The organism is Alkaliphilus serpentinus, assembly GCF_009017255.1.
Classification (GTDB): Bacteria; Bacillota; Clostridia; order Peptostreptococcales; family Natronincolaceae; genus Alkaliphilus_D; species Alkaliphilus_D serpentinus.
The window spans coordinates 1-57,671 of the sequence record NZ_WBZB01000012.1; the positions used below are offsets into that span (position 1 = coordinate 1).

Below are 57,671 nucleotides of genomic sequence, written 5' to 3' on the forward strand. Positions count from 1 at the left end.
AGAATGGAAGCTTTGGGAATCCTATTTTAGGCTATTGGAATGGAGCCTTAGCCAATATGTGGAGGAAAGAGGGCTACCGATATAGTAAAACCGATGGTAATGGTATAACCTTCAACCTTCAGGATGGAGATGTGATTTTCTATTATGCCAATAAAAGAGCCTCCGATGATTATCAATCGGGAGGAACCCATTAAAAAACTTTAAGAAGCTCTTTACATATTTATATTCTATATAAAAAAGGATTGGGTAACCCAATCCTTTTTTATTTAATAGTAATGTAGAAATTTGCCATTAAATAACATAAGAATTTCATGATATTCATATCAAAAACAACAAAAGTACTCAAGAGGAGAAGCGCAAACCAGTTGAAAAAAGTCAGCCATTAGGTAGACTGACTTTTAACGTGGCGCTAGCCACTTTTGTCTACTCTTAATGAGATCTTTGATATAGTGGACTATACTAAAATATTGATATTGCTATTGGTAGTATAGGCCTTAATGCTGCAGATGTGACTACAACCATTGAAATTTTCGGTGGCGCCAGTGATTTTAATAGAGGAACCACTTCTATGGTTTTCTGAGTAATTTAAAGGAATCATTGATTTAATGGAACCATTACTGGTGCCTGCCTCTAGACTGAAGGCGATACTATCTATTTCTGGAACATAGATATCAATCTTTCCATTGGAGGTTTTTAAATGTAATTCCCTCAATTCCTTATATTCTAAATCTGTAGTAATGATTTTACCATTGGTGGTTAAGGCTTCAATTTTACTAGATTTTACTTCATTTAGCTCCATCTTTCCATTGGTGGTAGATGCTAATACTTGGTTGGCTTGGAGGTCCTCAAGCTTTATTTTCCCATTGGCAGTAGAACAGCTTACTTCCTTTTCAACCTTTAGCTTCCTTAAATATATTGGGGCATTTTTTGTAAAGCACTGGAGTTTGCCACTGGTTACACCTTCAATATGAATAGATGCATTTTTACTTTCTGCCTTTATCGTGTCATATAACCTATGGGGCAGTGTAATTTCTAATTGTAGAACAAGTTTTTCTAAATCCTTTGGAAAAACTGATAGAGAATCTCCTACCTTTTTTACCTGCATAATGGGATGATTCTTTTCATAGGTCTCTTCCTTAGCTCTAATGTATGCCCTTATTTGGGTTTTATCTTCCTCCCATGAAGAAATGGTGATTTTCCCATTAATGGCCTTAAAGCTTAGAGCGGTTATTTCATCGGATATTACTTCCTCAAAAATCTCCTCATAGCTCTTATAATTTGAATCTATATCCATCCTTGATAGGGATTCGAAATCTACATTTTTTTCAACAAAATCCATGATTTTTTCGGCGAAGCCCACTGACTTTTCAGCCAATTGAGCCCCTAAATGGCTCATTTTATCCCCGAATCTTTCTCCGAAGTCATCCATTCTTTCACCAAAATCGTCCATCTTCTTACTAAAATCTGAGGCATGAACATGAATGGTTTTACTTTTATTACGATCCTCGCGGCTACTTTCCTTTGAATACTTGTTGGAGCTTTGGGTTGAATCTTCGCCAAGGGCATCCAAAAGCTTTTCCGCCTCTTCATGAGAAATTTTTCCTTCCTCCAGAAGTCTTAAAATCATTAATCTTTCTTCACTCATTCCTACATCTCCCTTCTTCTACTCCTTTAATAGTTTTACTGCCTCATCAGCAGTAATTTCTCCCCTGCTTAGCTTTTCTAGAACTTCCTTCCTACCCTCTGTAGCTACAGGGGAAGGTTTGTGACCTAATGCCTCGATTACTGCCTCTAGCTTACTTCTAACCGTTGGATAGGATATCCCCAGCTCTCGCTCAATTTCCTTTATGTTTCCTCTGTTTTTAATAAAGACATCAACGAAATCCTTATTCTCCTTAGACAATCTAGAAAACTTACATAATTGAAATTCTCCCTCAATTGTGGTGTGGCAGTTGGAGCATTTAAGCTTAGCTACATATAGGCTGCTATTGCAAACTGGACACTGGCCTAAGACTTCCTTTCTCATGTTATCAGCTCCTTATAAATATGGTATAATTTTCTGCTATTTAACTACATATTACAGGTTAACATTTAATATGTCAATTAAAATATTAAATAAATTAATATTAACTTTAAATATTTTTAAAATAGTTAACATTGAGATTAATATATTTAATGCACCAGGCCTTTGATTATATAGATTTTATAAATGGTATATAATATAATAATAGATAGATTTGATACTATGAAGACGACAATAGATTGAAGATATAGGAGAGTATTGATATACTTAGTATTAGAATATTAAATATTGGAGGAAATAAGATGGATAAGCAAATAGATGCAAGAGGAATGAATTGCCCCCTTCCAGTTATACACACAAAAAAAGCTCTAGAGGGAATCGACGAGGGTAAGGTTACAACCATTGTAGATAATGAGGTTGCTAAGGAAAATGTAGCAAAGCTGGCAAAGAGCCTCACTTTAGAAGTTGATATAAAAGAAAGCCAAGGACATTACTATATAGATATATTTAAGGGTCAGCAAACAATAGGGGAAATAACAACCTTTGTTACGGAGGACGATAATCCTAAAAAAGACTTAGTGATTCTGATAACCACAGAGGTTTTTGGAGAAGGAGAAGAAGAGCTAGGCAAGATCTTAATGAAGGGATACATCTATGCATTAACGGAGGTAAGGCCCTATCCAAAATCCATTATTTTTCTAAACAATGGAGTTAAGCTGACGGTAGAGGGATCTCCGGTAATTGAGCATTTAATAGCTTTAGAGGCTAATGGTGTTGAAATTTTAGCCTGTGGGACATGCTTAGATTATTATAAATTAAAGAATAAGCTTTTAGTTGGTAGCATTAGTAATATGTACACCATAGCTGAGAAGTTAAACAATAGCAAAAATACCATCAAGCTTTAGTTAGAATAGGAGATATATAAATGCACGTAATAGTTTTTGATTCAACCCATGCGGCCATATCTGCAGAAAAAACCCTTAAAGAGTTAAACATTCCGATAGAAATCATTCCTACACCAAGGGAAATAACCGCCAGTTGTGGTCTTTCAATCCTTTTTGATAAGAGTTATATGAACTTAATAAAAGAAGAAATCACAAAGGAAAAGCTCTCTATTAATGGTGTCTATCTACTTGAAAAGAGGGGTATAGAAAAGCACGTTGATAGAATTATGTAATTAAGGAGGGGGAGTATTGATTTTATCAGAGATTAAAAAGCTAGCTGTTGATACCTTTGAATTTATTAGGGATCCTGAGCAGCTTTCCCATTATTTTGGTAAGTTTATTAGTGTAATTTTGATTTTTGTAATAGCTAGGATTAGTATTAAGCTTCTGCATTCTATTGTTAACAGTTTTTTTCAAACGAAGATCTTTACAAAGAGTGGAAGCAGTAAGTTTGCAGTTGATATACCTAGAATGGAAACCCTAAAGGGGCTAATTAAGAGTATTTCTAAGTATATCATCTATTTTATCGCCTTCGCAACCATCCTAGATTCAATAGGCTTTGAAATAGGAACCCTTATAGCTGCAGCTGGTATAGGAGGTTTAGCCATAGGCTTTGGGGCACAAAACTTAGTAAAGGATATTATAACTGGTTTTTTCATACTATTTGAGGACCAATTTAGTGTTGGACATTATGTTGAAATTGATAGTGCCTCTGGTATTGTAGAGGAAATGGCCCTTAGGGTAACTAAGTTGAGGGATTTCAATGGAGACCTTCATATAATCCCTAATGGACAAATTAACAAGGTTACCAATCGTAGTGTTGGCAACATGAGGGCATTGGTGGAAATATCCATTGCATACGAAGAGGATATCAACAAGGCCTTAGAGGTATTAAATAAAGAATCAGAAAAAATCCGACAAGAGAATCCTCAAATTGTTGAAGGGCCAATTGTATTAGGGGTATCCAGCTTGGCGGCTTCAGAGGTGGTTATAACCATAATCGCCAAGACCATTCCTATGGAGCAATGGGCAGTGGAGAGATTGATGCGCAAGACCTTTAAAGAGGCCTTTGATAGAGAGGATATAGAAATACCTTATCCAAGAACCGTATTAATTGATAAGAACTTATAACCAAAGGAGCTCTCTGAGCTCCTTGATTTTTGCCGATTTGACATCTATTTCTATCTCATATATCATATTAATATTATGATATATATTTATGTTTTTCAGCAGATATCAATGGGGAGACCTTTACATGAGCTAGTGAAGGAATTATCCACCAATTCAAAAAGGGGAGAGATAATCATGAAGAAATTCTTTAAGACCTCGGGCTTTATTTTGCTATACCTTGCCATTTACTTTATTTTACAGTTGGTTTATTTAATCGGGGCCATGGTTGTATCGATGGTTTCTACAATGTCAAATAACCCAGATATAGATCAAAGTGCATTAATAAATCATACCGTTACAAGGATCAATAATCATATCCTTCCAGCTATTATAGTTGCCGCAATCATATCCTTTGGAATTTATTATTTAATATGTAGAGGTAGAAAAACCACAATATTTAAGGTATGTGAATTCAATAGGATTTCCCTTCAGAAGGTAGCCCTTATGATCCCAGCTGCAATATCTTTGGGCTTTGTTGTGGGCTTTTTAATATCAAAGGTTTATAGTTTAGGGATACTAGATGAAGCCTTTTCTACCCATCAAGATTTAATGGGAGATATAATGGGAGGCAGTACCATCATGACGTTTTTAGCAGTAGGTCTGATGGGACCCTTTATCGAAGAAGTCATTTTTAGGGGCCTTATTTATAAGGAACTAAGGGGTAGCCTAAGTATAATTCCAGCTTTAATTATTCAGGCAGTGTTATTTGGACTTTATCATATGCAAGTAATACAAGCTATTTATTCAGTTTTCATTGGGATAGCCTTTGGACTTGTATTCATTTGGTTTAAATCCATCTGGGCACCAGTTATACTCCATGTGGTTTACAATTCCACCTTTGTAGTTTTAAGTAGGATACCTGAAGGCAGCTTTATAGACCAATATCCAAACCTCGTCTTTATAATAAACCTTGTAATCTTAATAACTAGCTTTATATTCCTTTACAAGGAAAGGATTGTTGAAGTAGAAGATGCTGAAGAACCAACGATAACTAACGATAATATATTAGAAGTATAGAAGAAGCTGAGGGAGGATAAATCCTCCCTCAGACTGTTGAAAAACTATCATATTCTTTGTTGCTGCAGAAATCCAACACTCTTGCGTATTGTTGTATACGCTGCAACCGCTGGATTCCTTTGCGCCTCGACTCTAACAGCTTTTGAACAGTCTGGATGTTGTCGACTTTTTCAACAACCTCAGGGAGGCTTTATCCTCCCTTTTTCTGTGGTTTTATTCAAATCTTTTTAAGTTTTCTCTATTAAAAACCCACTCTGGGGTTCTTAAGGTTTCGCCAAAGCTTAAAGAATACCAAGGAGAAAGGTACTCATCCATAGGATTTACTAAAATTTGTGTCTCTTGAGCTGGCATATAGCTTTGGGCTAAAAGAAAAATAACCTCTCCTGTAGTTTCATTTCTAGCCATATCCACCACAACAACAGCATGACCAGGGCTGCCACCCTGAATAAATACATCTCCTATTTTCATATCCTCAACAGCTACAGCCATTAACTCATTTTCTAAAGAAATGGTACCTGCGTAGGCAAATACAATATTTAAGTACTTCTTAAAGCTATCATAGTTGTTGGAGGCCTCTGCAGTTTTTACCCATTTAACATCATTTCCAGAAGCAGAAACTCTATAGCCCTCCATCCATTTGCTGTAATCAGCTCTAAAGCCATTGGTAAAATTAAAGTGAATTTTATCGATTTCTCCTCTTTCATAAAAATATTCAGCCCTTAATCGAATAATGGCATCAGCACATTGCTGAAGGTCTCGATCATCGATATCCATATCAACAACCCCTATGTAAACTCCACTTTTATTTTTAGTCCTGCCATCATAATAGGATACCTTTGTTCCATGGGCCTTTAATGGCAGTCTTCTCAAATAGGCAGCAAAGGAGCCCTCCTCCACCTCAAGTCTTTCAAAACCCTCTGGCAAAAGGAACCGCTCTTCTATTGTGGTTCCCTCTTCATTTATAAAATTGGGCTTAGGAGTGAAGGGGTTAGATATTTCAGAGCCCTCTTCAGGATTTCCTTTTTGAGAGCTACAACCCACAATTAGAGCTAATACTATTATAAAGAGCATTAATTTTTTCATAGACACTTCCTCTTTTCAATATAGGAATATTTTCTAGTCACTTATAACGTTATTATATCAGTATTGCTAATCAATATGTGGTTATACAATAAAAAACATTTTTATTTTATTGGATAAATGGTTTTAAATAGGTTCCTTTATGTTTGTCGAAAAAAGCAAATGGAAACTTGGTGAAATTTAGAAAAAATTGTTTTATAATGTAAACACAGCTCTTTGAGATACTTAAAGCTATTCCAAGTCTTTGGGGAGCTAGATGCTAAAAAAATAATAAAACTTTTTAAAGAAGAAAGCTAGTAGCCTTAGTAGTTTGAGGCTACTACCTAACAAGAATTAGTCGGATATAAAATAATATTACTATTAGAGTTAAGTTGGAGGATAATTAATGTGTTTATTAAGAACATTATGGCGAGTGATTAAATACATGCTAATATTTCTTTTGTTCAGAGAAGCAAGTATCTTAATTTTTTCATTTTTAACAGATCACATATTGACCTCAGTAAAACATGTTAATGACGTCAATTGGATTAGGAGGGAGTTAATAAAAAATAAAACTGCTATAACTTATGTTATATCAGCAGTAAGTTCACTTTTAGTTTTTAGCCAAATGATAAAAAGAAAAAAAATGAACATATATGAGATCTGCCATTTCACAAAATTACCAAAAGATAAAGCTATTATATCATTTATAGCAGGGATAGCACTAATCTTTTGTTCTTCAATAGTTTTAGCTATTATAAGATCTATATTACCAGCGGCGTACGAATCTCATGCAGAAAATATTAATTTATTAACGCAGGGTGGTACTTTTCAATTGCTTTTATTTGGTGGTATTATTGCACCACTGTTCGAAGAAGTTATGATAAGGGGTTTGATCTTTAATGAATTTTTAAAAACAGTATCTATTAAAAAAGCTATTTTAGCTCAGGCTATTATATTTGGTATTTTACATTTCAATTTAACACAAGGGGTCTATACAACCATTCTGGGAATATTTTATGGGCTGGCCTTCTATTGGACGGGATCAATTTGGTCCCCAGTCTTGATGCATATGAGTGGTAATCTATTTACTTTAGGAATGAGCATTATAGGACAAAACATAGTCAAGGTTAACCCTATTGCCATTGGGGTGATTACAGTATTCATGTTGTTCTGCGTGTTTGTTCTAACTCCATATACATTTAGCTATTTATATAGAAAACGGGTTACGTATAAAAATATCGATAGATAGATATGAGAGAAACTTGGGGACAGGTTCACTGTCCCACTCCAATTTTATTATATTCGATATAGGATTTTAAATATGTTTCTTTATGTTTGTCGAAAAAAGCAGATTGAAAATTGGTGAAATATAGAAAGAAATGGGATTAAGGCTTTAACAAACAAAATATAGATTAACCCCATATAATTCCAACAATTCTATCTCATATGATGTTTTCCCTAGAACTATCATATGTAACCTTCTTTTAGGGGAGGAGGTTGGGGTGTTGGATTATTAAAATATAAAATAAAGGAGGGAAAAAGATGTTTAAAGAATTAAAAAGTGATGAATTAATTGAACTTAATGGCGGAAAATTAGATACTTGGGAGAAAGAAGTTATTCTTCAGACAGGAGTTGCCACAGTTCTTGCAGTTGCGTCAGCTCCGGCAGCTGTACCAATAGCTACAGCAGCTTTGATTTCTTATTGTATAAATAATGATAATAAGAACTTTTCCTTAAAAAATAAAGGTTGGGAAGATTACGCAAGAAGATATAGACGATAATTTAGGTTACTAATATGCAGAGGATTATATCTATAGTTCATCATATAATCCTCTGCCTCACAATAAAACTATATCAAATATTATAATTACATCTGAGCACTGAGAGTTATTACACTTTTAAATACTGAATAATATATTAGTATAATAATTTAGTTAGGGTAGCAAAATGGCATTGAACTAAGGGAATACAATTACTCCATATTTCATACTGCTAATAATAAAAATAAGAAAGTGTTTATTACTTGTTATTATTTGTAAATTTAAATTTATGTAGTTAAGCTAATTATTATATTTAATAGATTAACAATATATGTATAGTGAAGGGAGTTTTTATATGGGATATTATCATGTTTTAATATTTTCTATTACTTTAGTAATTGAGTACATGTTATTAAGAAAATTTTTTTATGGGAAGATTACCAAAACTAATACTAAGAAATATGTTTTGACTTTAGCTATAATGATAATAAGTTTGTTTGCAATAAATAGAATAGGAATTATCGATTTTATATTCAGAGCCCCTTATATTAGCGTCATTTTAGCTACAATAATATGCTTAATTATTATAAAAGGTGAAAGTATTAATCAAGCTAAAGGTAAAAGTAACAATTAAAAAAAGGGGACAGTACGCTGTCCCGCTATCTCAATCACTAGACAAAAAAGTCAGGTTAATTTATAAATATAAACAGTTATATCAGTAACTTACAGTATTTAAAGGCCGAGTATAGCAATATAGTGAGCTCTAAAAATACATAAAACTATTACGGAAAAGATTATTTAGTTCCAGGTATTACACTTCAGTAGTTATTAAGAAGTAGCTGAGATGCCAAGGGGTATTGATTTAGCAAGTAGAGAATTCTAATATTATATGAACAAACGGAGGAAGTAATGTTTAAGAAATTATTTAACGATCTATTTAACATTAATATGAAGTATTTACTGAGAAAATACCACTGCATCAAGCAACACGACATTACTGATTGCGGAGCTGCCTGTCTAGCCACTATATCAAAGCAGTATGGCTTAAAGATACCCATAACAAAGATTAGAGAAGTGGCAGGCACAGACAAACAGGGTACAAATGCCTATGGCGTTATTAAGGCAGCGGAACAGTTGGGCTTTACAGCTAAAGGAGTGAAGGGCGACAAAGAGGCTTTTTTCACTGAATTTCCACTTCCTGCTATAGCCCATGTAGTTGTAGATAGTTCGCTATTACATTATGTTGTTATACATAGAATTGCTAAAACAGAGGTTATTGTAGCTGATCCTGGAAAAGGGATTGTTAAGTACAAACCTGAGGAATTCTTCAAAATATGGACAGGGGTTCTTATATTAATGGTACCTAATATGGGTTTCCAAAAGGGAGACGATACTAAAGGAATTTTTAAAAGGTTTTTTGGTCTTTTAAAACCCCAAAAGGTACTGTTATTACATATTTTCTTAGCCTCCCTATTATACACCCTATTGGGGATACTAGGCTCTTTTTACTTCAAATTCTTACTTGATGATATTTTACAGTATAATTTAAAGAAAACCCTCCATATAATTTCAATTGGAATAATCATACTTAATGTATTTAAAATACTTTTAGATGCCTTCCGGGCCCACTTAATGCTTTATTTAAGTCAAAGGCTTGATATACCTTTAATTTTGGGCTATTATCAGCATGTACTGGAATTGCCTATGAACTTTTTTGGGACAAGGAAGGTAGGAGAAATCATAGCAAGATTTATGGATGCTTCTAAGGTAAGGGAAGCAATTTCAGGGGCAACCTTAACAATAATGATTGATACCTTAATGGCTATTGTAGGGGGAGTAATTTTATATACTCAAAACACAACCCTCTTTGGAATTACTGTAACAATTGCCCTATTATATGGAGGAATTGTTTTTGCGTTTAACAAACCCATTAAAGATATTAATAGAAGGCAGATGGAGGATAACGCCCAATTAACATCCTATCTTGTGGAGTCATTAAACGGTATTGAAACCGTTAAGTCCTTCAATATTGAAAGAAAAGTAAATATAGAAACGGAAAAGAAATTTGTTAACTACTTAAAAGTGTGTTTAAAGGTGGAATTATTGGCAACCTTCAAAGCTCCCTTTCAAGTATAATAGCATCAGTGGGGGGCATAGCAATATTATGGGTTGGAGCCTACAATGTAATTAATGGTAATTTGACAGCTGGGCAGTTGATAGCCTTTAACGCCCTTCTTGCATATTTCCTTGAGCCAATTCAGAATCTTATTAATCTACAACCAATGATGCAAACTGCAATTGTAGCCTCCGACAGGCTAGGTGAAGTCCTTGATCTTGAATTAGAAAAAAAGGACGATGAAAACCAAAAAATAAAACCATCAACCTTAAAGGGAAAAATAGAAATAAAAAATGTTGATTTTAGATATGGGACAAGACAATTGGTCTTAAAAAATATAAGCATGACTATTAATCCCGGAGAAAAGATTGCTTTGGTTGGGGAAAGTGGTTCGGGAAAAACAACCCTAGTTAAACTCCTTTTAAATTTCTACGACTGGGAAAAGGGAGATATATTAGTTAATAACTATAATATAAAGGATATTAATTTAGATACTCTCAGAGGAAAGATCGCATATATTTCCCAAGATATATTTTTATTTAGTGGAACAATAAAGGAAAATCTTTTAATGGGGAATTTAGATGCAGAGCTAGAGGAGGTAATAGAAGCTTCTAAACTAGCTAAGGCCCATGATTTTATAAATGAATTTCCATTAAGATATGAAACAATGTTGGAGGAAAATGGAACAAATATTTCTGGCGGACAAAAACAAAGACTTGCAATTGCTAGAGCCATCCTGAAAAATCCTGATATCTTTATTATGGACGAGGCCACCAGCAATCTAGACTCCATTACCGAAAAGGCCATTGAAAGAACTATAGACAAATTGAGTGAGGGTGTAACTACCATTATAATAGCCCACAGATTAAGTACTATTAAAAGGTGTGATAAGATTTATGTTATGGAGAAAGGGAAATTTATTGAAGCAGGGACTCATAAGGAGTTGATGGAGAGTAAAGGTAAATATCATAAACTATGGAAAGAACAGCTTCCTGACACTGAAGAATTAATACAAGAATGTGAAGCAGGAGGTGTAGTTTAATATGAAGGGTATAATACAGGATATCAAAGATTTAACCGATAGCAGAGAATTGCTATTATCAAAACCCCATCCTTTTATTTCAATATTTATTTACCTACTTATAATAATTATTACAACAGCTACATTATGGACATATTTTGGCGAAATGGATATTTATATTAAGACAAGTGGAGTGGTAAGGCCCAGTGAAACTGTAAGTACAATAACTAATAAGGTATCGGGGAATATTATTGAAATTCATTATTCAGAGGGAAAAAAAGTTCAACTGGGAGATTTATTATATATTATAGATAATTCTCAGATGATATTAGAAAGGGATGCCGTTGCGTGGGAGCTTAAAATAGCTTCACAGGAGCTTGGTAACCTTATTAAATTCAGTGAAAACATAGATTCCGTAGAAAACCCTTTTAATAAAGATGTTGAGGAAGAGGAGGATTACTATTATAAATTCTTAAAATATAGAACTGATTATGATCTGGAATTAAAGAGATTAGAATTAGAAAGCAACAGAGTCGAGTTAGACATTAACCAGTATACTTATTTAAGCAAACAATTGGATAATCTAATAAAACTAAGAGAATCAATAATTGTAAAATCAAATTTATTTGGAGAATCCAACTCAATTTTTTATACAAAATATGAAATATATAGACAGAATATTGAAGAACTTGAAACACTTATGGCAATTAATGAAAATGAATATGAAGTTGCTAAAGTGCTTTTTAACTCTGGGGGGATTTCCAAAAAGGAGCTTGAAGATAAAGAGAATACAGTTAAGCAAATGGATCTAGATCTAAAAAAATATAAAAATGATTATTCGCTATCAGTATATAGCTCAATTGAGGAAATTGAAGTTAGATTAAGGGAGCTTCGAATTAATATTTTAAATAATGAAGTAGGACTAGAAGTGTCTAATTTAACACCCGAAAAGCACAAAATTGATACACTGATTCAAATCGATGACAAGATTAATTCATTATTAGATAAGGTTGAAAGATTAGAAAAGGACTTAGAAAAGCATGAAATAGCCATTAAAGATTCTAGAGTTTCATCACCTAGAGATGGAACTGTCAATGTAAATGTAGAACTAAGCGAAGGAGATTATCTGCAAAATGGGATAGAGGTTTTAACCATAGTGCCAGAGACGGGTTCTAAATTTAAAGTTCAGCTTTTTGTTTCTAATAAAGATATAGCTTCCATAAAGGTTGGGGACGAGGTTAAATATCACTTTCAAGCATTACCCTATAGAGAGTATGGAGAATTAACTGGCGAAATAACATCCATAAGTACAGATGCTAAAATCGATAATCAGAGGACTGTAAGCTATTATATTGTAGAGGCTTCAATAGACAACAAGCCCCTTTATAGTTATAAGGGGGCAAGGCTGAAGTAAAAGTAGGTATGCTGAGTGAGGCACAGGTAATAACTAAATCAAAGAAAATATTACATTACCTCCTTGAGAAGATTAATTTAAGAGAATAAGTAAATACACTAAGTTATACATTACAATAGAATTGAAGGACTTATTATCTTTTGTAGAGGTGATCAAATGAAAAATGTTTTGTTATACTTTTTGTTGATAGTACTATTTTTACCACCTCTTCTTATGTTTCTCCCAATTGCTTTCTTTATGATTTTACTCTTGTTACCCTTAATCCCATACTTTATTTCCCTGGAAGTAATAGAAAAAGCCACTAAGGGTTTAATTTCATCTTCTAACCCTGAAAAAGAAGGTAAAAAGAAAAGTTTACCTTGGATTCATCCCTATTTAGCAATTATCGCCATTATAATGGCAATAGTTATAATAATTCGATGGGATGGACTTCTCTATGGGCTGGCTTATATAGCATTTTTCTTATTGAGTAGTTTAGGATTATATACATATAAATAAAATTTAATAAAGTAAAAACCTAAACAATCTTCCATTATTTGCTCTTTACCCTTATAATTATAAAAGAAAGATTAGGCTCTTCTAAGAAAGGAGAATACAAATGAAATTGAAGAAACTAGTTCTATGTATAATTGTTATAGTTTTAACAATGGCAGTTATACAAACACCACTGCTTTATACCTTGGCAAATGAAACACTAGAAATTGAGCATTATGAAATGGATTTATGGGCTGTTGAAGAAGTTGGAATGGCAAAGCTATATAGCTTTGCAGACGAGAGTATCCTGCATAGCTTTAGAAATCACATAACAAAACAAGAACTAACAAATTTAAGCATGAACTTATATGGGAAGCTAACAGAAAATATTGATAATCAAGAGGCTTTAAACATCTTCAACAATCAACTGGTGAATACTCTTTGGAAAGAGGGCTTTGACGCAACTACATTGGCAACTAGAGAAGAAGTTGGACATGCTTTATACTATGTTATAAAGACATCAGCACCGGAGTTGGATTATACTGTATTAGAAAATACAAACCATAAAGATATAGCAGACTTAGGGGAAGAAGCTAAAAAGGCAATAGGCTACATAGTAGATAAGGGGATACTAAGGGGCAAAGGTAATAATAATTTAGACTTAAGAACTAATTGTAGTCGTCAAGAGATCCTTGTACTTGCAAAAAGAGTCTATGAACATGTAATCCACGAAACTGGCAGAGCATCAAAGGGTTACTTTTATAAAGTAACAGGAGAAAATAGCCAAGTGTACATATTGGGTTCAATTCATATAGCAGATATTAGTATATACCCATTACATAAGGAGATTGAAGAAGCCTTTAGCATAGCAGATTACTTAGCAGTAGAGGCAGATGTAACAAACATGAATGACGACATTGAATATATGCAGCAGAAGGCAGTGTTTTTGGATGGGACAACCATTGATATGGTTATAGCCCCAGAGACATATAAACTATACGCAGAAAAATTGGAAGAATACGGGTTCACGCCAGAGGTTTATAACATTTTAAAGCCTTGGTATGCTGCAATGTTAGTTCAAAACCTTAGTTTAGAGGAAGTATCCTTTAGTGCAGGTCTTGGAATAGATATGTACTTTTTATCAAAAGGACAAGGCAATAAAGAAATTTTAGAGATAGAAGGGTTACCCTTTCAAGTAGATTTATTTGATAACTTTTCAGCAGAAATTCAAGAAGCATTCTTGATAGAGGCCCTATCTAGCAGTGAAAAGACTACTGAAGGAAGTAGTGCTGGAGTAGATTCAATGAAAGAAATGCTGTTAGCATGGAAGCATGGAGACGTAGAGGCACTAGAGACGATACTTGAAACAACAGATAAATCTGAGGATGCCAACGACTTTAACAATAAATTCTGGATTGAAAGAAATAAAAATATGACTGAGAAGATAATAAGCTACCTATCAGATGAAAACCAAAAGACTTATATGGTAATAGTAGGAGCCGGACATTTAGTGGGGGAAACGGGAATAGTAAAAGAGCTTATAGAATTGGGCTATACATTAGAGATGGTTCAATAGCTACAGTCCATAAAAAAGATAGAAGAGAACCCATGGGTATAGGAGTACTTATGGGTTCATTTAATGTTTTCAGAGATATCATTAGCATTATTCAAAGATTGACGTAGGATGGGATTTATTGTAGAATAATCGTGAAAGGGAGTGACAAAGGAAATGTACCACAAACCTGGGAAAAAGCAAGGTTGCCAATTTAAGAATCTATACGATTATTACCATCTTAGGCCCTAATCCAGTAGCCGACATACTGTTTTGGTCTTTTTTTGTTTATAATTCCTAGGAGAGGCAAGGTTTTCGTTACTGATATTGGATTTTTATTCATCTTAGTTACAGTGAATGCTTTTTTCGCTGCAGGGACATTTCGTAATCACTCAATCGGCTGATACAGTTGATAAAAGGAGGACCAATGGAGCTACAATATATAAATAAAAAGAAGTTCATTGTCAATGTGATTTATTTTTTTCTAATAATATTACTAGCATATGTTGTTATGAAATATGCCATCACGTTGATAGGCCCATTTATATTTGCATTTATAATCGCATTTATACTGAAAAAGCCAGCAAAAGCAATTTCCTCAAGAATTAAAGTGCCTCATAAGCTTGTATCATTCTCTCTTGTTTTGATTTTCTACAGTACTGTGGGGGTTTTGATATCACTGATTAGTCTAAAGCTTATTTCAACGGTTACAAAAGTGATTTATCAAATACCCAGTATATATGAAAATCAGTTAATACCGTTTTTGACAAGTACTTTTTATGGTATTGAAAAGGCTGTATATCGCCTAGATCCAGCTCTTGTAAAGGTTCTAAATGATGGTTTTAACCAGCTGGTTAATTCCCTTGGGGAGAACATTACAAATACTTCGCTGGCACTGGTAGGCTCCTTGTCGGATATAGCATCATCCTTTCCGGCATTCTTGATTAAAATTCTACTAATGGTTATCTCCACATTTTTTATTGCCATGGACTTTGATGTGCTGACTTCATTTATTTTAAGGCAATTTTCCCATAAAGGGAATGAAATTATACAAACAATCATGCAGTATATGGTGAATACCCTTTTCGTGGTGATTCGTTCGTATATCATCATTATGTCGATTACTTTTATTGAATTGTCCATAGGTCTATCGATAATAGGGATTCCAAATGCCATCTTGATTGCCTTTCTAATTGCATTATTCGATATTTTACCTGTCCTGGGGACGGGTGGAATCATGATTCCGTGGGTAATTTTTACAATTTTCCAAGGTGATTACAAAATTGCTTTTGCTTTACTGGCAGTTTATGTTTTCATTACAATCATTAGGAATATTCTTGAGCCAAAGATTGTGGGAAAACAATTGGGATTGCACCCTGTTGTTGCATTAATGAGTATGTTTATCGGTGCCAACCTTGTTGGTATTATTGGCTTATTTGGATTTCCAATTATTTTATCCCTTCTTAAACACTTGAATGATAAAGGCTTATTAAAAATGTTTAAGTGAGGTATTGAAGGGAAATAAAAAACTACATCGGGGGACCCTATATGGACTTAGAATTAGATAAATACACAAAGGAAGAAAGAATCATCAGTATAAAAAGAGCCAATATTGTGGCGATATTTTTAATGATTGGCTTGTTTCTGTTAGTAGCACCAATTTATTATATTCTTTGGAAGGAAAACATGATGAAGGGATTTAATTTCAGTGAGGGTAGTCTGTTAAACCTGATATACCAGATTGGCTTCATTGTTATGTTAACCTTGATTCATGAATTCTTACATGTTGTGGGCTTTATAATAGCTCCAGGTGTAGGGCTAAAGGATACAAAAATAGGAGTCTTCTGGAAAAAGCTTACACCCTACGCCCATTGCAAGGTGCATTTAAGACTAGATTATTATAAATTTGCCTTATTATTACCCAATGTTGCCCTAGGGGTTGTTCCCCTTATGTTGGGAATTATAATTGGAAGTAACATAATGGCCTTTTGGGGAGGTTTTATGTTTGTTTGTGGAGTAGGAGATTTTATGATTTTAAACCTTCTTAGAGGGTTACCTAAGGACACCTTAGTTAGTGACCATCCTTCAGAGGGTGGATGTTTAGTATATTTACCAGAGAAATAAAGGCCATCTACATTTACCCACAGACTGTTGAAAAACTATCATATGCTTTGCTGCCGCATAAACCTTGCACTTTCATTAACCTCTGAGTGACAGACCCTACCATATTACAGCCTTTACTGTATACACTGAAACCACTGGATTCCTTACCAATAGAAGTCTCTGCTATTCAATGACTTCAACCACAGGATATTTATTATAAATATCCTTTTTTTATGCCTTCCTTCCCAAAACATGACATCTGTCATATGTAAAGTTATTTTTCATGTCACTACAAGCCGCCCCAGGGATTATGTATTATAAAAGAATAATGTTGAATGTTGAATGTTATATGTTGAATTAATGAAGCTTCCATGACTGGAAGCTATAATAACCCAACAAAATCAACTGAAATTAACATTTAATATTAGATATGAAAGGGGAAGGGATAGATGATTTTAGAAATAAGAGGTTTAGTAAAAAGATATAATGGAACCTTGGCGGTGGATAATGTTGACCTGAGGGTGGCATCCTATACCGGCATGCTTTTGCTAATGGCAATAGGGATTTACCTAACTACCCTCTTATTGGGAAGGAGGAGATTTAATTGACTCTTTTAACAAACAAGCCTTTATAGAATATTTAAGAATAAAATGAGGTTTTTAATTATCATAATTTCACCGATTATATACATGCTTATTTTTGCTACAATGGATATGGAAGATTTTTTTTATAAAGAAGGAATAGGCCACTGTAAAGATCGGAAAGATATAGCACAGAACTGCATAGGGTCCATAGGAGAGGGCAGAAATCCCTGTTATCATTCCAATGATTAAGGCATTAACATTCCACGGAAACAAAGGGGCTATTATAGTACCGGTATCCGAGATGGTTCTAGCCAAAACTTGACTATTTACACCAAGTTCCTTGAATTTTTCCTTAAACATCCTCCCGGGGAGAACGATTCCCACCGTTTGATCGCAGGTTATAATGGTGAGAAAACAGCTTATCAGCCCTGTTTTACGGATAAGCTCACCTTCAGATTTTATACAGGCCACCACCCTATTAATTAGAGGTTTAATCAAGCCGGAGGCTTCAAATAAAGTACTAAGGGCTATGGCTCCTGCCACAATAAAAACCACCTCCACCATGGAAGCAATACCACCACTGAATAAAATTCTATTCAATTCTTGTGAGGGGGTATCTCCTCTGTAGCCAATCATCATAGAACTGAAAATCAACCTATAGGGCAGGGCCTGCACGATTTTACTTACAATCATCCCCCCCACCATACCAAGACAGATGGTATATAGAGGCTTTAAGCCAATAACCGATAGTATTATAGTAATTACAGGTAAAATTAACAACCATGGGGAAAGGTTAAATCCTTGTTGAAGGGCTGACTGGTAGGTTTCGACAGTACCAATGGTTGTTGCTGTATCATATTTAGAACCAATCATAAAATAAATAAAAGCTGTGAACACATAAACAGGAATCAGGGTTTTGGTCATAGAGGATAGGGCTTCTCGATATTTAGTGTTTGTTGAAGCAAGGGTTAAATTCATCAAACCAGAGATGGGGGAAAGCTTATCTGCTAGAAATCCACCAGACACAATGGTTCCCAATAGGATATGGGGTGGGAGGCCAAAGCCCCTACCTACTCCTAGAAGGGCAATACCAATGGTGCTTAAAGTACCTACAGCTGTTCCCATAAATAAGGCAGCTATAGAAGTAATGATAAAAGCAGCCAATAGAAAGTTAAAACCCTGCATATATTGAAGGCCATAGTAAATCATGGCGGGTACAACTCCAGAAGATAGCCAAAGAGATACAGTTCCGCCTATTAATAGTATAAAAATATATAGGGATTGACATTCCTTTAAACCATTAAAGATGGCTAGCAAAAGGGGTCTTACCTTAAAGCCCTTTTTCCATAACACCCAACTAGTAAAGGCAATACTTAAAAGAAACCCTATGAAGATGGATATATTAAAGGCTATGCTTAAGGAAATAAATAACATTGTAGCTGCAAAAACCAAATATCTTTGTAAGATAGAAATTTCTTGATCCATAGTAGAAACAACCCCTTCTAGCAGTAATGGAGGAACAATATATAATGAAGTATTATATTCTTAAATTATACGACAGAAAACCTAGAATATAAAATAAAAATAAATTATCTAGTAAGTTCGGTGGTGGTTTAGTGGATTTACGGTGTAATTTATAAAGTTTTTTGTTAATATATAAGTAAATCAGTGAAGGAAGCTAAGTTTTGATAGATAGAATTTTTATAGGGAAGGGAGAGGTTAACATGCCCATGAAGTTAGAAATAGGAGATTTAGTAGAATTAAAAAAGCAGCATCCTTGCGGTAACCATCAATTTGAAATACTAAGAACAGGAGCAGATTTTAGAATTAAGTGTACCAAATGTGAAAAACAGGTTTGGGTACCCAGAGCTACCCTAGAAAAGAGAATTAAAAAGGTGGTATCTTCACATAAATAGCCACTTGCTAAATAATTTGAAGGGTAATAATTTTTTAGAATAATGCTACGGTGTTTTAATCTATTATGTGGTATAATATTAGAGAAAATATCTGTTTCAAAAATGTCTATTCGGAGGTGTTTTAATGGCAATTAAATATGCAAAGAGAATGAATAATCTAAAGGCATCAGAGATTCGAGAGATCTTAAAACTTACTGAAAGACCCGAGGTAATTTCCTTTGCAGGAGGATTACCTGCACCTGAATTGTTCCCCATCGAAGAAATGAAATTGGTTTCAGAGTTGGTTCTAAATGAAGAAGGTGCAAAGGCCTTACAGTATAGTACAACAGAAGGCTATGGACCTTTAAGAGATAAGATCGCTAAGAGATTAAATGGTGTTGGGATTCAAGGAGATGGAGATAAGGTATTGATTACAAATGGATCTCAGCAGGGCTTAGATTTTTCTGCAAAGATTTTTATTAATGAGGGGGACATCATCGTCTGTGAAAGCCCCAGTTACATAGGTGCAATTAATGCCTTTAAAGCATACTTGCCAGAATTCGTTGAAATCCCTACCGATGATGAGGGGATGATCATGGAGGAGCTTGAAGGGGTATTATCCTCTAGAGAAAATGTAAAAATGATTTATGTGATCCCTGATTTTCAAAATCCATCTGGCAGAACCTGGTCGGTAGAAAGAAGAAAAAAATTGGTTGAGTTAGGAAATAAATATGACCTTCCAATTATAGAAGACAATCCCTATGGAGAGTTAAGATTTGAGGGAGAATTCCTTCCATCTGTAAAGTCCTTTGATACAGAAGGAAGGGTTATATATCTTGGAACCTTCTCTAAAACCTTCTGCCCAGGCCTAAGGATCGGTTGGGTGTATGCAGATAAAGAACTTCTACATAAATATATATTAATTAAGCAGGCTGCAGACCTTCACTCCAATTCCATGTCTCAAAGAGAATTGGATAAGTTTCTAGAGCTATATAATTTAGACGAGCACATCGAAAAAATTAAAGTCGTTTATAGAAAACGTAGAAATATAATGATGGATACCATTAAAGAAAGCTTCCCAGAGGGCTTAAAATATACCTATCCAGAGGGTGGCCTCTTTACTTGGGTTGAACTTCCAAAGGATATCAATGCAAGGGATTTATTAATAAAGGCCCTAGAGGTAAACGTTGCCTTTGTTCCTGGGGGGTCCTTCTTCCCAAATGGAGGACGCGAAAACACCATGAGACTGAATTTCTCTAATATGCCGGAGGATAGAATAAAGGAAGGTATTCAAAGATTAGGTAAGGTAATAGCAGAAATGATGAAACAATAATAAAAAATTAGGAGAGTGGCTGATTTAGCCACTCTCCTAGTGTAAGGGGGAGATTGGGATGAATAAATGTTGTATTGTGGGGGCTATCTACTAATAATATGGCCTCTAGTATAGGCTTTTATACATAAATAAAATAAAAATTTCAAAAGGAAATCTATTGACAATAATAAGAAGGGGATTTAAAAATTATATTATGGGTATGGTGATATTATAATCAAGGAGTAAAAGGATTATAATAAGTAAATACCTACATAAACAATAATTTTTTTTCTAAGGATGAGGGATATGATCATTGGTGATGGAGATATGGTTAGTGAAAACTATATAAATCGCGAACTAAGCTGGCTAGAATTCAACGATAGGGTTTTAAAGGAAGCTAAGGATAAAAACAACCCTCTTTTTGAGCGCTTAAAATTTCTTTCTATCGTTAGTTCCAACCTAGATGAGTTCTTTATGGTGAGGGTGGCCTCACTAAAGGATCAGGTTCATGCCGGTTATCATAAAAAGGATCCCTCTGGGCTTACACCCAAGGAACAGCTGAGGGATATTTCCATAAGAACTCACAAACTGGTGGCGGAGGCCTATAATACCTATAGCAGAAGCTTAATCCCTAAGCTTAGAAAAAAGGGAATTCTTCTATTAGATAAAAGAAGCCTTACCTTAGAGGATGGAGATTATCTAAAAAACTATTACTATAAATATATCTACCCGGTGTTAACACCAATGGCTGTAGATTCAAGCCGTCCCTTTCCGCTAATTTTAAATAAAAGTCTAAATATAGGGGTCCTTGTTAAGGATTCTGACCAGCTACTGTTTGCTACTGTCCAGGTTCCCTCCGTTTTAGATAGAATAATAGAAATTCCCTCTAAGGGTGAAGGTAAGAAATTTATTCTATTAGAAGAGGTAATCACCCTCTTTATAAAGGAATTGTTTATAGGAAAGCGAATAATCTTTGCCTACCCCTATCGGATAACCAGAAACACAGACTTACCTATAGAAGAAGAGGAGGCGGAGGATCTTCTTATAGAGATTGAAAAATCCCTGAAGAAAAGAAAATGGGGAGAGGCTGTTAGGCTTGAGATAGATGGAGCTGCTGATGAATTACTTATAGATATTTTAAAAAATGCCCTAGAGATTCATGATAAGGATATCTACAGAATAAGGGGGCCCATAGACTTAACCTTTATGGAACATTTCTACAGCCTAGAGGGATATGAAGGGCTGAAATACAAGCCCTTTAAACCTCAGCTAATAGATGCCCTTTTATCTACCAATAAAAGTATTTTTGAGAGGATTAAGGAGGGGGATATTTTCCTTCACCTACCCTATGATTCCTTTCAGCCAGTTGTTGAATTTGTTAAAGAGGCTTCGAAGGATCCAGATGTACTGGCCATAAAGCAAACTCTATATAGAGTGAGTGGGGACTCGCCCATCGTTAAGGCCTTGGTTGAAGCCGCTGAAAGGGGAAAACAGGTAACTGTAGTGGTGGAGCTTAGAGCTCGCTTTGATGAGGAAGTAAACATCCAATGGGCAAAAAAAATGGAAAAGGCAGGCTGCCATGTTCTATATGGTTTTAAGAACTTAAAAACCCATGCAAAAATTACCCTTGTTGTAAGACGAGAAAAGGAAGGGATCTGCAGATATGTGCATTTATCTACAGGAAACTATAACGATATTACTGCAAGACTATATACAGATGTGGGGATATTCACGGCTAAAAGGGAATATGGAGTAGATGCATCAAAAATTTTTAATTTTCTTTCGGGATTTTCTGAAGTTCCCCATCTTAAGAAGCTGAATATGGCTCCATATGACTTAAGGCAAAAATTATATGAAATGATAGCTAGAGAAATATCCTTTGCTGAAAAAGGCTTAAAAGCTAAAGTAATTATTAAAGTCAATTCCCTTGTAGATGAGGAGATGATAGATAAGCTATACCAAGCCTCCACAGCAGGTGTGGAAATTGAACTTATAGTTAGAGGAATTTGCTGCTTAAGGCCGGGGATAGAGAACTTGAGTGGCAATATAAGGGTAAGAAGCATAGTTGGTAGATTCTTAGAGCATAGTAGGATTTTTTATTTTTACAACAATGGTAAGGAGGAAGTGTATTTTTCCAGCGCAGACCTTATGCCCAGAAATCTTAATCGAAGAATAGAATTGCTCTTCCCCGTTGATAGCTCTATAATTAAAGAAAAAATCATTGGCATCCTTGATATTGAGCTAAGGGATACCATGAAGGCAAGGCTTTTAAATAGTGATGGAAGCTATAAAAGAGTGGATAAAAGGGGCAAAGAGAAAATGGATTCTCAGCAGCACTTTATGAACTTAGCCATAGCCCAAGGCAAAGCTATGTGTAGATTTCAAAACAACTTGCCCTTAGAAGAATGCATCCTTTATCTAAGGGATGTTAAAGAAGATTAATAAGGAGAAGGTGTAGTAATGGCTAAAAAATATGCCATCATAGATTTGGGTTCAAACTCCGTCAGAATGATCATTATGAAGATTTTTAATGACAACTCCTACAAATTAATAGATCAGGTTAAAGAAATGGTTAGGCTAAGTGAAGGTATGGGTGAAGAAAAAACCTTAAAGCCATTGGCCATAAAGAGGACTATGGAGGCATTAAAATTCTTTAAAAAGCTTATAGAGGTCCACTCCGTTGATAATACCTATATGGTGGCAACAGCAGCAGTTAGAAATGCTACAAATCAAGAATTCTTTCTTGAGAAGGTGAAACAAGAGGTGGGTTTCGATTTTACAGTAATAACGGGAAAAGAAGAGGCCTACTATGCCTATTTAGGGGTGATAAACACAATTGATATAGAGGATTGTGTTATGATTGATATCGGTGGAGCCAGTACTGAGATCGGGTGGATACAAAATAGACGCCTTAAAGAGTCCATCAGCTTACCCTTTGGTGCAGTAATCATGACAGAGAAGTTCATGCTGAAGGATAAGATTTCTAGCCAAAGACTTAAGAGACTAGAGGAGTTCTTTAAGAAGGAGTTTTCTAATATCCCTTGGTTAAAGGAGACCCAAGGATTACCAGTGGTGGGGCTGGGAGGCACCATTAGAGCCCTTGCCAAAATAGATAGGAATAGAGTTGGCTTTAATCTCATAAGCCTCCACAACTATCAGATGAACCTTGATGAGGTGTCCTATGGCTATAATTTGGTTTCTCGGGCAAACTATCAAGAAAGAAAGAATATCCCGGGGGTTAATAAGGAAAGAGCCGATATCATAGTTGGAGGATTAGTACCTATACGATATCTTTTAGAATATATTAAGTCCGACAAGCTCATTATAAGTGGTAATGGTTTAAGAGAAGGTGTTTTTTACCATAATTATCTAAAGGAGTATTATAAAAAAGCAGAAATTCTTGAAGATGTATTGTACCATAGCATAGAAAACAATCTAAAAAATTATGATGTCAATATCAAACATAGTAATCATGTAAAAAATCTAGCATTGTCCATATTTGATCAAACAACTAAGCTTCATAAAATGGGTAGGGAGGCTAGACGGCTTTTATCTGTTGCAGCCCTTCTTCATGATATTGGCAGCTATGTGGATTATTATAATCACCACAAACACGGCTTTTATTTGGTTTTAAACTCAAGGATCAATGGTTTAAGAAACCGTCAATTATTGATGTGTGCCTTTATAGTGGCCAATCATAGAGAAATACCCTTTAAAGAGGATTGGCGAAAGTACAGCACCCTTATCAATAAGGCTGATTACGAAGCAATTAAAAAATTAAGCATTTTTTTAAGAATTGCTGAACAATTAGATCGTAGCGAATTTGGTAGTGTTGAAGAGGTTGCATGCTACTTAACAGAGGACTGCCTTCAAATAATGGTGAAATCCCCTAATAGCCCAGAACTTGAAATAGAGACGGCCATGAAGGCAGAAGGGGACTTTAAAAAATTGTTTAATAGAAGGCTGGTAATCGTATAAATTAAAGTTTGCAATTTAATTCTCATAATGATATAATACTTTAATGTGAAGAAATCTTCTCTGTCCTGCTCATAAGCAGGGCCGCATAGTCCAAAGGGAGGTGAAATAATGAACAAGTATGAATTAATGTACATCCTTAAATCAGATGTAGAAGAGGAAAGACGTCTTCAACTATTGGAGAAGTTTAAAGGAATCATTGAAGCTGATGGTCAAATCGATAGCGTTGATGAGTGGGGTAACAGAAAGCTTGCCTATGAAATTAATAAGCTTAATGATGGCTACTACTTCTTAGTAAATTTCCATTCATCTGCAGATGTTCCAAAGGAACTAGACAGAAACCTAAAGATTGCTGACGAAGTAATTCGACACATGGTTCTTAGGTTAGAAGCTTAATAATTAAAGGGTGGTGTAACTGTGAATAATGTTGTGTTAATAGGTCGACTAGCAAGAGACCCCGAGTTACGATTTACTGCCAGCGGAAAAGCTGTAACCACCTTTAGTGTTGCAGTGAATAGACCATTTTCTAAAAACAAGGAAGCAGACTTTTTCAATATAGTTGTTTGGGGCAAAAGTGCTGAACATTGTGCCAATTATCTTTCTAAAGGAAGACTTGCAGGAATCCAAGGAAGGCTTCAAAGCCGTTCCTATGAAACTCAAAGTGGGGAAAAAAGATATGTTACGGAAGTTGTAGCAGATCAGGTGGAATTCTTGGAATGGGGCAATCGCGAAGGACAATCAAGCAATAAAAGCAATGATAACTTTGGCTCTATGGATATTGATTTAAATGATTTCGAAGCCATTGATGAAGATGAAGACATTCCATTCTAGAAGGAGGGAAAAGCGTGATCAATAAGAGAAAACGCAGAAGCAAAAAGAAAATTTGCACCTTCTGTGCTGATAAAGTAACCCATGTAGATTACAAGGAAGTACAGAAGTTGAGAAAATATGTTACAGAGCGTGGTAAAATTCTTCCAAGAAGAATCTCTGGCAACTGTGCTATACATCAAAGAGATATTACTCAAGCTATTAAAAGAGCTAGACATATGGCTTTACTACCATACACAATGGAATAAATTTAACATTAAAGGAAGTCTTTAGACTTCCTTTTTATATGGTTAAAATACAGGTTTTGTTGATTGTTAAAATATGATTCAAATCACGTTATCAAATTAAAAAATAAGGTATAATTATAGGTAGGCACACCAATGAAAAAAGCTTGTATATTCTACTTAAAGAAGCAATGCTATAATATTTCTAATCGTAATGAAAGGTGATATCATGAGAGCCTTTAAGCTAAAGGAAATAATCATAATACCCATAGTCGTTGCCCTTATGTTTGTAATGGGATACTTTCTAATACCCATCATGTCGGTTATGCCTTTGCCAGCCTATAGGGCTTTGGTGGTGGCTCCCATATATGGAATCGGTATTACCCTAGCCCTTAGCTCTATCAGAAGAATAGGGGTAGTTTCAGTCATAGGACTATTGATTGGTGTAATTCTAAGTGCTTTTTCCATCATTATGCTGATTGTTTCCGCTCTATCAGGTTTGATGACAGATATCATTTGCATTTTTATGAGGGATCAATATCGGAAAGATCCAACAATACTTATTGCAGCAGGACTTTTTCCTGCCCTTCAAATACCATTGGTATTTTACACAATGGCCTATACAGTAGGGGGAGCCTTTGAAGAAACAATAAAAACCCCTATAATAATGATTATACCAACAATTACAACCTTCTTACTCTCCTTTTATGTGTCTAGGAAGTTTTATGGAGTTTGGAAAAAAAGAGGAGTTCAAAATTAGTAAAACTGCCTAGGAATCTAGGCTTTTTTGTTTATATAACTCTACTATTTATTATTAAATTTATAGTGGGATATGAAAGTCTTGTAATTTGACACTATAACTATGGATTGGTATACTTCAAGGAAGAGGGGTGTTTAATAACACCGATCAAAACATGACTAGGCAAGGGGTGTAATCATTGAAAAAGTATGACGACTTAATCAAGAATTCTTTAAAATATGCAGAGGAGCTGGGAATATATCTGATCATCAGAATACAGCAAACAAAGGGTAAGTATGTGTTGGTTAATAATACAAAAACTGAGGAAATATCCTATAATGAAGCAGCTGGAATTGGATTTCATGCCTTTACAAAGGAAGGTGGCTGCGGTTTTGCTGCAACAGAAATACATGAAATTGAAAACTGCCGTAGGATGATTAAGCTAGCTGCAGATATAGCCTTTCAAATGGAAAAGAGGGAAGGAAAGAAAAATACAGAGGTATACCGGTTAGAACCTATTAAGGATGAAGTATTTGCAAAGGTCAAATATCCCTTTGATTATTATAGCTTAGAAGAGGCAGAAAAGAAGGTAATAGCCTTAAATGGTGAAATATTAAAAAGTTACTCCAATATTGCAATTGAGAGTATTTACAGACAAGTAGAAGATCAATGGAGAATAGCACGAAGTGATGGTGGGGATGTGATTTTTAATATACCCAGGACTGTTTTTTTTAGTACCATTACAGCTAAGGGCAAGAAAACAGCCACCACCAGAGCCGCTTTAAGCGGAAGCGATAGCTCTATACTCCATGATGATGACAAAGTTGAAATTTTACATAAACGAATTCATAATGCATGTAGTTTAGCAATAGATCTTTTAGAGGCCAATATGGTTAAGGGGGGGAACTATAAAATTGTTATGGACTACGCCTTAGCAAAGGGTTTGGCCCATGAAGCCTTTGGACATGCAGTAGAAAGCGACGGATTAAAAACCTCAATTTTAGGTAATGAGGATGGCAGCTTTAAAAAGGGAGTAGAAGTAGCAATGCCTATAGTATCCATCATTGATGAGGCCAAAGAAGGAGACTATGCCTATCAACCCTATAGTGCCAACGGCATTAAGAGAAGAAGAGTTGAAATTATTAAGGATGGCGTACTAAAGGAAGCATTGGCAGATATATTTTCTGCTGCCGAAGCTAATGTAGAGGTTACGGGAGCTGGCAGGCTTGAAAGCTTTAGGCATATTCCCATACCTAGGATGTCCAATATTCGAATTGAAGTAAAGGATCCTATAGAGTTAGACAAAGCTATAGAGGATGTTAAACCAGAGGAAATATATAAAATTCTTCTAGAAAATAATATTGCAAAAGAAGATGAAGAAATTCTGTATTTAGTGGGTTATAAGGGTGGTCAGGTTAAACCTAGTCAAGGAGAATTTGTATTTAATTGTAGTGGGATTTATAAGCTTGGTAAAGAAACAACCCTATATCAGCCTGCTATATTTAGTGGGAATATTCTTTCAGCCTTAAAATCCATAATAGCCGCAATAGGGCCCCTTCAATTGGATGCTCAGGGCACCTGTGGAAAGTTTGGTCAACAGGTTCCCTCCAGTGGCGGATCCCACTACTTTGTTGTCATGGAGGCTAATAAGGATATTATTATTGGCGGAGAATAAAGGAACAATTAATAATGAACAATGTATAATGAATAATTATCATCACATAAAGGATAAAATGAAAAAATCTGATTCAGTTCAGTTATTGTAAGATTTTTTGCAAGAAAGGGATGATGGCTAAAATGGATTATATTAAAAAGCTAGAAAAAGATCTTTTAGAATATATGGTGAAGGATAAAGAAGATTTGCAAATTAAGGGCTGGTACTTTGGGATTAATTCGTCAACCTCCCTAAAGATCGGTATGAAAAACAATGAGTTAGGTGGACCCTATAGCTGCCCTAAGGCAGAGGACTCTATAAGGGGCAAAATCTATATAATCTGGAAGGATAATAGACGTAGTGTGGCATCCCTCGAAAGTAACACCTTAAACAACATCCCAAGGATGATGGTATATTGGAGGAGAGCCTCCTATATGGACGAAGGGGCCCCAGATATTTATGTGGATTCTCAATATCCAGATGTAAAGCTCTATGATGAAGAAGTACACAAAATGATTGATGAAGATCAAGACTCTTTATATGATTATCTTTCAAATTATAAAAGCCAATTGCTTGAAGGGGGTTTAAGAAATATAACAGCCACCGCAAGTGCTAGTTATTTTGATCACTATATTAGAAATTCTCAAGGATTGAAGATTGAAAACAGGGCTACCTCCTTCTCAACCAGTCTATACGCTGATGAGACCTACGGAAAAAGCTATATAAGCAGAAGGAAGCTAATGAAGGATAGAAGCCAAAGTTTTATTAACCAAATAGCTTCAACAGTATTATCTCTAAGAAAAAAGGGCACCATAGAGGGTGGCCCTATGAAGATACTCCTCATGCCAGAGGTCACAGAAGCCTTTATCCTCCATTACTTATTGAGGAATTTGCAGGGTAGTAGTGTACATAATAAAAGATCAGCTTTTCTGCAGGGGGACTTTGACGAGGGGAAGAAGGTAATGGCAGAGAATCTCAATCTTTATCTAAATACAATAGAAGATTATAATCAGGGCTCCTACATTTCTACCTATGAAGGAGTTGCTGGTGGTGAAATCCACTTGATAAAGGATGGGCAGCTAAACTCTCCGATACTTGATTTAAAATATGCGAATAAAATGAATAAGAAGGCCACCCCATTACCCGCGGGCCAAGGTAGCTTAAAGTTTTATGGTAAGAAAAAGGAAAACTATCAAGATACTATAGATGGAATGGATAAGGGAATTATCATATGCAATTTATTGGGAATGCATACTCAGGATGCCACCAGTGGGAATTATTCTTTAACTGCCCCCAATTGCATGATTTTGGAAAAGGGAAAGATTGTAGGTGGATGTAAGGCTGTTATATCAGGGAACTTTTTTGAAGCATTAAAGGATCAAGAGACAGCAATTGTTGAATTAAAGGGATCAGAAGAACCTATGCTTCTAATGAAATCGAAAATTACCGTAGATTAGAGGAGGAGATATAATGAGCTATGTGATGGTAGGCAATAAGATGATAGATAGTGAAGAGATTCTGCAGAATATAAAAGAGCAGCTTCCTTTTAAGGGGATAAAGGACATAACAAAGGGAGCTAAACGGGACGATACATTAATATTCCAGGTATATCATGATGTGGGGAGTCTTAAAGAGTTCTTAGATGTTGAAGAGATGAGGGACCTTAGTGAAGAAGAATTAATCGATGAGCTTATGGAGTTGGCCGATGAGAAAACTAGTGAAATAGAAGACTACATACCAGAAGGGCTTATGACCTTTTCCTATTCCTATTATTATGATGAGGCAGAGAACAGGATAAAAAGTGTATTCATAGCCGTTGATCAAGAGGTTGGAGAGCTTCGGTTGAGGGATATAGCAGAAAGGGTTTTAAGGTCATTGGATTAAAAAGAAAATGATAAATGTTGAATGTTGAATGTATGAAGAAATTTGCTCAGGCAAATTTCTTTTTTATTCGCATACCTGTCCCTCTACTTTAAAACTTTCAACTCCTTTTCGTATACTTTAAAAAAATCTGGCAATAATCAAGCTAGAGAAGTGAATATTGAATACTGAAATAAGGAGTGAAGGTTTTGAACAGGCTAACAAGTGATGTTAGGAATAGTGTTGGAAAAAATGATAGTCATCATTTAAGGGACGAAGGATATATACCAGCAGTAATATATAGCAAGGACATGGATACTTTACCAATACGGATTAATAGAAGGGAAGCAGAAGGCTATATAAGAAGATATGGAGAGAACTCCTTGGTTGACTTAAGTATCGGCGGCACCAGTTATACTGCCCTTATCAAGGAGATACAAGCTGACCCATTAACAAGGAGTATTATTCACATTGACTTTCAGAGGGTAACTGAGGACCAAAAAATACATGTAAAAATTCCGATAATTCTCCAAGGAAGACAACTAGCCGATGGAGGCAGTGCCATTTTACAACAGCAGATAAATGACATTGAAATAGAGTGTTCCGCTGGCAGCATACCCAAGAAACTAGAAATGAATATTTCAAACTTTAGACCAGGAGATATTTTAAGAGTTGCAGACTTAGAAATTAGTGAGGAGTTTCATATAGTTCAAGATCCACAAACAATCATTGCCTCCTTATCGATACCAGATCATGTAGCAGAAGAGGAAGAAAAGGAATAACCTTCTATTATTTAGAGGGTTATTTTTATTGAATATTTTCTATAATAGACAGGAAAATGGTATTTTTTGTTGAATAATATCCAATAATTAACCAAATTTCATAGGCGTATCATTGCCTAAAGGGGGAAAGGCTCATGTTCGGAAAAAAGAAGTTAATAAATGAGATGATTACCACAACAGAGAAGATTGCACAAGGAGATCTTACAACAAAATTGGAAATAAAGTCAAAATCTAGCCTCGGAAAGCTAGCGGCTACAATTAATCGGATGATATTGAAGGTTAGAAACCTTATAGGACAAGTTTCGACTGCAAATGAAAAAACCTTAAATTTTGCTAAAGAACTAGAGGAAAACACAAGGCATATCTATGATTCCTCCCAAGAGGTGGCAAACGCTATTACCGATATAGCATCAGAGGCAAGTCTTCAAAACGAGGCCTTGATGAATGTAAAAAGCTATAATGAGGAGATGGAAACAGGAATCGATGAAATTCTTACTCAAGCTGATGAAACCAGAAAAAGAACGAATAAATTAGTAGATACTGTCAAAGAAAGTAGTAGGGTTTTTGAGAGGGTTGTTGATGTGTTAGATCAAAACTCTACCTGGAGTTTAAATCTCTCCAATAAAATGAATGATTTAAAGGAAGAAGTTGAAAAGATTCAAAAAATTACCAGCTTTGTTACACAAATCAGTGAAAATACCAATCTTCTGGCATTAAATGCATCAATAGAAGCGGCAAGGGCTGGGGAAGCAGGGAAGGGTTTTTCCGTTGTTGCCAATGAAGTAAGGAAGCTGGCAGAACAATCAGCTGAGTTCGCTAAGGATATTGAATCTATTGTGGATAGTATAGCATTAAGAATCGTGAATATTTCTGAGGAGATTATTAGAGAAACAGAAAAGGCTAAGGAGGATATTATTCTTGCCAAGAAAAGCAAGGAGCAGCTGGGGCTTGTTATTGAATCCACTGAAAACACCTCGGCAGCTGTCGAAAAGATCCATAGCTTAGCTAATAAAGAAGCGGGATTGGTTAAAGAAGTGAGTAGTTCAATAGAAAAAATTTCTTTAGCTGTAGAAAAATCCGCTGCCTTTTCACAAGAAGCAGCAGCTTCTACAGAAGAACAAACAGCATCCCTTCACATAATTTTTGAATCCATTAAAAAAATGGGGGCCTTGGCTAAAGATGTACAGGATGTTGTAGTAGGCTTTGTCAAAGAATATCAAATGGATGATAAAACCATTAATCAAATCAATAGGGCCAAAGATGTACTAAAGGAGATTTCTTTAGTAATGGATATTGTAAGGGAAGGAACTGATAATTTACCAAAACTAAAGAAGTATCTAGAAGAGAATCATTACTTCCACTTATTATCCATGATGGACTTTAAAGGAGATATAGTAGCTATCGTAATTAGGGACTCTGAAGAAACCATATCAGGGAACGTAGGCCACCGGCCATATTTCCAGCAGGCCATTATGGGTGAGGAGTATACTTCCGAACCTTATATTTCACTTTTAACCAATAACTACTGTGTGACCATTGCTCTACCCATAATCGTGGATCAACAAATAAAAGGAATAGTTATGGGAGATATTTCTCTAGAGTAAAAATCTCCTTAAAGCTTTTATAATACACCTTTAAGAAATCCATCGTTCTTCTTAATCATTAGTTAAGCAAAAAAATATCAAGGACTCGAGTCAGATGATCATTGTTTGAAGATTATCTGACTTTTCTGTAATAAATCAGTATTGACTTGAAATGATTAGCTTCAACAGGTTATAATTGAAAAGCAAGGTAATTTCGGACTATTGGTGGTTAAAGCCTTGCATTTCTTGAGAGAAGGGAATACAAAACAAAGGGGAGAGAGGTAACATAATGAAAAATAAGTTAACAACCACGATTATTATTGTGATCTTATGTATAACTGCCATATTTTTAATTACCAGTAGTATATATACGGTAGATCAAGCAGAATATGCAGTTGTAACAACTTTTGGCGTGCCAAGTACTGAAATTTCAACACCCGGACTAAAATTCAAGCTTCCTTATCCAATTCAAGGTGTAAGTATCCTATCGAGGGAGACTTTTTCCCTTGCCTTTGGATATGAAGATACAGATGATGGAGCTGTTGTCCATGAAAGGGAAGCAAAGATGATTACTGGAGATGAAAACATCATTTTAGCAGATCTTGAGGTTCAGTGGAGAATCGTAGACCCTGTGGCCTTCCTATACAATACTCAAGATCCAGAAAAAATTCTATATAATGCTACTTCCTCATCCTTAAGGGGAGTAATCGGAAGCTCAACTGTGGACGATGCCCTTACAGATGGGAGAACTAGAATCATTAATGAGGTAAGGGATAATCTTACCCATCTAGTGGAAGTGTATGATATTGGGATAGCTATTGTAAATGTTAACCTTCAGGATGTAGATTTGCCAACCAATGAAGTAAGTAACGCCTTCAAGAAGGTTACTTCAGCTAGAGAAGAGAGAATCACAAAAATAAATGAAGCCAATAGATATAAGAATGAAAAAGTGAATACCGCTGAAGGGCAAAAACAAGCATTAATTAGTAGGGCTGAAGGACAAAAGGTAGCAAGAATTCAACAAGCAATTGGAGACGTAGCTAAGTTTAATGGTATCTATTCTGAGTATGTAAATAACAAGGAAATCACAAAGCAAAGATTAATTATAGAAACCTTAGAAAACATATTACCAGGTGCGAAAATCTATGTAATGGATGAGAGTGGAAATTCTAGCACTTTGAAATATTTACCACTAGATAGCGCTAAGCAAGGAGGTGGCAATTAATGTTTAGAAGAGTAACTAATATTGCTGAAGAATTCAATTCACAAGCAACCAAACCGAAGTTTGAGTTCCCCAAAAAAACCTTTATCACAATTCTAATCATTTTCTTTGCTTTAATCTTTGTATTCAATAATCTTTATATCGTTCAGCCAAATGAGTATAGAGTTGTGAGACAATTTGGAGAGATTGTAAAGATTGTTGCTGAGCCAGGTTTACACTTTAAAATTCCTTTTATCCAAAGTACAACCAGTCTTCCAAAGCATACTTTAATTTATGATGTTCCAGCCGCCGAAATCAATACCCTTGATAAGAAAAGGATTATGGTGGATTATTATGGAATGTGGAGGATAACCGATCCTAAAGCCATGATAGAAACCTTAAGAACCGTAGGTGCTGCAGAAACAAGGCTCGGGGATATCATTTACTCAAATATTAGAACTGAGCTTGGAAAGATGGATTATGAACAAATTGTGAATTCCAAAAAGAACCGTAGAGGAGATATAGACTCCCTTGTAAAGGAAGAGGTAAATGCTATTTTAGCGGAAAACCTCAATGGAGTAGAACTTGTTGATATTAAAATGAAGAGGACGGATTTACCTCCAGCAAATGAGCAATCTGTTTTCCAAAGAATGATCTCTGAGAGAGAAAGTACTGCTCAGCAATATTTATCACAGGGGGATGCAGAAGCCCTAAAGATACAAGCAGAAACCGATAGGACCGTTGAAGAGATGTTGGCTATGGCTGATGCTGAGGCAAAGACCATTGCAGCAGAAGGGGAAAAGGAAGCTGCCAGAATTTATAACGAAGCCTATGGTAAAGATCCAGAGTTTTTCCATATGTATAGGACATTAGAATCCTATAAGACAGTTATAGGAGATGAAACCGTCATTGTTCTACCGATAGATTCACCCTATTTAAAATATTTATTAGGACAATAAATTCAGATTTTAATTGATAAAATAAGAAGTAAATTGTTTGAAATTTTAAAGGAGCCTCTTATGTAATAATAAGAAGCTCCTTTTTTTATGGATTCTTCATAAGTTTTCTATAATTTTCAACGTTTTTCTGATGCTCCTGATAGGTTTTTCCAAAAACATGGCCATCTTTGCCTAATACGTAGTAGTAATAATCATGACTTTCAGGATACAAGGCAGCCTTGATGGAAGCTTTCCCCGGTGCTGCAATAGGCCCAGGAGGGATATCATTAATCATATAGGTGTTAAAGGGGTTAGGAGTACTGGTATGGGAGTTAAGAACCCTTGTAATATGATCCTTTCCCTCTCCCAGTCCATATATTACTGTAGCGTCCACCTGTAGGGGCATACCAATCTCTAATCTATTATATATAACCCCACTTATTGTGGCCCTTTCTTCATCATTATAGGCTTCCCTTTCAATAATAGAAGCCAAGGTAAGAACCTCGTGGATGGATAGATCCAATTCTTCGGCTCTATCCCTATATTCTTGGCTGAATACTTCCTCCATTGTTTTGGCCATGCGATTTACTACATCCCTTGGAGTAGATTTATCAGTAAAATGATAGGTATCTGGATACAAATAACCCTCCAGAGGAAAATACAAATTCTCTGTACTAAAATCGTAATTTTCTTCATAGTAGTCCATAGTAGCTTCAATAAATTCCTTCGTTGAACCTAATCCAATAGATTCTACCCTTTCCGCCATCTGATAAAGGGTAAAGCCCTCAGGTATGGTTAAAACCACCGGTTTATCAAGAGTCCCCTTTTGTAGCAGGGTAAATATATCCTCAAGGGACATTCCTGGAGTGATATCATAGCTACCAGGCTTAATGCTTCTATCAATGTCCTTTGACTTTGCTTGATATTTAAACCAATATCTGCTTTTAATTATTCCTTCGTTATATAAGCTATCCGCTACATAATTAAGGCTAGCTCCTTTAGGAATGGTTAATACAACAGGTTCATTAAAGCTAACCTCCGACAGATAATTTGGTAGGTATAAGAAACCAAATAATCCAATAGCAACAACCAATATAACAAATAGATAGAATGCTTTTTTCATATAATACCTCCAAAAAACCGACTCTATGATTATTTTACCACTTAATATGACAAAATGCACAAGGATATTTTTTGACATTGTAATCCTATATAATATAAGCATTTGCTATTGTATTCATATAGCTATATAATTCATAATAAAGATAAGAGAAAAGTAAAGTTTTGGAGTGAGGTTATATGGATGAGAGATATTCTAAGCAGATGAACTTTAAAGGTATTGGAAAAGAGGGCCAAAGGCTATTGGCAAATGGTAGAGCTTTAATTGTGGGCTGTGGAGCCTTGGGAACGGTTGTAGCAAATAGTCTAGTTAGAACGGGAGTGGGCTTTATAAGGCTTGTGGATAGAGATTTTGTTGAAAAGAGTAATCTCCATAGGCAAATTCTATTTGATGAGGAGGATGCTGAAAAAAGCGCTCCGAAGGCAGAGGTTGCAAAAAATAAGCTTCAGACGGTGAATTCTTTAGTGAACATAGAGGCAGTGGTAAAGGATGTAAACAGCATCACTATAGACAAGTTTACATCGGATATTGATATAATCATAGATTGTACAGACAACTTTAAAACCCGATATTTGATAAATGATCTATCTTTTTCAAAGGGCATACCATGGATTTATGGAGGAGCTGTAGGAAGCACCGGGGTAGTAAAAAGTTTTATTCCAGGAGAGGGGGGCTGTCTAAGGTGCATGATGGATACTCCACCACCTACAGGTAGCTTTGATACCTGCGATACAGCAGGAGTTATAAATACCGTCACGGGAATTGTGGGTATGCTACAATCCAACGAAGCAATTAAGTTTTTAACAGGAAATAAAGAGGATATGGAAAGTGAAATGATTTTTCTAGACTTGTGGGATAATGTTTACGAAAAGGTTCAATTACCTAAATTAGAAACCTGTAGCTGTTGCGGAAAGAAGGATTTTCAGTATCTACAAGACAAAAAACCAGAGGCATCCTTCATGTGTGGCAATAAAAGTGTACAGGTTGACCCTCATGGAAGCCGAGGGAATATTTCACTAGAAGCTTTAAGTCTCCGTTTGTCCCAAGCCGGCATAAAAACAAGGTTAACACCCTTTATATTGAATATATGGGTAGATAACTACGAGATAAAACTCTTTGATGATGGAAGGGCCATCATCAAAAACGTAGATACTATTGATGAGGCAAAGGGGATATATTCCCGTTACATAGGATATTAAAGTTCCTAAAGCTGTCACAAAGCTGTCACACTAAAGGGTTACAATTAAATTGTACTAAAATACAATTTATAATAGGAGGAATAAAGCATGAAGAAAAAGTGGATAGTTTTAGCACTGGCGGCAATGATGATCTTGGTTATGGCATCCTTTTCCTTTGCAGCTACAGATACGGAAGCTGGAAATCGATGGTTTGGGGGCTTTGAGAGACATAATGGTCTTCGGTTTATGATGGAGAAGCTTGGTTTAACAGAGGAAGAGATTTTGGATTTGAGAGATAGTGGTAAAACCATGGTTGAGATTGCCGAAGAAAATGGGATAGACATAGATGAATGGCAGGACACGATGCTTGAATATAAATATGAAAGAATTGATGAACTGGTAGAAGAAGGTACATTAACTGAAGAAGAAGGAGAAGAGTTAAAAGCGCTATTGAAAGAAAGAATGGAAACATGCCCTGGAAATGGAAGATTTTTTAATAAAGGTGCTGGCAGAGGCTTTGGCAGAGGCTTTGGCAGAGGCTTTGGCAGAGGAATGATGGGCAGAGGATTTGGTTGGCAAGAGTAAATGTTTTAGGGTATAATGGAGGCACCTAAGGGTGCCTGAGATTATCGAAAAACCCCTATATTTTAAAACTGAGAAATTGGCTCTCGGTCAAAAGGCAGGATGAACTCAAAAATTACAGGTATTTACAAAACTCACCTTCGGCTCAGACATTGAAAATACTATTCTGTAATTTTCTCCTTCTTTTATTCTTATCTCCGCAGATTTCTCATTATTTAAGAATATAGGTGTTCAATTATAGTTTTATACTTAATCGATGGCCTGAGGCACCGAAGGGTGCCTTTTTAATCTATTAAATTGAGGTGAGGTCGATGGTTGGAGCAAATATTCTAATAGTTGAAGATGAAGATAAGCTAAGACGCTTAGTGGCTACCTATCTTAAAAGGGAGATGGTAAATGTCTATGAAGCCTCCAATGGAGAAGAGGCCTTTCAACAGCTGGAAAATAAGGATATGGATTTAATCATCTTAGATATTATGCTACCGAAATATGATGGTTGGACCATCTGCAAAAGGGTTAGAGAGAATAGTATAGTACCTATACTAATATTGACAGCAAGGGCAGAAGAAAGTGATAAATTGTTTGGTTTTGAGCTAGGTGCAGATGATTATATGACCAAGCCCTTTAGCCCTAAGGAATTGGTTGCAAGGGTAAAGGCTTTACTAAGAAGAAGCAAAAAAAATATTGCCTCTGAGGTTCTAAATATTCAGGAACTTACAATAGATAAGAGATCCCATAAGGTTTTTGTAGGGGGTAAGGAAATTCAATTAAGTCCAAAGGAATATGATTTGCTAATATATTTTATTCATCATAAAAATCAAGCCCTCTCAAGAGAAAACCTATTAGATGGAGTATGGGGATATGATTATTATGGTGATTTAAGAACTGTAGACACCCATGTAAAACGTCTTAGACACAAGATAGGAGATGCCAGTGATAAAATCAAGACCGTTAGGGGCTTGGGATATCGATTTGAGGTGGAGGAATGAAGAAAACATCAATTTTTATAAAGCTCTTAGGGATGTTTATTTTCTTTGCTCTGGTGATAATAGGGATTTTGTGGGTTATGCAATCCTTCTTTTTAAAGGATTTTTATCATAAACAAAAAATCAACCAAATGAAAAACTATGGTTTAGAACTAGAAAATCAAATTAGAGACTCTGGCTTTAGTCAAGAAACCCTTGATGAAATGGAGAAAACTGCACAGTTGCTTAATGGAAGAGTTACAGTGATGGACAATAATGGTTCCATCAGCATCCAGCAGGGGAATATGATGGGAATTCCAAGGATGGTAAGGATTCCTACTGAAATTTGGAGAAGGGTACGAAATAGAGAAATTGTTCCCTTCAGAATTCCAGGACACATGGGTAGGATGGAATCCATTGGTCTTTTAATACCTGCAGATAATTATTTTCTTCTGATTCAAACTCCCTTAGAAGTAATTGAAGAGTCTGTAGCCATATCGAAGCAATTCTATTTATATATATTATTAGTGGCCTTTATTGCTGCTATATTCCTTTCCATGATTTTATCTAGAACCATAACGAAACCATTGGTAAAGCTCAATAAAGTCGCATCAGAGATGTCAAAACTCAACTTTGATGTCAGGTGGGATGAAGATAGAGGCGATGAGATCGGAGAACTAGGGGAAACCATCAATTTTCTAATGGATAAACTAAAGAAGACTTTTGGAGATTTGAAGCAAGAACTCTTAAAGGAAAAGGATTTAGAAAAGATGAGGAAGCAATTTGTAGCTAGAGTATCCCATGAGCTTCAAACTCCCATAGCCCTTGTAGGTGGATACACCGAGGCCCTCCAGGATAAGGTTTATACAGATGAAGATGAAGAAAGGGAATACTTTCAGATTATTGAAGAAGAAATGAGTAAAATGAGTAATATGGTAAGGGATTTATTAGATCTTAGTCAATTGGAATCTGGTAGCTTTAAGGTAAAGGTGGAGACATTTGAAATATCTAGTGTAATAGAAAACCTACTATCTAAGTTTAGAATATTGCACAGAGACAAAAATCTACAATTCAGCATTACAGCAAAAAACGAGGAATATTATGTTTCGGGAGATGAGTACCGAATAGAACAGGTAATTACAAACCTTCTACAAAATGCAGTAAATCACTGTAGCATAAATGGGCATATAGATATTAAGATCACAGAAGGAATAGACAAGATAGTAGTAGAGGTATTCAATGAGGGTAATCCAATAAAAGAAGAGGACTTGCCTTATATTTGGGAAAGCTTCTATAAAAGCCGAGACCGAAAATCTGGTACCGGATTAGGGTTAGCCATTGTAAAAAATGTTCTAGATCTTCATAAGAGTGATTATGGAGTCTTGAATACATCCAAGGGAGTGGTTTTCTTTTTTCATCTGGAAAAGGCTAGAGAAGAAGTTTAATTCTGCTTGTGAAAATGATAATATAGTACCCCCTTCCTAAAAATCAATAGAAGGAATTTATGGCTCGTTGTCGAATATTTACTTAATATAAGACATAGTGCCATTTTTTATGTTGATTAATACATTATTGTAAGAATGTGTAGAAGGAGGTATTGTAGTGGGTTTTCATGATATTATATCGATGCTTTTTCTAGGCCTTCTTTTAATTCCCATTGGATTGTTTGTTATAACCCTATTAAACCTCACTATAGAGGATGTAAGAAGACATAAGGCCATGGAAGTGGAAGGAGCCCCAATGGAAATTCAACATGGGCATGAAGCTTCAGCAAGGGCATTAAGATTGGTAAAATAGATATGGTGAGGAGCCTCATTATATAAAAGGACTTAGCTTGGGATAACTTCATTATGACTTTTTCATTAAACCAGTGCCTAAAGACATCTCTCTCGAGATTCTTGGTGCTGGTTTTTTGTTCTGATTTAAGATGTTCAAAAATAAGGATTATTTTGACTTTTTCGACTCATTCCAGAAAGGTTTTTTTTTAATGTTTTTATGCTTGTTGTGTGAACTCATAAGTGATATTATAATATGGTAATTTTTCTATTAAAGGGAGTGTAAAATGATGGCGGCGTTAATTAGGCATACAGCCTGTGAACCCCAAAAACCACTATGGCAAACCCTACTTTCAATAGTAGGCATTGTATTAGGGATTAATTTTTTAGTACAAATGATTCATTTGCTTCCAGCTAAGCTTGCAGCATTGGCAAGTATAGCTGTTCTTTTGTTTAGTGCAAGGGTCTGTTCCTATTTAATTAACAGGAAACTGGCAAAGTATAGTTATCTTCTAATTGATAATCAATTAATTATACAAAAGCAGTTAGGCAAAAGAGAAAATGCTATATTAGATATAAAAATATCAGATATTCAATGGATTGGTCCATTAAGGGAATTTAAGAAGGAAAAAAAATATAAAAAAACCTATTACTTGGCCTGTAGAACCAGGGGAGATAAGGTATATGTATGTGAGTTTACTAAAAATTACAAGAGTTATGCTCTGATTTTTCAGCCAAATGAAGCGATAGCCAAGGAGCTTAAAGGACAATTGGGTAATAAGCAATAGACTAAAGCAATGAATAGTGAATAACTAATAACTCGTACACTAGTTTTAGAAATTAACATTTAGTAAAGAGTTATGGCAGAATAGGTGAGAAATTAATTCTACATTCTACATTCTAGATTCTTAATTTGTTTAGTGCAACACTCAATTAAGGACAATAACATTCGTATATGCAACACTCAGTCCTATTCATTAAGGGTCCCCTTTCCAAGTCAATATTACTTGTAAATTGTTAATTGAAATATTTAAAAAAGATTCTATTAACATTGTACGAGATTACTGAATAAACTAATAGAGAAGGGGCAAACTAATAGGTAATACTTAATGAATGGAGCTGAGGGTTATATGCTGAAGGAAAAGCTTCACTGTTTTATGTGTAATAACCTAAAGGACACAGGGATTATTGTAAATAATCATTTTATATGCATTAGATGTGAAAGAAAAATAGTGAACACATCACCAAATCATCAGAAATACCAATCTATTAAAGAAAAAATAAAATTATTATGGGCAAAGTAAGGGACTACAAAAGTAGTCCCTTGCTGTTTCTTATTTAATAGGAAAGTTCTCTTTTTTCCTATTAAATGGGGGATTTTAAGGGGGTTACCCCCTTATAAAAATAAGGAGAGTACAACGAAGTGTCCTAGAGAACGCATGGGTTCTCTGGAAAACAAAAGCATTTTAACCATAGAAAGTTAACGCATGAAATGCTTTTGTTATTAAGTTCTATTAGACCTAAGATTATTTGATGTTAGGATGCTTTCTTTAGCATGATCATACCTGGATGATTTTTGTCTTTCTAAGGTAACATTCTTGATGGGAATGTCCAGCATATGGGATATCTCTACATCGGTTTTATGACTTCCACAGACCTTAACAAAATCCTTCAGGTTTTTAATCTGACGACTCATCGTAACACCATCCTTTATGCTTATTTTGTTGCAATAGGTCTATTTATAGTATTCCTTAGAAAAAAAATCTTATACAGCATAAAGGAAAATAGTACTAATAATAGAATTGTTATAACAAAGGAGGAATTATTTTGAACAAATCACCAATTTTTCAACAACTCATAAAGTTATATCATCAGCAGATGGTATCCTTTCATACTCCAGGACATAAAAATGGTAATATATACAATTCCTTGGGATATCATGATTTTAAAAACAATATTTTAAATATAGATACTACTGAGATACCCTTTACTGATAACCTATTCAGTCCAATGGGCTGCATAAAGGAGGCTCAACACAGGGCTGCAGAGGTATTTGGTTCCCAAGAAACCTTTTTTTTAGTGAATGGAAGCACTTCGGGAGTATATAGTATGATAATGGCCGCAACAAAGCCTGGAGACAAGATTATTATTGCACGCAATTCCCATAAATCCGTTATAAACAGTGTTTTTTTAGGAGACCTTGATCCCATTTTTCTGTACCCTGAAACCGATGATCATCAGGGTATAGCTATGGGCATCGATGCAGAGTCATTAGACAATCTTCTTTTTAATAACCCTGATGTTAAGGCTGTAGTCATTACATACCCAACCTATCACGGGATAGCCTGTGATTTAAAAAAAATAGCAGAGATCACCCATAAGTATGATAAAATATTATTGGTGGACGAAGCCCATGGTGCCCATCTGGGTTTAAGCAATCAATTGCCTGCCACAGCCCTAGAGTGTGGCGCTGATGGAGTGGTACAAAGCACCCATAAAACCCTCCCCGCCTTTACACAAAGCTCAATGCTACATATTCAAGGGGATCGGATAGACCGAGAAAAACTAAGATTTATGCTGCAGCTACACCAAAGCAGTAGTCCGTCATATATTTTAATGGCCTCTTTAGATATGGCAACCATGATTTATCAAACTAAGGGGAAAGACCTGATGGAAAAGCTACTAGAGAGTATTCACTATTTACAGGAAAAGCTTTTAAGTATTGAAGGCCTCCATATAAACGATAAAAGCATCATTGGGAATTACCAGGTGAAGGATATCGACATTACAAAACTTTGGATTAGTCATAAAGCTAAGGGTATAACAGGGCCCCAATTGGAGGAAAAATTAAGAAGTCAGTATTCAATACAATTGGAGCTGTCAAACATCTATGGAGCCCTGGCAATAACCACCATAGGCAATAATAAAAGGGACTTTGAAAGACTAATCATCGCCCTACAGGAAATCAGTAAGGAAAAGGGAAAAGCCCCAGTTAAGGAGATACCTCCTATAAGCTACAAGTCTCCTGTGCAGGGATGTAGCTTTAAGAAAGCCATTTATCACGAGAAAATATTGATTCCATTAGATGAATGCAATGGAAGGATTTCGGGAGAGTATCTAATCCCCTATCCCCCTGGAATTCCCTTAATAATCCCTGGTGAAATTATTGATAAAGAAGTTATAAAATATATTAAGCTTTTAAGGGAAACCGGGGTAGAGGTGTTGGGCCCTAGTGATGGCAACTGTCAATATATAAATATTGTTAATACATAAGATAAAGTCAACTTGAGGTGAGATGATGAAGGGTAAATTTATAACCATTGAAGGATTAGATGGAGCAGGAAAATCAACACAAATAAATTATATGAAGAGTTATCTAGAGAAGAAAGGATTTAAGGTATTGCTAACAAGGGAGCCTGGAGGAACCAATATTGGGGAGAAGATCAGGGATATTGTCCTTGATAAAGCCCATGCTGAGATGGACTCAGTGACGGAAGCCCTCCTCTATGCAGCTTCTAGGGCACAGCACGTTTCGCAGGTGATTATGCCAGCTCTGACTAGAGGAGAGATTGTTTTGTGTGATCGCTTTGTAGATTCCAGCATGGTATATCAGGGCAGGGGTAGAAATCTAGGCTTCGATGCAGTAAAGGCTGTTAATGATTTTGCAACGAGGGGTCTAGAACCCAACTTAACCCTTTTATTTAACATTAATCCCGATACAAGCCTTAAGAGAATCAACGAGCGAGGGCCTGGGGATAGACTAGAGGAAGAAAAACCACAATTTCATTTTTCGGTACATAAAGCCTATATGGACTTGGCCCAACGCTTTACCAACCGCATTAAAGTCATTAATGCAAGCCAAGGAATAGAGGATATAAGAAAAGAAGTTGAGGATATTTTAGAAAAATTAATTAAGGAGGGAGAAATTCATGAAGTTAGTAATCGCAATTGTACATGATGATGATGTGCAACCATTATTAGAGGACTTAACATCTAAAGAGTTTAGAGTCACAAAACTAGCAACTACGGGGGGCTTTCTACGAGCGGGCAATACCACCCTTTTAATAGGTGTTGATGATGAAAGATTAGATCAGGTAATTGAGATTGTAAAGAATAATTGTGAATCTAGAGAGCAAATTACCACCTCTCCAGCTCCCGTAACGGGAACAGCGGGAGTATTCGTTCCTTATCCTATAGAGGTAAAGGTGGGGGGTGCTACTATATTTGTTGTGGATATCGAAAAATACATTAAGCTTTAGAAGGCGAGGTCTTGGAATTGACCTTTAGAGGAATTATTGGACAGAAAAAAATCATCGATCATATAAAGAGGGCCCTCTCTGAGGAAGAGATTTCTCATGCTTATTTAATTGAGGGTGCCGTTGGTTTAGGAAGGAGAAGGGTTGCAAAACAGCTGGCTATGGCTATAACCTGTATGAATAACATAGAAAAGCCCTGCCATAGCTGTAGTAGCTGCTTAAAGGCAGTTAGTCAAAATCATCCAGAAATCAAAATCATAGAGGGCGATGGCAGTATTAAGATTGATTTAATTAGAGAAATTCAAAAAGAAATTCAATTAAAGCCCTATGAAGGAAAACGGAAGGTAATCATACTATATGACTGTGAAACCATGACCCTCCAAGCTCAAAATGCATTTCTAAAAACCCTAGAGGAGCCTCCCCTCTATGCCACAATCATAATGATTACTGTAAATAGTGGAAGTCTATTACCAACTATCGTATCTAGATGTCAGCTTATTAAGCTCAATCCTGTTAATGAGAGGACTATACAGGAATACCTTGTTTCCCATGAAGGAGCCAGTATGGAAACCAGTAAGGTAATTGCTGCCTACTCTGGGGGAAATATCGGGAATGCTGTTAAAATGCTATATAACCAAGATTTTAAACAAAAGAGGGAAGAACTAGTAAAAATCACCAAGGAACTCTTAAGGGGAAGCTTGACAAATGTGTTGGAATTAGCGGATTTTTTTACGCTGGAAAAGAGGGAAGTAATAGAGAACCTAGATCTATTAATGAGCTGGTACCGTGACTTGCTAATTTATAGGGAGACCCAGCATCTTGATTTTATTAGAAATTATGATAAAATAGAAGAAATTGTGCTGCAGTCTAAAAATATCAACACGTATAAATTGCAGGAAGTTGTTTATATAATAGAGGATGCTAAAAACAAGCTGAAGAGCAACGTAAATTTCCAGTTGAATATGGAGGTTATGCTGTTGAACATACAGGAGGTTTTATCATGGTAACAGTTGTAGGCGTACGGTTTAAGAAGGCCGGTAAAATATATTATTTTGATCCAGAGGATACCCAAGCAAAAAAAGGGGAATGTGCAATTGTTGAAACTGCTAGGGGAATTGAATTTGGTGAAGTTGTGGTGGGGCCCAAGGATGTAGCTGAAGACGATATAGTAGCTCCATTAAAAAAAGTGATAAGAGTAGTAACCGAAGAGGATAAGGCTAAGCATCGAGAAAATAAAGAAAAAGAAAATGAAGCATTTCAAATATGCTTAGAGAAAATTAAACTTCACCAGTTGGATATGAAGCTAATAGATGTTGAATATACCTTCGATAATAATAAAATCATTTTCTACTTTACAGCAGATGGAAGGGTAGACTTTAGAGAATTGGTAAAGGATCTAGCTGCAATATTTAAAACAAGGATTGAATTAAGACAAATTGGAGTTAGAGATGAAGCCAAGATGATTGGTGGAATCGGACCTTGTGGAAAATCCCTATGCTGCTCAAGTTGGTTAGGGGATTTTGAACCAGTGTCGATAAAAATGGCGAAAGATCAAAGTCTTTCCCTGAATCCTTCAAAGATATCAGGGATATGTGGTAGATTATTCTGTTGCTTAAAGTATGAACATAATCTATATCAGCAGATCTTAGACAAAATTCCCGGCATAGGCTCCCTTGTGGATACCGTTGACGGGGAAGGGATTGTTGTGGAGACCAATGTTTTACTTGAAGAGATCAAGGTAAAGATTAAGAATCCAGCTGATCAAACAGAGGAAATAAAGATTTATCCTCTATACAAAGTAACCAGAGTTAAGCAAGAGGTAAAATCCCACCGTGACGACCTAGATGAAGAAATCATAAAGGAACTTAAAATGCTAGAAGAATAAAAAGGCCTTAATGGGTCTTTTTTCCTTATACAATAAGGATATTCTTTATTGGAGTTTATTTGGTATAATATATTCAAATAAGCGAAGAATCCGAGAGGGGTGTTTCATATGAATAAGAGGAAATATATCATGATCATTCTAATTGTTGTATTAGCATTTACGATAGCAGGCTGTAAAAGGGAATCGGAAGGCCCCCCTGCAGAGGAAATACCAATTGAAGATCATAGTGAGGAGACTGCTGATGAATCTGAGTCAGAGGCTGAGGGTTCAGAGGTCGATACAGAAACTGAAGAGTCTATTCCAGAGGAAGAGGAAGATTTAATGGGTATTCATCAAGGGAATGTTCTACCCCAGTTTACTTTAGAAAATGAAGAAGGATCACTGGTGGATGTTTCAAGCTATAGAGGCAAGCCATTAATGTTTACCTTTTGGGTGAGTTGGAGTGAAGAGTCAAAGGAGCAGCTTGAGATACTAAGTAATGTGGAGCTTTTATTAGGGGATGATGTCGCCTTTGTCGCCATCCATGGAACTGGCTTTGACACAGTATCCCTACAAGAAGCTATAGACATAATGGGGGAGTTTAATGATGCGCTTGATACCCTCTATGATATAGAGGGGGTAGTACAACAGAAATTATACGTAGGTAAGTTTCCGACAACTTTTTTTGTAGACTCAGATGGTAAGGTTTATAAAACCTATACTGCCATAGTTGAAGAGGATAAAATCCTTGAGGACTATGAAGAGATTTTGGGAGAGGTTTTACCTTAAATCCTCTTATTGAATGATTTCATTTTGTTACCTATTCAATTAATGCTTTTGTTCAAAAAGAGTACCCCTAAAAAATAGTGGGTTTGCGAACTTATATGATAGGAGGTGTAAAGGTGACAAAGCTATTCAATCTCCTTAAGGGAAAAAAAGGACTTGAAGAGAGAGTAAAGCAGATTCAAGAAGGTGACGTAAAGGAGCGGAATTCCCTTATAAAAGAATATATTCCCTTTATACAAAAAAATACCAGCAATCAAGTAGGTAAGTTTATTGATAAGGAAGATGATGCATATAGCATCGGATTAATGGCCTTTAACGAAGCTCTAGATAAATACAACGAAGGCAGAGGAAGCTTTTTAGCCTTTGCATCCATGGTTATAAAAAGTAGAGTTGTGGACTATCAAAGAAAACAGTCAAGGCTATCTAAGGAAGTATATCTCAGTCAATTTGATAAAAATGAAGAGGATACAGTTTCTGATAATCTATTGGCAGTTGACGGCTTTGAAGCAACAATAGAAACAAAGCTTGATATGATGAAATTGATTTCGGAAATGAAGGTTTATGAAGTATCTTTAGAGGATTTAATAAAGGAGAGTCCAAAACACATAGACACTAGGATTAAAGCTGTTGAAATAGCCAGGTATATATATGACAATCCAGCAGCCAAGGACACATTTTTAAAAGATCAACAACTACCCGTAAAGGAAATAATGGATGCCTTACATATTAGTAAAAAAACCATTCAGCGAAGCAGAAAATTTATTATTGCAATGGTTTTGATATTAAATAGTAACTTAGATACACTAAAGCAGTACATTATTGGAATAGAAAGGAGGGGGCAGAATGAAACATAGAGGCTGTGTTATGGAAATTCGTCAAAAGACCATGGTGTTAATGACTGAAGAATGCAGCTTTGTAGAAGTTAAAAAACCTTTTAATGTTATAGAAGGTATGGAAATAGAATTCACTTCTAAAGATATTGTCTCAAACAGTCGAAAACAATACAAATCCCTTGTTTCAATAGCTGCTGCCATTGTTTTTATACTAATATCCTCCTTTTCAGTGATCAATTATTGGCAGACAAACCTTAAGCCAGTAATACTATTAACAGTGGATATCAACCCAAGTATAGAGGTAGAGCTGAACGAAAAGCAAGCGGTTGTAAGCATAACTCCTTTAAATGAAGAAGCTAGACAGATTTTAGCCAATAGTAATTTCAAGAGAAAGCCCATAGAGGAAGTAATAGAAATTATTGTTGAAAGAGCCGAAGAAGCCGGTTATATCAGTAAAGAGGAAGAGAATCTTATTCTTATAACATCTGTATCCCTTGACGAGGAAGAAGAGGGGGAAACAGTATCTCGACAGTTATTGGAAAACCTTAAGGATTCTGTTGAGGAACTTGGACAATCAAAAGGAGAAAGAATAACAGTTGTCACTGCGGAGGCAAATAAAGAACAATGCAAAAAGTCTAAAGAAGACAAGACTTCAGTCGGTAGGGTCTTTATAAAAGAAGATACAGAAAAAGAGGATAATCCTACAGAGGAGAAGGAATGGAAAAAAAGACATCTTAAAGAGGTGCTAAAAGAGGTTTCTAAAGAACATCCAGTGTTTAAGCAAAATCCAGGACTTATTAACCATCCAATTTTTAGAGGTAGAAATATAGATGAGGAAGATGAAATAGAAATAGATGAAGGCAAGAAGGATAAAAAGGACAAAAAAGATAGAAATAGCTCAAACTCTGATAATGAAGACGATGATGATGTAAAAGATGAAAAGGCTAAAGGAAACAAGGGCAATGGTAATAAAGATCAGAAGCATCCTGTTTTTGAAGAACATCCATCCAATGGTAATAGGGATAATAGAAGCGATGAAAAGGATCATGAAAATGATGATGATAAAGATGACGACGAAAATGACGATGAAAATGATCAAAGGGGTAGAGGAAATAGAGATAGTGAAGATCAGGAGCACCCAGTTTTTGAAAAGCATCCATCCAATGGTAACAGCGGCAATAGAGGCAACGAATCAGATTCTGAAGATCAGGATAAAGATGACGAAGAGAATCGAACAGATGATGAAATGGAAGATGACAATGAAGATGTAGAAGATGAGGACAAAGAATCTGACGAAGATGATGATGAAGATGATAAAGATGATGATGAAGATGATGATGAAGAAGATCATTCAGTAGAGGACGACGATATAGACCTTGGTAAAGGGAATTCTGATAAGGCTAAAGGTAGAGATAGAGAAGAAGGCAACAAAACTCCATAAGTCCTACATAAAGTATTGATGCCTGCAGATATGGTCGCAGGCTTTTTCTATGGATAAAATCAGCTTCTTTTGCTTTCTTATATAATTTATCTCTAAAAATACTAATTGTTATTAATAAGTGTTATAATATCATAAAAAAGGATATTAGGAGCTTAGCTATGGAAAAACTACTAAGGGCGGAAGAAAGAATTGATAATCTTAATGTTAAAGATTTAAGAATTATACAAAACCCAAAGGGCTTTTGTTTTGGCATAGATGCAGTGCTTTTAGCAAATTTCGTTGAAGTAAAAAAGAATTCCAAGGTAGTTGATTTAGGTACAGGAACAGGGATTATACCTTTACTACTAGCTGGAAAAAGCCGATCAAGCCATATAACCGGCCTTGAAATCCAAGAAGAAGTTGCAGATATGGCAAAAAGAAGTGTAGAACTAAATCAGCTACAGCAACGGATTCATATATTAAATATCGATTTAAAGGATGCTGAAAAGAATATTCCCATCAATGCATATGATGTAGTAACCAGTAATCCACCCTATATGCATTCAGAGGGATTAATTAATCCAGAGGATAGAAAGGCTATTTCTAGACATGAAATAAAGTGTAATTTAGAGGATATCATTAGAATCGCTTCAAGGCTATTGAAACATCATGGACGTTTCTTTATGGTTCATAGACCCCAACGGCTTGTTGATATAATGGTTCTTTGTAGGAAATATAAGCTTGAGCCCAAAAGGCTACAGTTTATCCATCCCACCAGTGGGAAAAAACCAAACCTATTACTAATAGATTGTAAAAAGGCAGCTAATCCTGAGTTGAAAATCCTTGACCCCCTCATTGTATATGATGATGCAGGAAAGTATACGGAAAACTTAATTGAGGTATATAATAAAACCAGTATAGAAGAAGGAAGTGGATTAATTGGATAGGGGAAAGTTATTTATATGTCCTACCCCCATTGGAAATTTAGAAGATATTACCCTAAGGGTTCTTAGAATCCTTAAGGAGGTTGATTATATAGCTGCAGAGGATACTCGCCATACCCTAAAGCTTTTAAACCACTTTGAAATAAGCAAGCCTTTATCCAGCTATCATGAGCATAATAAAACAAAAAAGGGAGAAGCTATTTTACAGGATTTATTACAAGGGAAAACCATTGCTTTGGTATCAGATGCAGGATTGCCGGGAATATCTGATCCAGGAGCAGACATAATCAAGGATTGTGTTGAAAATGGAATCCCCTTTGAGGTTCTGCCGGGGGCATCAGCAGGAATCCTTGCATTGGTTGCATCAGGGTTAGACACCACTCGGTTTTCCTTTGAAGGGTTTATTCCAAGAGAAAAGAAAAGGCGAAGGGAAAGGCTAGAAAAAATTAAAAAAGATGATAGAACCCTGATATTTTATGAAGCTCCCCATAGAATCATAGATACCTTAAAGGATATGATGGGGGTTTTGGGTAATAGGAAGGTAGCATTAGGTAGAGAACTCACTAAAAAATATGAAGAGTATATTAGAGGTACAGCTGAAGAGCTATTAAATCATTTTCAAACCCATTCACCTAAGGGAGAGTTTGTTATAGTATGTGAAGGGGCATCAGAAGAAGAATTAGAAGTCGATAATCATCTTGACATAACCATCAAAGAACAGCTTCAGCAGATGATAGATTCCGGGATAGATAAAAAGGAAGCAGTGAAGGAAGTGGCAAAACTAAGAAGATTACCCAAGCGGGAGGTATACCAAGAAGCAATAGATTTATAGCAATAAAAAGAGCCCGTAGGCTCTTATTAATAATTCGACATTTCACTAAGACAATCTTTGCAAATATTCTTAGTTTTAAAGTTTTTTACATCCTTTGCGTTTCCGCAGAAGATACAAGCTGGTTCGTATTTTTTAAGTATAACGCTTTCGCCGTCGACATATATTTCAAGGGCGTCCTTTTCAGCAATGTTTAGAGTACGACGAAGCTCTATAGGTAATACCACTCTTCCTAATTCATCTACTTTTCTAACGATACCTGTTGATTTCAATATAATTCCTCCTTTTATATTTCTGTCTAATATTGTAATATATCTCTACGCATATTACAACAAATTTCGACATCCTATACAATAAATAGTACCAGATATGCCATAAATAGTCAATACTAATACCGAAAATTATTAGAAATAAATAATAGTTCTTTTCGACATTTATTTTTGATATGATTAGTATATAGAAACCCAAGGGGTGATTTAATGATTAATATATACGATATACTGGTAAATGCAAAAAACACCCTTTCGCTAAGGGCTTACATTGTAGGAGGATCCTTAAGGGATATATTGATAGGTAAGAATGTGAAGGATTATGACCTTGTTGTCGACAAGAATCCTAGAGGATACGCTGAGGCTATAGCAACAGAATTAAAGGGTAGGTTTATTATATTGGATGAAGAACAGGAAACCTTTAGAGTCATCTTGGATTCTAAAGAGTTTATTGATATTAGCAGGATGAAGGGTAAATCCATAATTGATGATTTAAAACATAGGGACTTTACAATTAATGCTATGGCCTACGATGTTGACAACAGTATTCCAATTATAAAAGAAAAAATTCTTGACCCCTATAATGGAATGAAGGATCTCGATAGAAAGTTGATTAAGCATTTAACTGAGGAAACCTTTGAGGCTGACCCTATAAGGATGCTAAGGGCTGTTCGATTTATGGCTGCCTTGGATTTCTCCTTAGATGAAGATACCATACAGCAAATAACAAAAAATGCTTCCTCAATAAAAAGAGTTTCTGGAGAACGAGTTAGTTACGAGTTATTCGAAATTTTGAAAAGCAATAAAAGCTATTATTATTTAAGCTATATGGATAAGGAGCTTAAGCTATTAGATAAAATATTTCCGGATATAGAGGAAATGAAAAAGGTGGGTGAATGTAAGTACCATGTAGTAAATAGCTGGACCCACTCTATATATACTGTTAAAGTTGCTGAAAATGTTATAAATGAGGATGGCTTTTTTGAGAAGCATATTAAGAGGGCATTTGAAGAGCATACAAGGGAACTCATAGCGGCAGATCGAAGTAGATTGCAGCTTATTAAGCTTGGAGCGTTATTTCACGATATTGGAAAACCTTCTGCCATGAAGATTGATAGCAGTGGTAGAACAAGATTTCGAGGCCACGAAATAACAGGTACAAAAATAGTGAAGGGATATTCTGAAGCTCTTAAGCTTAGTACATTGGAAAAAAACATACTACAAAAATATGTGTATCTCCATATGCTACCTCTAGTCTCATATAAAAACAATGATGTAAGTGGAAGGGCCTTATATAATATATTTAGCAAGATGGGGGAAGAGACTCTGGATATCCTCCTCATAGCCTTTGCGGATATTGTTGCCACACGAAGACTATTAGACCCCCATGAGGAAATGGGTATGATTAAGATTCATGTAGAATATATTGCTAATAATTATTTAACTCGCTATAAGCCCCTTGAGAAGATTTCTGCCATCATAACTGGCAAGGAAATTATGGACACTTTAAATATTCCTGAGGGTGAAGAGGTAGGGATGATTCTAGAAGAGGTTAAGAAGGCCATATACTTTGGAGAGATATCTTCTTCAAAGGAGGCTGTTATTGAATATATTAAAGGAATAAAAGCAGTTGAAGATCTGAAAAAGCAATAAGTATTAATTTGATTAAGATTCCTTAATGTTGAATGTTAAATGTTGAATGTTGAATTGATGAAGCTTCGAAGTTTCGAAGCAATCTTTTGATTTAAGTGCATTTTAAATTGAGAAAGCCAAAGAGTGGTTTTGGACCATCTTCGGCTTTCTTCACATTTTGAATGGTTATCTAGTGTATTTTACTAATAGGGAGTAGGCATTTTCAATTTTCAATTTGCCATTTTCAATTTAGTATTTTCCTATTCCCCATCCCTTCGCTTATTAACCAAATCATTCTTTAGGTTCCAAAGCCTTTCTGAAAGGTCCACCTTATAAAGCTGGGGACGATTCAAGCGTTTATACTCGGGCCACAGGCTTGAAAGCTCCTTCTTAGTATAACCCTTAATTTCTTCGGCGGTTTTTCTGTTATATAAAAGGGTGCCATCCACATAAACTGGTACCAGCATATCCCGAATAGAGTAATTGTAAAAGGTTTTCTTTTTCCAGGTATATAAGGGGTGGAATATTGTTAAAGGTTTATTAGTGTCTATTTCCTCGTCATCAAGGGCAATTAAGTCAGCCTCAGCATATCCATCCTCATTATATATTCGTATAACCTTTTTATATCCTGGGTTTGTAATTTTTTCGGGGTTTTCAGAAATTTTGATTTTAGGAGTCAGCTGGCCATTTTCTTCAACGGCTGAAAGCTTGTAAACACCACCAAGAGCAGGGCAATCCTTGGAGGTTATTAAATTGGTTCCTACACCCCAACCAGTTATCTCAGCCCCCTGCATTTTTAAACTATGAATTGTACCTTCATCTAGGTCGCTGGAGGCAACTATTTTAATATTGCCAAAGCCTGCAGACCTAAGGAGCCTTCTCGCCTCCTTAGAAAGATAAGCTATGTCCCCAGAATCTATTCTTATTCCTAAAGGCTCATGACCCTTAGCCCTAAGCTCTTGAAAAACCTTTATTGCGTTGGGAATGCCGCTTTTTAAGGTATCGTAGGTATCTACCAATAGCAAACAGGAATCAGGATAGATGGAAGCATAAGCCCTAAAGGCCTCTAACTCGGTATCAAACTTTTGAATCCAACTATGGGCCTGAGTACCTGATAAGGGGATATTAAACATTTTTCCTGCTAAAACGTTGGAGGTTCCGGCGCAACCACCGATGTAAGCAGCTCTAGCACCATAGATTCCTGCATCCGGCCCCTGTGCCCTCCGCAAACCAAACTCAAACACAGGATCTCCTCCTGCAGCCTCGCAAACTCTGGATGCCTTTGTAGCTATTAAAGACTGAAAATTGATAATATTTAGGAGGGCAGTTTCTATCAATTGAGCTTGAAAACAGGGAGCTAGCACCCTTACTACAGGTTCCTGAGGAAACATAATACTTCCTTCTTCTACAGCATAAATAGATCCAGTAAATTTAAAATTTTTCAGCTCCTCCAGAAAAACCTCATCAAAAAGCTTGAGGGTCCTTAGATACTGTATATCCTCTTCATTAAAGCTAAGATTTTCAATATAATCGATAACCTGCTCAATACCAGCTATAATTGTATAGCTATTATCACAAGGATTTTTCCTAAAAAACAAATCAAAAACTACCACATCATTATGAATACCATTCTTTAAGTAGCCGTTCATCATCGTTAATTGATAAAAATCCGTTAGTAAAGTATGATTTTTCATTAGTTTTTCCTTCCTTTTTGTTGGGCTAGGCCTGTAATATGTAATCTATTAATAATTATAACAAAGTTTTCACTTATCAACCATATTTATAGCCCTTTTTTAGAAAATAGTAATGGATAGGGCTAAAAAAAGGCCTACAATCATAGATTTATATCAAACATTAAAAAAGGGGAAGACGATGATATGAATTTTATTTGGGCTTTTATAATTTTAATTGGAATTCTAGTTGCAACATTAACGGGAAAGCTAAATGTAACAAATGAGGTTATATTAGGAGATGCCCAAGAGGCTATCGTTTTTGCCATTTCCCTTACTGGTATCATGTCGGTTTGGTTAGGCTTGATGAATATTGCAAAGAAATCGGGCCTTATAAAAAGCTTTGGAAATCTGATGAAACCACTAACAAAATTGTTATTCCCAACGGTACCCCCCAACCATCCAGCATTAAGTGCCATAATTATGAATATGGTAGCCAATATGATGGGTGCTGGTAATTCCGCTACAGCCTTAGGATTAAAGGCAATGGAAGACCTACAAAGCTTAAATAAGAATAAGAGGGTGGCCAGTGATGCCATGTGTATGTTTCTTGTAATAAACATGTCTTCAATACAGTTGATTCCTTTGACGGTATTAAAACTAAGGAAAGACGCAGGATCCATTTTCCCAGAAGAAATCATAATAACTTCTATTATAGCCACGGCTATCTCAACTATAGTGGGAATATTGGTTTGCAAGGTATTTGAAGGGAGGGAAAGCTATTGAAGGTATTAGCTATGATTTCAATTATGGCTATTCCCTTTATTATGACCACAATAATCCTTCATGGATTAATAAAGGGAATTAATATATATGAAACATTTATCGAAGGAGCAAAGGAAGGCTTTACAACAGCTATAAAAATAATGCCCTATTTGGTTGCCATTTTTTTAGCTATAGGAATTTTAAGAAGATCTGGAGGATTAAATTATCTAACTAGTCTCTTATCACCCATTACGAAGCCATTGGGAATTCCCCCAGAGGTTCTACCTTTGGCTTTAATGAGACCCTTTTCAGGAAGTGGGTCTTTGGGGATCTTAAAGGACATCATTACTACATATGGGCCAGATTCCTTTGTGGGAAGGGTGGCTTCCACAATGATGGGTTCTGCCGAAACAATTTTTTTCACTATGGCAGTATATTTTGGTGCTGTAGGGATACAGAAATCAAGGCATACAGTTGTAGCCGCTCTATTATCCCATTTGGCAGCTGTTCTTGCCTCCGTTTTGATTTGTAGAATTATTTTATTCTAAAATGTGATATTGCTAAAAAAGGGGTGGAAGGTAGTTTTACAATTCAGGAAGGGTGAAGAAACTTTGATAAAAAAGTTGACAAAATGGGAATAATTATATAATATAGATTCAATTAAAATGTTAAATGTTAAATGATGAATGTTGAATGTTGAATTAATGAGAGAAATTTGCAGGTAAATTTCGAAATCTTTATTTGTTTAATTTTTACATTTAATTTACATTTATTTCATCGGTGATGACGGGAAGAGTAAGCCTTTGGAATCAGCAAAAGAGAGCCGGGTAAGGTGAAAGCCGGTGCTGATGAAAATAGCTGAAGATGGCCCCTGAGCCTCTTGGTTGAGGAAGCATAAGCTTCTTAGGTTGAGACGGATTTGCCTCCGTTATATAGGCAAGGTAAATCAATGAATTTACCTATTGAGTTTATTGTTGCAAAACAGTAATAAACTAGGGTGGTAACGCGATTAATCCTCGTCCCTATATGATTATATAGGAACGGGGTTTTTTATTTAATTTTGATAAATGGTAATAATGATTCTATAGAAGGAGGAGATATAATGAAGAAAGGAAAGTACTATATTACAACAGCCATAGCCTATACATCTGGTAAGCCTCATATAGGCAATACCTATGAAATTATCTTGGCAGATGCTATAGCAAGATTTAAAAGACAACAGGGATATGATGTATTCTTTATGACTGGCACCGACGAGCATGGTCAAAAGATTGAATTGAAGGCCAAGGAGGCAGGAAAAACCCCGCAGCAATTTGTGGACGATGTAGCTGCTGATATTAAAGGCATTTGGGATTTAATGAACACAAGCTATGATAAGTTTATTAGAACTACAGATCCCTATCATGAAAAACAGGTACAAAAGATTTTTAAACGTCTCTACGATCAAGGAGATATCTATAAGGGAGAATATGAAGGCCTTTATTGTACCCCCTGTGAATCTTTTTGGACCCAAAGTCAATTGGTTGACGGAAATTGTCCAGATTGTAATAGACCTGTTAAGGAGTCTAAGGAAGAAGCATACTTCTTTAAGCTTAGTAAATATCAAGATAGGCTAATGAAGCATATTGAAGAAAATCCAGAATTTATTCAACCAGAGTCCAGAAAGAATGAGATGATCAATAACTTCCTTAAGCCGGGCCTACAGGATTTATGTGTGTCTAGAACCTCCTTTAACTGGGGAATACCAGTAACCTTCAATGATAAGCACGTAATATATGTATGGATAGATGCATTATCAAATTATATTACAGGAATTGGTTTTGATGCAGATGGCAATCATCAAGAGCTATACGAAAAATATTGGCCAGCTGATATGCACTTAATTGGAAAGGATATTCTGCGGTTTCATACAATCTATTGGCCCATTATGCTGATGGCATTAGATCTACCACTCCCCAAAAAGGTTTTCGGTCACCCATGGATGTTGGTAGGAGAGGGTAAGATGAGTAAATCAAAGGGTAATTTAATTTATGCCGATGATTTGGCAAAGCACTTTGGGGTTGATGCAGTTAGATACTATTCCTTACACGAAATGCCCTTTGCCCAAGATGGTACGATTACATGGGATTTGGTAATTGAAAGAGTTAACTCTGATTTAGCAAATGTTTTGGGGAATTTGGTTAACCGAACCATTACCATGGTTAATAAATACTTTGATGGAGTGGTTGAAAAACCAGTAATTAAAGAAGACATAGATGATGAACTAGTGAAGATAGCCCTTGAAACCCCTATAAAGGTTGTACAGAAAATGGACCACTATAGGATCGCCGATGGAATCAGCGAAATCTTCACCCTTTTAAGAAGAAGTAATAAGTATATTGATGAGACTATGCCTTGGGTCTTAGGAAAGGACCCTGAGAAAAAGGAAAGATTATCAACAGTATTGTATAATCTACTAGAATCCATAAGGTTTGCAGCGGTGATGTTACATTCCTTTTTACCCCAAACCTCAGAAAATATCTTTAAACAGTTAAACACAGATCAAACAAGC

Annotated in this window: 59 protein-coding genes and 1 other annotated feature (1 of these 60 running past the window's edge); of the genes, 51 read left to right on the forward strand and 8 right to left on the reverse strand. The window is 35.7% G+C overall.

From position 1 onward, the window contains the following. On the forward strand, positions 1-194 hold a 194-nt coding region (locus F8153_RS15975; RefSeq protein WP_192929635.1), incomplete at its 5' end, for a hypothetical protein. Between the two features lie 260 nt (positions 195-454). Here the strand turns inward: F8153_RS15975 and F8153_RS03360 are convergent. Both F8153_RS03360 and F8153_RS03365 read right to left on the reverse strand, forming a co-directional pair. Further along, positions 455-1,645 (reverse strand): DUF4097 family beta strand repeat-containing protein, encoded by a 1,191-nt coding sequence (locus F8153_RS03360; protein WP_151864950.1) that lies wholly within the window; start codon positions 1,643-1,645, stop codon positions 455-457. Positions 1,646-1,663: 18 nt separating this feature from the next. After that, positions 1,664-2,026 (reverse strand): DUF2089 domain-containing protein, encoded by a 363-nt coding sequence (locus F8153_RS03365; RefSeq protein WP_151864951.1) that lies wholly within the window; start codon positions 2,024-2,026, stop codon positions 1,664-1,666. A gap of 299 nt (positions 2,027-2,325) precedes the next feature. Here F8153_RS03365 and yedF point away from each other — a divergent pair, with 299 nt between their 5' ends. From yedF to F8153_RS03385, 4 genes are all read left to right on the forward strand, one after another. Beyond that, positions 2,326-2,928: a sulfurtransferase-like selenium metabolism protein YedF gene (yedF, locus tag F8153_RS03370; protein WP_151864952.1), complete on the forward strand. Its 603-nt coding sequence runs from the start codon at positions 2,326-2,328 to the stop codon at positions 2,926-2,928. 20 nt (positions 2,929-2,948) lie between these two features. After that, positions 2,949-3,200, forward strand: coding sequence for a DUF3343 domain-containing protein (locus F8153_RS03375; protein ID WP_151864953.1), 252 nt, complete (start codon positions 2,949-2,951; stop codon positions 3,198-3,200). 16 nt (positions 3,201-3,216) lie between these two features. Further along, on the forward strand, positions 3,217-4,098 hold the full coding sequence (locus F8153_RS03380) for a mechanosensitive ion channel family protein (protein ID WP_207707684.1): 882 nt from the start codon (positions 3,217-3,219) through the stop codon (positions 4,096-4,098). A gap of 75 nt (positions 4,099-4,173) precedes the next feature. After that, complete coding sequence (locus F8153_RS03385; protein ID WP_151864954.1) at positions 4,174-5,154, forward strand: CPBP family intramembrane glutamic endopeptidase; 981 nt, start codon at positions 4,174-4,176, stop codon at positions 5,152-5,154. A 213-nt stretch (positions 5,155-5,367) separates the two neighbouring features. Here the strand turns inward: F8153_RS03385 and F8153_RS03390 are convergent, their stop codons facing one another. Further along, on the reverse strand, positions 5,368-6,237 hold the full coding sequence (locus tag F8153_RS03390; protein ID WP_151864955.1) for a DUF4846 domain-containing protein: 870 nt from the start codon (positions 6,235-6,237) through the stop codon (positions 5,368-5,370). Positions 6,238-6,619: 382 nt separating this feature from the next. Between F8153_RS03390 and F8153_RS03395 the strand changes: the two genes are divergently transcribed. The 10 genes from F8153_RS03395 (at position 6,620) to F8153_RS15980 (ending at position 17,265) form a co-directional block, all read left to right on the forward strand. Further along, entirely contained in the window at positions 6,620-7,465 is an 846-nt protein-coding gene (locus F8153_RS03395) for a CPBP family intramembrane glutamic endopeptidase (protein ID WP_151864956.1), read from the forward strand. A 293-nt stretch (positions 7,466-7,758) separates the two neighbouring features. Continuing rightward, positions 7,759-7,998: a hypothetical protein gene (locus F8153_RS03400; RefSeq protein ID WP_151864957.1), complete on the forward strand. Its 240-nt coding sequence runs from the start codon at positions 7,759-7,761 to the stop codon at positions 7,996-7,998. A gap of 888 nt (positions 7,999-8,886) precedes the next feature. After that, positions 8,887-10,113 (forward strand): peptidase domain-containing ABC transporter, encoded by a 1,227-nt coding sequence (locus tag F8153_RS16635; protein ID WP_330577597.1) that lies wholly within the window; start codon positions 8,887-8,889, stop codon positions 10,111-10,113. Next, positions 10,062-11,135, forward strand: coding sequence for a peptidase domain-containing ABC transporter (locus tag F8153_RS16640; protein WP_330577598.1), 1,074 nt, complete (start codon positions 10,062-10,064; stop codon positions 11,133-11,135). The genes F8153_RS16635 and F8153_RS16640 overlap by 52 nt, the downstream gene beginning before the upstream one ends. Position 11,136: 1 nt before the next feature. Next, entirely contained in the window at positions 11,137-12,528 is a 1,392-nt protein-coding gene (locus F8153_RS03410) for an HlyD family efflux transporter periplasmic adaptor subunit (protein ID WP_151864958.1), read from the forward strand. A gap of 156 nt (positions 12,529-12,684) precedes the next feature. Then, a complete protein-coding gene (locus tag F8153_RS03415) occupies positions 12,685-13,026 on the forward strand; it encodes a hypothetical protein (protein WP_151864959.1) in 342 nt (113 codons plus the stop codon). Positions 13,027-13,126: 100 nt separating this feature from the next. Further along, positions 13,127-14,578 carry a TraB/GumN family protein gene (locus tag F8153_RS03420; protein WP_151864960.1) on the forward strand — a complete coding sequence of 484 codons (1,452 nt, stop codon included), beginning with the start codon at positions 13,127-13,129 and terminating at the stop codon, positions 14,576-14,578. A 403-nt stretch (positions 14,579-14,981) separates the two neighbouring features. Then, positions 14,982-16,061 (forward strand): sporulation integral membrane protein YtvI, encoded by a 1,080-nt coding sequence (ytvI, locus tag F8153_RS03425; RefSeq protein ID WP_151864961.1) that lies wholly within the window; start codon positions 14,982-14,984, stop codon positions 16,059-16,061. A 41-nt stretch (positions 16,062-16,102) separates the two neighbouring features. After that, on the forward strand, positions 16,103-16,678 hold the full coding sequence (locus F8153_RS03430; protein ID WP_151864962.1) for a DUF3267 domain-containing protein: 576 nt from the start codon (positions 16,103-16,105) through the stop codon (positions 16,676-16,678). Between the two features lie 428 nt (positions 16,679-17,106). After that, a complete protein-coding gene (locus tag F8153_RS15980; protein WP_192929636.1) occupies positions 17,107-17,265 on the forward strand; it encodes a hypothetical protein in 159 nt (52 codons plus the stop codon). Positions 17,266-17,331: 66 nt separating this feature from the next. Here F8153_RS15980 and F8153_RS03435 read toward each other — a convergent pair whose 3' ends face one another. Further along, positions 17,332-18,726, reverse strand: a complete 1,395-nt coding sequence (locus F8153_RS03435) for a Na+/H+ antiporter NhaC family protein (RefSeq protein ID WP_151864963.1) — start codon at positions 18,724-18,726, stop codon at positions 17,332-17,334. 200 nt (positions 18,727-18,926) lie between these two features. On the opposite strand from F8153_RS03435, the gene F8153_RS03440 reads away from it, so the two are divergent. The 15 genes from F8153_RS03440 to hflC all read left to right on the forward strand — a co-directional run bounded on the left by F8153_RS03440 (position 18,927) and on the right by hflC (position 34,253). Continuing rightward, the gene (locus F8153_RS03440; RefSeq protein ID WP_330577599.1) at positions 18,927-19,157 is read left to right on the forward strand and encodes a DUF951 domain-containing protein; all 231 of its coding nucleotides are present in this window, start codon (positions 18,927-18,929) and stop codon (positions 19,155-19,157) included. 124 nt (positions 19,158-19,281) lie between these two features. Then, on the forward strand, positions 19,282-20,469 hold the full coding sequence (locus tag F8153_RS03445; protein ID WP_151864964.1) for an aminotransferase-like domain-containing protein: 1,188 nt from the start codon (positions 19,282-19,284) through the stop codon (positions 20,467-20,469). A gap of 285 nt (positions 20,470-20,754) precedes the next feature. Continuing rightward, positions 20,755-22,890: an RNA degradosome polyphosphate kinase gene (locus tag F8153_RS03450; protein WP_151864965.1), complete on the forward strand. Its 2,136-nt coding sequence runs from the start codon at positions 20,755-20,757 to the stop codon at positions 22,888-22,890. An 18-nt stretch (positions 22,891-22,908) separates the two neighbouring features. After that, positions 22,909-24,426, forward strand: coding sequence for an exopolyphosphatase (ppx, locus tag F8153_RS03455; RefSeq protein ID WP_151864966.1), 1,518 nt, complete (start codon positions 22,909-22,911; stop codon positions 24,424-24,426). Positions 24,427-24,534: 108 nt separating this feature from the next. Beyond that, entirely contained in the window at positions 24,535-24,819 is a 285-nt protein-coding gene (gene rpsF, locus F8153_RS03460) for a 30S ribosomal protein S6 (RefSeq protein ID WP_151864967.1), read from the forward strand. Positions 24,820-24,840: 21 nt separating this feature from the next. Further along, positions 24,841-25,254: a single-stranded DNA-binding protein gene (locus F8153_RS03465; protein WP_151864968.1), complete on the forward strand. Its 414-nt coding sequence runs from the start codon at positions 24,841-24,843 to the stop codon at positions 25,252-25,254. 14 nt (positions 25,255-25,268) lie between these two features. Then, the gene (rpsR, locus tag F8153_RS03470; protein WP_151864969.1) at positions 25,269-25,499 is read left to right on the forward strand and encodes a 30S ribosomal protein S18; all 231 of its coding nucleotides are present in this window, start codon (positions 25,269-25,271) and stop codon (positions 25,497-25,499) included. Between the two features lie 190 nt (positions 25,500-25,689). Continuing rightward, positions 25,690-26,235 (forward strand): hypothetical protein, encoded by a 546-nt coding sequence (locus F8153_RS03475; protein WP_192929637.1) that lies wholly within the window; start codon positions 25,690-25,692, stop codon positions 26,233-26,235. Between the two features lie 178 nt (positions 26,236-26,413). Beyond that, positions 26,414-27,889 carry a TldD/PmbA family protein gene (locus F8153_RS03480; protein ID WP_151864971.1) on the forward strand — a complete coding sequence of 492 codons (1,476 nt, stop codon included), beginning with the start codon at positions 26,414-26,416 and terminating at the stop codon, positions 27,887-27,889. Between the two features lie 122 nt (positions 27,890-28,011). Further along, the gene (locus tag F8153_RS03485) at positions 28,012-29,325 is read left to right on the forward strand and encodes a metallopeptidase TldD-related protein (RefSeq protein ID WP_192929638.1); all 1,314 of its coding nucleotides are present in this window, start codon (positions 28,012-28,014) and stop codon (positions 29,323-29,325) included. 13 nt (positions 29,326-29,338) lie between these two features. Then, positions 29,339-29,752, forward strand: a complete 414-nt coding sequence (locus tag F8153_RS03490; protein WP_151864973.1) for a hypothetical protein — start codon at positions 29,339-29,341, stop codon at positions 29,750-29,752. A gap of 185 nt (positions 29,753-29,937) precedes the next feature. Then, complete coding sequence (locus F8153_RS03495) at positions 29,938-30,510, forward strand: 50S ribosomal protein L25 (RefSeq protein ID WP_151864974.1); 573 nt, start codon at positions 29,938-29,940, stop codon at positions 30,508-30,510. Positions 30,511-30,644: 134 nt separating this feature from the next. Further along, positions 30,645-32,114 carry a methyl-accepting chemotaxis protein gene (locus F8153_RS03500; RefSeq protein ID WP_151864975.1) on the forward strand — a complete coding sequence of 490 codons (1,470 nt, stop codon included), beginning with the start codon at positions 30,645-30,647 and terminating at the stop codon, positions 32,112-32,114. 268 nt (positions 32,115-32,382) lie between these two features. Next, positions 32,383-33,318: an FtsH protease activity modulator HflK gene (hflK, locus tag F8153_RS03505; protein WP_151864976.1), complete on the forward strand. Its 936-nt coding sequence runs from the start codon at positions 32,383-32,385 to the stop codon at positions 33,316-33,318. After that, positions 33,318-34,253: a protease modulator HflC gene (gene hflC, locus F8153_RS03510; protein WP_151864977.1), complete on the forward strand. Its 936-nt coding sequence runs from the start codon at positions 33,318-33,320 to the stop codon at positions 34,251-34,253. The genes hflK and hflC overlap by 1 nt, the downstream gene beginning before the upstream one ends. 85 nt (positions 34,254-34,338) lie before the next feature. Here the strand turns inward: hflC and mltG are convergent, their stop codons facing one another. Then, the gene (mltG, locus tag F8153_RS03515; protein WP_151864978.1) at positions 34,339-35,355 is read right to left on the reverse strand and encodes an endolytic transglycosylase MltG; all 1,017 of its coding nucleotides are present in this window, start codon (positions 35,353-35,355) and stop codon (positions 34,339-34,341) included. 176 nt (positions 35,356-35,531) lie between these two features. Here mltG and F8153_RS03520 point away from each other — a divergent pair, with 176 nt between their 5' ends. From F8153_RS03520 to F8153_RS16710, 7 genes are all read left to right on the forward strand, one after another. Then, positions 35,532-36,551: a ThiF family adenylyltransferase gene (locus tag F8153_RS03520; protein WP_151864979.1), complete on the forward strand. Its 1,020-nt coding sequence runs from the start codon at positions 35,532-35,534 to the stop codon at positions 36,549-36,551. An 87-nt stretch (positions 36,552-36,638) separates the two neighbouring features. Continuing rightward, the gene (locus F8153_RS03525; protein WP_151864980.1) at positions 36,639-37,115 is read left to right on the forward strand and encodes a hypothetical protein; all 477 of its coding nucleotides are present in this window, start codon (positions 36,639-36,641) and stop codon (positions 37,113-37,115) included. 308 nt (positions 37,116-37,423) lie between these two features. After that, positions 37,424-38,101: a response regulator gene (locus tag F8153_RS03530; RefSeq protein WP_151864981.1), complete on the forward strand. Its 678-nt coding sequence runs from the start codon at positions 37,424-37,426 to the stop codon at positions 38,099-38,101. Beyond that, positions 38,098-39,522 carry a sensor histidine kinase gene (locus tag F8153_RS03535; RefSeq protein WP_151864982.1) on the forward strand — a complete coding sequence of 475 codons (1,425 nt, stop codon included), beginning with the start codon at positions 38,098-38,100 and terminating at the stop codon, positions 39,520-39,522. The genes F8153_RS03530 and F8153_RS03535 overlap by 4 nt, the downstream gene beginning before the upstream one ends. 157 nt (positions 39,523-39,679) lie before the next feature. Next, positions 39,680-39,874: a hypothetical protein gene (locus tag F8153_RS03540; RefSeq protein ID WP_151864983.1), complete on the forward strand. Its 195-nt coding sequence runs from the start codon at positions 39,680-39,682 to the stop codon at positions 39,872-39,874. Between the two features lie 268 nt (positions 39,875-40,142). After that, entirely contained in the window at positions 40,143-40,640 is a 498-nt protein-coding gene (locus tag F8153_RS03545) for a hypothetical protein (protein ID WP_151864984.1), read from the forward strand. A gap of 369 nt (positions 40,641-41,009) precedes the next feature. After that, positions 41,010-41,156 (forward strand): sigma factor G inhibitor Gin, encoded by a 147-nt coding sequence (locus tag F8153_RS16710; RefSeq protein WP_408608751.1) that lies wholly within the window; start codon positions 41,010-41,012, stop codon positions 41,154-41,156. 200 nt (positions 41,157-41,356) lie between these two features. Here F8153_RS16710 and F8153_RS03555 read toward each other — a convergent pair whose 3' ends face one another. After that, positions 41,357-41,548 (reverse strand): hypothetical protein, encoded by a 192-nt coding sequence (locus F8153_RS03555; protein ID WP_151864986.1) that lies wholly within the window; start codon positions 41,546-41,548, stop codon positions 41,357-41,359. A 131-nt stretch (positions 41,549-41,679) separates the two neighbouring features. On the opposite strand from F8153_RS03555, the gene F8153_RS03560 reads away from it, so the two are divergent. The 10 genes from F8153_RS03560 (at position 41,680) to rsmI (ending at position 50,787) form a co-directional block, all read left to right on the forward strand. Beyond that, positions 41,680-43,125 carry an aminotransferase class I/II-fold pyridoxal phosphate-dependent enzyme gene (locus tag F8153_RS03560; protein WP_151864987.1) on the forward strand — a complete coding sequence of 482 codons (1,446 nt, stop codon included), beginning with the start codon at positions 41,680-41,682 and terminating at the stop codon, positions 43,123-43,125. A gap of 25 nt (positions 43,126-43,150) precedes the next feature. Continuing rightward, positions 43,151-43,810 carry a dTMP kinase gene (tmk, locus tag F8153_RS03565; protein WP_151864988.1) on the forward strand — a complete coding sequence of 220 codons (660 nt, stop codon included), beginning with the start codon at positions 43,151-43,153 and terminating at the stop codon, positions 43,808-43,810. After that, entirely contained in the window at positions 43,782-44,111 is a 330-nt protein-coding gene (locus tag F8153_RS03570) for a cyclic-di-AMP receptor (RefSeq protein ID WP_151864989.1), read from the forward strand. Before tmk ends, F8153_RS03570 begins: the two co-directional genes overlap by 29 nt. A gap of 11 nt (positions 44,112-44,122) precedes the next feature. Then, the gene (locus tag F8153_RS03575; protein ID WP_151864990.1) at positions 44,123-45,115 is read left to right on the forward strand and encodes a DNA polymerase III subunit; all 993 of its coding nucleotides are present in this window, start codon (positions 44,123-44,125) and stop codon (positions 45,113-45,115) included. Next, a complete protein-coding gene (locus F8153_RS03580; RefSeq protein WP_151864991.1) occupies positions 45,109-45,993 on the forward strand; it encodes a PSP1 domain-containing protein in 885 nt (294 codons plus the stop codon). Before F8153_RS03575 ends, F8153_RS03580 begins: the two co-directional genes overlap by 7 nt. 108 nt (positions 45,994-46,101) lie before the next feature. Continuing rightward, positions 46,102-46,761, forward strand: a complete 660-nt coding sequence (locus F8153_RS03585; RefSeq protein ID WP_151864992.1) for a TlpA family protein disulfide reductase — start codon at positions 46,102-46,104, stop codon at positions 46,759-46,761. A 113-nt stretch (positions 46,762-46,874) separates the two neighbouring features. Continuing rightward, on the forward strand, positions 46,875-47,612 hold the full coding sequence (sigI, locus tag F8153_RS03590) for an RNA polymerase sigma-I factor (protein WP_243136886.1): 738 nt from the start codon (positions 46,875-46,877) through the stop codon (positions 47,610-47,612). Then, positions 47,602-49,032 carry an anti-sigma factor domain-containing protein gene (locus F8153_RS15985; protein WP_192929639.1) on the forward strand — a complete coding sequence of 477 codons (1,431 nt, stop codon included), beginning with the start codon at positions 47,602-47,604 and terminating at the stop codon, positions 49,030-49,032. The genes sigI and F8153_RS15985 overlap by 11 nt, the downstream gene beginning before the upstream one ends. 158 nt (positions 49,033-49,190) lie before the next feature. Continuing rightward, complete coding sequence (locus F8153_RS03600) at positions 49,191-49,958, forward strand: tRNA1(Val) (adenine(37)-N6)-methyltransferase (protein ID WP_151864994.1); 768 nt, start codon at positions 49,191-49,193, stop codon at positions 49,956-49,958. Beyond that, positions 49,951-50,787 carry a 16S rRNA (cytidine(1402)-2'-O)-methyltransferase gene (gene rsmI / locus F8153_RS03605; RefSeq protein ID WP_151864995.1) on the forward strand — a complete coding sequence of 279 codons (837 nt, stop codon included), beginning with the start codon at positions 49,951-49,953 and terminating at the stop codon, positions 50,785-50,787. The genes F8153_RS03600 and rsmI overlap by 8 nt, the downstream gene beginning before the upstream one ends. Positions 50,788-50,813: 26 nt before the next feature. On the opposite strand, the gene F8153_RS03610 is transcribed toward rsmI, so the two are convergent. Continuing rightward, positions 50,814-51,056 (reverse strand): AbrB/MazE/SpoVT family DNA-binding domain-containing protein, encoded by a 243-nt coding sequence (locus F8153_RS03610; protein WP_151864996.1) that lies wholly within the window; start codon positions 51,054-51,056, stop codon positions 50,814-50,816. Positions 51,057-51,263: 207 nt separating this feature from the next. Between F8153_RS03610 and F8153_RS03615 the strand changes: the two genes are divergently transcribed. Then, positions 51,264-52,706 carry an HDIG domain-containing metalloprotein gene (locus F8153_RS03615; protein ID WP_151864997.1) on the forward strand — a complete coding sequence of 481 codons (1,443 nt, stop codon included), beginning with the start codon at positions 51,264-51,266 and terminating at the stop codon, positions 52,704-52,706. A 239-nt stretch (positions 52,707-52,945) separates the two neighbouring features. Here F8153_RS03615 and F8153_RS03620 read toward each other — a convergent pair whose 3' ends face one another. Next, the gene (locus F8153_RS03620; protein ID WP_151864998.1) at positions 52,946-54,379 is read right to left on the reverse strand and encodes a nicotinate phosphoribosyltransferase; all 1,434 of its coding nucleotides are present in this window, start codon (positions 54,377-54,379) and stop codon (positions 52,946-52,948) included. A 183-nt stretch (positions 54,380-54,562) separates the two neighbouring features. Here F8153_RS03620 and F8153_RS03625 point away from each other — a divergent pair, with 183 nt between their 5' ends. The 3 genes from F8153_RS03625 to metG form a co-directional block, all read left to right on the forward strand. Continuing rightward, entirely contained in the window at positions 54,563-55,141 is a 579-nt protein-coding gene (locus tag F8153_RS03625; protein ID WP_151864999.1) for a nucleoside recognition domain-containing protein, read from the forward strand. Next, positions 55,138-55,668: a spore maturation protein gene (locus F8153_RS03630; protein ID WP_243136887.1), complete on the forward strand. Its 531-nt coding sequence runs from the start codon at positions 55,138-55,140 to the stop codon at positions 55,666-55,668. Before F8153_RS03625 ends, F8153_RS03630 begins: the two co-directional genes overlap by 4 nt. Before the next feature lie 226 nt (positions 55,669-55,894). Next, positions 55,895-56,147: a binding site (T-box leader), on the forward strand. Positions 56,148-56,222: 75 nt separating this feature from the next. Continuing rightward, on the forward strand, positions 56,223-57,671 hold the 5' portion of the coding sequence (metG, locus tag F8153_RS03635; protein WP_151865000.1) for a methionine--tRNA ligase. It continues 495 nt past the right edge of the window; 1,449 of the gene's 1,944 nt are visible here — the first part of the coding sequence; its start codon is at positions 56,223-56,225; the stop codon falls past the right edge of the window.

Bases quoted from the DNA above. Each gene is read 5' to 3' on its own strand.
- F8153_RS03530 (WP_151864981.1), top strand. From the start codon at position 37,424: ATGGTTGGAGCAAATATTCTAATAGTTGAAGATGAAGATAAGCTAAGA.
- F8153_RS03390 (WP_151864955.1), bottom strand. From the start codon at position 6,237: ATGAAAAAATTAATGCTCTTTATAATAGTATTAGCTCTAATTGTGGGT.
- ytvI (WP_151864961.1), top strand. From the start codon at position 14,982: ATGGAGCTACAATATATAAATAAAAAGAAGTTCATTGTCAATGTGATT.
- F8153_RS15985 (WP_192929639.1), top strand. From the start codon at position 47,602: ATGAAACATAGAGGCTGTGTTATGGAAATTCGTCAAAAGACCATGGTG.
- F8153_RS03420 (WP_151864960.1), top strand. From the start codon at position 13,127: ATGAAATTGAAGAAACTAGTTCTATGTATAATTGTTATAGTTTTAACA.
- ppx (WP_151864966.1), top strand. From the start codon at position 22,909: ATGGCTAAAAAATATGCCATCATAGATTTGGGTTCAAACTCCGTCAGA.
- F8153_RS03415 (WP_151864959.1), top strand. From the start codon at position 12,685: ATGAAAAATGTTTTGTTATACTTTTTGTTGATAGTACTATTTTTACCA.
- F8153_RS16710 (WP_408608751.1), top strand. From the start codon at position 41,010: ATGTGTAATAACCTAAAGGACACAGGGATTATTGTAAATAATCATTTT.
- F8153_RS03580 (WP_151864991.1), top strand. From the start codon at position 45,109: ATGGTAACAGTTGTAGGCGTACGGTTTAAGAAGGCCGGTAAAATATAT.
- F8153_RS03520 (WP_151864979.1), top strand. From the start codon at position 35,532: ATGGATGAGAGATATTCTAAGCAGATGAACTTTAAAGGTATTGGAAAA.
- F8153_RS03545 (WP_151864984.1), top strand. From the start codon at position 40,143: ATGGCGGCGTTAATTAGGCATACAGCCTGTGAACCCCAAAAACCACTA.
- F8153_RS03620 (WP_151864998.1), bottom strand. From the start codon at position 54,379: ATGAAAAATCATACTTTACTAACGGATTTTTATCAATTAACGATGATG.
- F8153_RS16635 (WP_330577597.1), top strand. From the start codon at position 8,887: ATGTTTAAGAAATTATTTAACGATCTATTTAACATTAATATGAAGTAT.
- F8153_RS03490 (WP_151864973.1), top strand. From the start codon at position 29,339: ATGAGCTATGTGATGGTAGGCAATAAGATGATAGATAGTGAAGAGATT.
- F8153_RS03475 (WP_192929637.1), top strand. From the start codon at position 25,690: ATGAAAGGTGATATCATGAGAGCCTTTAAGCTAAAGGAAATAATCATA.
- rpsF (WP_151864967.1), top strand. From the start codon at position 24,535: ATGAACAAGTATGAATTAATGTACATCCTTAAATCAGATGTAGAAGAG.
- mltG (WP_151864978.1), bottom strand. From the start codon at position 35,355: ATGAAAAAAGCATTCTATCTATTTGTTATATTGGTTGTTGCTATTGGA.
- yedF (WP_151864952.1), top strand. From the start codon at position 2,326: ATGGATAAGCAAATAGATGCAAGAGGAATGAATTGCCCCCTTCCAGTT.
- F8153_RS03360 (WP_151864950.1), bottom strand. From the start codon at position 1,645: ATGAGTGAAGAAAGATTAATGATTTTAAGACTTCTGGAGGAAGGAAAA.
- F8153_RS03385 (WP_151864954.1), top strand. From the start codon at position 4,174: ATGATATATATTTATGTTTTTCAGCAGATATCAATGGGGAGACCTTTA.
- F8153_RS03535 (WP_151864982.1), top strand. From the start codon at position 38,098: ATGAAGAAAACATCAATTTTTATAAAGCTCTTAGGGATGTTTATTTTC.
- F8153_RS03615 (WP_151864997.1), top strand. From the start codon at position 51,264: ATGATTAATATATACGATATACTGGTAAATGCAAAAAACACCCTTTCG.
- F8153_RS03555 (WP_151864986.1), bottom strand. From the start codon at position 41,548: ATGAGTCGTCAGATTAAAAACCTGAAGGATTTTGTTAAGGTCTGTGGA.
- F8153_RS03525 (WP_151864980.1), top strand. From the start codon at position 36,639: ATGAAGAAAAAGTGGATAGTTTTAGCACTGGCGGCAATGATGATCTTG.
- F8153_RS03450 (WP_151864965.1), top strand. From the start codon at position 20,755: ATGATCATTGGTGATGGAGATATGGTTAGTGAAAACTATATAAATCGC.
- F8153_RS03410 (WP_151864958.1), top strand. From the start codon at position 11,137: ATGAAGGGTATAATACAGGATATCAAAGATTTAACCGATAGCAGAGAA.
- F8153_RS03600 (WP_151864994.1), top strand. From the start codon at position 49,191: ATGGAAAAACTACTAAGGGCGGAAGAAAGAATTGATAATCTTAATGTT.
- F8153_RS03585 (WP_151864992.1), top strand. From the start codon at position 46,102: ATGAATAAGAGGAAATATATCATGATCATTCTAATTGTTGTATTAGCA.
- F8153_RS03625 (WP_151864999.1), top strand. From the start codon at position 54,563: ATGAATTTTATTTGGGCTTTTATAATTTTAATTGGAATTCTAGTTGCA.
- hflC (WP_151864977.1), top strand. From the start codon at position 33,318: ATGTTTAGAAGAGTAACTAATATTGCTGAAGAATTCAATTCACAAGCA.
- F8153_RS03395 (WP_151864956.1), top strand. From the start codon at position 6,620: ATGTGTTTATTAAGAACATTATGGCGAGTGATTAAATACATGCTAATA.
- F8153_RS15980 (WP_192929636.1), top strand. From the start codon at position 17,107: ATGATTTTAGAAATAAGAGGTTTAGTAAAAAGATATAATGGAACCTTG.
- hflK (WP_151864976.1), top strand. From the start codon at position 32,383: ATGAAAAATAAGTTAACAACCACGATTATTATTGTGATCTTATGTATA.
- F8153_RS03430 (WP_151864962.1), top strand. From the start codon at position 16,103: ATGGACTTAGAATTAGATAAATACACAAAGGAAGAAAGAATCATCAGT.
- F8153_RS03435 (WP_151864963.1), bottom strand. From the start codon at position 18,726: ATGGATCAAGAAATTTCTATCTTACAAAGATATTTGGTTTTTGCAGCT.
- F8153_RS03485 (WP_192929638.1), top strand. From the start codon at position 28,012: ATGGATTATATTAAAAAGCTAGAAAAAGATCTTTTAGAATATATGGTG.
- F8153_RS03365 (WP_151864951.1), bottom strand. From the start codon at position 2,026: ATGAGAAAGGAAGTCTTAGGCCAGTGTCCAGTTTGCAATAGCAGCCTA.
- F8153_RS03375 (WP_151864953.1), top strand. From the start codon at position 2,949: ATGCACGTAATAGTTTTTGATTCAACCCATGCGGCCATATCTGCAGAA.
- tmk (WP_151864988.1), top strand. From the start codon at position 43,151: ATGAAGGGTAAATTTATAACCATTGAAGGATTAGATGGAGCAGGAAAA.
- F8153_RS03570 (WP_151864989.1), top strand. From the start codon at position 43,782: ATGAAGTTAGTAATCGCAATTGTACATGATGATGATGTGCAACCATTA.
- F8153_RS03400 (WP_151864957.1), top strand. From the start codon at position 7,759: ATGTTTAAAGAATTAAAAAGTGATGAATTAATTGAACTTAATGGCGGA.
- F8153_RS03500 (WP_151864975.1), top strand. From the start codon at position 30,645: ATGTTCGGAAAAAAGAAGTTAATAAATGAGATGATTACCACAACAGAG.
- F8153_RS03445 (WP_151864964.1), top strand. From the start codon at position 19,282: ATGGCAATTAAATATGCAAAGAGAATGAATAATCTAAAGGCATCAGAG.